Source organism: Fibrobacter sp. UWP2, assembly GCF_900141705.1.
Classification (GTDB): domain Bacteria; phylum Fibrobacterota; class Fibrobacteria; order Fibrobacterales; family Fibrobacteraceae; genus Fibrobacter.
In genome coordinates this window covers 115,343-173,013 of the sequence record NZ_FQYM01000002.1, presented here as the reverse complement: position 1 = coordinate 173,013, position 57,671 = coordinate 115,343, and the positions used below count along the sequence as shown (strand labels likewise).

At 55.1% G+C, this 57,671-nt stretch carries 40 protein-coding genes and 1 tRNA gene (2 of these 41 running past the window's edge); 16 read left to right on the top strand and 25 right to left on the bottom strand.

The window, feature by feature from the left end; all coding sequences use genetic code 11:
• On the bottom strand, positions 1 to 1,928 hold the 5' portion of the coding sequence (locus BUB55_RS02610) for a peptidyl-prolyl cis-trans isomerase (RefSeq protein ID WP_073187956.1). Its footprint begins 148 nt before the window's first position; the window shows 1,928 of its 2,076 coding nt (coding positions 1-1,928); the start codon lies at positions 1,926 to 1,928; its stop codon lies beyond the left edge, outside the window.
• A 218-nt stretch (positions 1,929 to 2,146) separates the two neighbouring features.
• Between BUB55_RS02610 and BUB55_RS02605 the strand changes: the two genes are divergently transcribed.
• The gene (locus BUB55_RS02605) at positions 2,147 to 6,049 is read left to right on the top strand and encodes an AsmA family protein (protein WP_073187954.1); all 3,903 of its coding nucleotides are present in this window, start codon (positions 2,147 to 2,149) and stop codon (positions 6,047 to 6,049) included.
• Complete coding sequence (locus tag BUB55_RS02600; RefSeq protein ID WP_073187952.1) at positions 6,046 to 7,923, top strand: BamA/TamA family outer membrane protein; 1,878 nt, start codon at positions 6,046 to 6,048, stop codon at positions 7,921 to 7,923. Before BUB55_RS02605 ends, BUB55_RS02600 begins: the two co-directional genes overlap by 4 nt.
• A 1-nt stretch (position 7,924) precedes the next feature.
• On the opposite strand, the gene BUB55_RS02595 is transcribed toward BUB55_RS02600, so the two are convergent.
• The 11 genes from BUB55_RS02595 to BUB55_RS02545 form a co-directional block, all read right to left on the bottom strand.
• The gene (locus BUB55_RS02595; RefSeq protein ID WP_073187951.1) at positions 7,925 to 8,818 is read right to left on the bottom strand and encodes an ABC transporter ATP-binding protein; all 894 of its coding nucleotides are present in this window, start codon (positions 8,816 to 8,818) and stop codon (positions 7,925 to 7,927) included.
• Positions 8,819 to 8,847: 29 nt separating this feature from the next.
• Positions 8,848 to 9,546 (bottom strand): hypothetical protein, encoded by a 699-nt coding sequence (locus BUB55_RS02590; RefSeq protein ID WP_073187950.1) that lies wholly within the window; start codon positions 9,544 to 9,546, stop codon positions 8,848 to 8,850.
• Positions 9,547 to 9,634: 88 nt separating this feature from the next.
• Positions 9,635 to 10,918 (bottom strand): serine hydroxymethyltransferase, encoded by a 1,284-nt coding sequence (gene glyA / locus BUB55_RS02585; RefSeq protein WP_073187948.1) that lies wholly within the window; start codon positions 10,916 to 10,918, stop codon positions 9,635 to 9,637.
• A gap of 129 nt (positions 10,919 to 11,047) precedes the next feature.
• Positions 11,048 to 13,243: a pectate lyase family protein gene (locus BUB55_RS02580; protein WP_159431920.1), complete on the bottom strand. Its 2,196-nt coding sequence runs from the start codon at positions 13,241 to 13,243 to the stop codon at positions 11,048 to 11,050.
• Positions 13,236 to 14,156 (bottom strand): TIGR02147 family protein, encoded by a 921-nt coding sequence (locus BUB55_RS02575; RefSeq protein WP_073187945.1) that lies wholly within the window; start codon positions 14,154 to 14,156, stop codon positions 13,236 to 13,238. The genes BUB55_RS02580 and BUB55_RS02575 overlap by 8 nt, the downstream gene beginning before the upstream one ends.
• Before the next feature lie 128 nt (positions 14,157 to 14,284).
• A complete protein-coding gene (locus BUB55_RS02570) occupies positions 14,285 to 16,105 on the bottom strand; it encodes an SGNH/GDSL hydrolase family protein (protein WP_073187943.1) in 1,821 nt (606 codons plus the stop codon).
• A gap of 13 nt (positions 16,106 to 16,118) precedes the next feature.
• Positions 16,119 to 17,966: a GDSL-type esterase/lipase family protein gene (locus BUB55_RS02565; RefSeq protein ID WP_073187942.1), complete on the bottom strand. Its 1,848-nt coding sequence runs from the start codon at positions 17,964 to 17,966 to the stop codon at positions 16,119 to 16,121.
• 80 nt (positions 17,967 to 18,046) lie between these two features.
• Positions 18,047 to 20,725, bottom strand: coding sequence for a rhamnogalacturonan lyase family protein (locus BUB55_RS02560; protein WP_200778507.1), 2,679 nt, complete (start codon positions 20,723 to 20,725; stop codon positions 18,047 to 18,049).
• Between the two features lie 289 nt (positions 20,726 to 21,014).
• Positions 21,015 to 22,829, bottom strand: a complete 1,815-nt coding sequence (locus BUB55_RS02555; RefSeq protein WP_083596833.1) for a GDSL-type esterase/lipase family protein — start codon at positions 22,827 to 22,829, stop codon at positions 21,015 to 21,017.
• Complete coding sequence (locus BUB55_RS02550; protein ID WP_073187939.1) at positions 22,829 to 25,462, bottom strand: rhamnogalacturonan lyase family protein; 2,634 nt, start codon at positions 25,460 to 25,462, stop codon at positions 22,829 to 22,831. The genes BUB55_RS02555 and BUB55_RS02550 overlap by 1 nt, the downstream gene beginning before the upstream one ends.
• Positions 25,463 to 25,740: 278 nt before the next feature.
• The gene (locus BUB55_RS02545; protein ID WP_073187937.1) at positions 25,741 to 28,056 is read right to left on the bottom strand and encodes a rhamnogalacturonan lyase; all 2,316 of its coding nucleotides are present in this window, start codon (positions 28,054 to 28,056) and stop codon (positions 25,741 to 25,743) included.
• A gap of 166 nt (positions 28,057 to 28,222) precedes the next feature.
• Between BUB55_RS02545 and BUB55_RS02540 the strand changes: the two genes are divergently transcribed.
• Genes BUB55_RS02540 through BUB55_RS02530 form a run of 3 tightly spaced genes read left to right on the top strand, consistent with a single transcriptional unit; the run spans position 28,223 to position 32,233 of the window.
• Positions 28,223 to 29,236 carry a YihY/virulence factor BrkB family protein gene (locus BUB55_RS02540; RefSeq protein ID WP_083596832.1) on the top strand — a complete coding sequence of 338 codons (1,014 nt, stop codon included), beginning with the start codon at positions 28,223 to 28,225 and terminating at the stop codon, positions 29,234 to 29,236.
• Complete coding sequence (locus BUB55_RS02535) at positions 29,208 to 29,837, top strand: hypothetical protein (RefSeq protein ID WP_073187935.1); 630 nt, start codon at positions 29,208 to 29,210, stop codon at positions 29,835 to 29,837. Before BUB55_RS02540 ends, BUB55_RS02535 begins: the two co-directional genes overlap by 29 nt.
• Before the next feature lie 23 nt (positions 29,838 to 29,860).
• Positions 29,861 to 32,233, top strand: a complete 2,373-nt coding sequence (locus BUB55_RS02530; RefSeq protein WP_073187933.1) for an excinuclease ABC subunit UvrA — start codon at positions 29,861 to 29,863, stop codon at positions 32,231 to 32,233.
• A gap of 7 nt (positions 32,234 to 32,240) precedes the next feature.
• Here BUB55_RS02530 and BUB55_RS02525 read toward each other — a convergent pair whose 3' ends face one another.
• Positions 32,241 to 33,800: a glycosyl hydrolase 53 family protein gene (locus BUB55_RS02525; protein ID WP_159431919.1), complete on the bottom strand. Its 1,560-nt coding sequence runs from the start codon at positions 33,798 to 33,800 to the stop codon at positions 32,241 to 32,243.
• 102 nt (positions 33,801 to 33,902) lie between these two features.
• On the opposite strand from BUB55_RS02525, the gene BUB55_RS02520 reads away from it, so the two are divergent.
• The 5 genes from BUB55_RS02520 (at position 33,903) to BUB55_RS02500 (ending at position 38,723) form a co-directional block, all read left to right on the top strand.
• Positions 33,903 to 35,285, top strand: a complete 1,383-nt coding sequence (locus BUB55_RS02520; protein WP_234971771.1) for a class I SAM-dependent methyltransferase — start codon at positions 33,903 to 33,905, stop codon at positions 35,283 to 35,285.
• A gap of 117 nt (positions 35,286 to 35,402) precedes the next feature.
• Positions 35,403 to 36,080 carry a uracil-DNA glycosylase gene (gene ung, locus BUB55_RS02515; protein WP_073187930.1) on the top strand — a complete coding sequence of 226 codons (678 nt, stop codon included), beginning with the start codon at positions 35,403 to 35,405 and terminating at the stop codon, positions 36,078 to 36,080.
• 25 nt (positions 36,081 to 36,105) lie between these two features.
• Positions 36,106 to 36,435 (top strand): DUF4321 domain-containing protein, encoded by a 330-nt coding sequence (locus BUB55_RS02510; RefSeq protein WP_073187929.1) that lies wholly within the window; start codon positions 36,106 to 36,108, stop codon positions 36,433 to 36,435.
• The gene (gene gatA / locus BUB55_RS02505) at positions 36,435 to 37,853 is read left to right on the top strand and encodes an Asp-tRNA(Asn)/Glu-tRNA(Gln) amidotransferase subunit GatA (RefSeq protein WP_073187927.1); all 1,419 of its coding nucleotides are present in this window, start codon (positions 36,435 to 36,437) and stop codon (positions 37,851 to 37,853) included. Before BUB55_RS02510 ends, gatA begins: the two co-directional genes overlap by 1 nt.
• A gap of 12 nt (positions 37,854 to 37,865) precedes the next feature.
• A complete protein-coding gene (locus tag BUB55_RS02500) occupies positions 37,866 to 38,723 on the top strand; it encodes a hypothetical protein (protein WP_073187925.1) in 858 nt (285 codons plus the stop codon).
• 87 nt (positions 38,724 to 38,810) lie between these two features.
• Here the strand turns inward: BUB55_RS02500 and guaB are convergent, their stop codons facing one another.
• The gene (gene guaB / locus BUB55_RS02495; protein WP_073187923.1) at positions 38,811 to 40,268 is read right to left on the bottom strand and encodes an IMP dehydrogenase; all 1,458 of its coding nucleotides are present in this window, start codon (positions 40,266 to 40,268) and stop codon (positions 38,811 to 38,813) included.
• A 104-nt stretch (positions 40,269 to 40,372) separates the two neighbouring features.
• Between guaB and BUB55_RS14445 the strand changes: the two genes are divergently transcribed.
• Entirely contained in the window at positions 40,373 to 40,540 is a 168-nt protein-coding gene (locus BUB55_RS14445) for a hypothetical protein (RefSeq protein WP_200778508.1), read from the top strand.
• Here the strand turns inward: BUB55_RS14445 and BUB55_RS02490 are convergent.
• The gene (locus tag BUB55_RS02490; RefSeq protein ID WP_234971770.1) at positions 40,472 to 40,762 is read right to left on the bottom strand and encodes a fibrobacter succinogenes major paralogous domain-containing protein; all 291 of its coding nucleotides are present in this window, start codon (positions 40,760 to 40,762) and stop codon (positions 40,472 to 40,474) included. The two genes, BUB55_RS14445 and BUB55_RS02490, sit on opposite strands and share 69 nt — an antisense overlap.
• 4 nt (positions 40,763 to 40,766) lie before the next feature.
• On the opposite strand from BUB55_RS02490, the gene BUB55_RS14525 reads away from it, so the two are divergent.
• On the top strand, positions 40,767 to 41,060 hold the full coding sequence (locus BUB55_RS14525) for a hypothetical protein (RefSeq protein ID WP_234971769.1): 294 nt from the start codon (positions 40,767 to 40,769) through the stop codon (positions 41,058 to 41,060).
• A 21-nt stretch (positions 41,061 to 41,081) separates the two neighbouring features.
• On the opposite strand, the gene pth is transcribed toward BUB55_RS14525, so the two are convergent.
• The 5 genes from pth to BUB55_RS02465 form a co-directional block, all read right to left on the bottom strand.
• Positions 41,082 to 41,636 (bottom strand): aminoacyl-tRNA hydrolase, encoded by a 555-nt coding sequence (gene pth, locus BUB55_RS02485; protein WP_083596841.1) that lies wholly within the window; start codon positions 41,634 to 41,636, stop codon positions 41,082 to 41,084.
• 69 nt (positions 41,637 to 41,705) lie between these two features.
• Positions 41,706 to 42,356 carry a 50S ribosomal protein L25 gene (locus tag BUB55_RS02480; RefSeq protein ID WP_073187917.1) on the bottom strand — a complete coding sequence of 217 codons (651 nt, stop codon included), beginning with the start codon at positions 42,354 to 42,356 and terminating at the stop codon, positions 41,706 to 41,708.
• A 36-nt stretch (positions 42,357 to 42,392) separates the two neighbouring features.
• Positions 42,393 to 42,464 (bottom strand) — tRNA-Gln (locus BUB55_RS02475).
• An 87-nt stretch (positions 42,465 to 42,551) separates the two neighbouring features.
• Positions 42,552 to 43,418 (bottom strand): 4-(cytidine 5'-diphospho)-2-C-methyl-D-erythritol kinase, encoded by an 867-nt coding sequence (ispE, locus tag BUB55_RS02470; RefSeq protein WP_073187916.1) that lies wholly within the window; start codon positions 43,416 to 43,418, stop codon positions 42,552 to 42,554.
• Positions 43,419 to 43,426: 8 nt separating this feature from the next.
• Positions 43,427 to 46,426, bottom strand: coding sequence for an FtsK/SpoIIIE family DNA translocase (locus tag BUB55_RS02465; RefSeq protein WP_073187914.1), 3,000 nt, complete (start codon positions 46,424 to 46,426; stop codon positions 43,427 to 43,429).
• 63 nt (positions 46,427 to 46,489) lie between these two features.
• Between BUB55_RS02465 and BUB55_RS02460 the strand changes: the two genes are divergently transcribed.
• Positions 46,490 to 49,633, top strand: coding sequence for a CHASE2 domain-containing protein (locus tag BUB55_RS02460; RefSeq protein WP_073187913.1), 3,144 nt, complete (start codon positions 46,490 to 46,492; stop codon positions 49,631 to 49,633).
• A gap of 56 nt (positions 49,634 to 49,689) precedes the next feature.
• Here the strand turns inward: BUB55_RS02460 and panC are convergent, their stop codons facing one another.
• The 3 genes from panC to folK are packed head-to-tail and all read right to left on the bottom strand — an operon-like array spanning position 49,690 to position 51,717.
• The gene (panC, locus tag BUB55_RS02455; protein ID WP_073187911.1) at positions 49,690 to 50,541 is read right to left on the bottom strand and encodes a pantoate--beta-alanine ligase; all 852 of its coding nucleotides are present in this window, start codon (positions 50,539 to 50,541) and stop codon (positions 49,690 to 49,692) included.
• 13 nt (positions 50,542 to 50,554) lie between these two features.
• On the bottom strand, positions 50,555 to 51,208 hold the full coding sequence (locus BUB55_RS02450) for a deoxynucleoside kinase (protein ID WP_073187910.1): 654 nt from the start codon (positions 51,206 to 51,208) through the stop codon (positions 50,555 to 50,557).
• Positions 51,208 to 51,717: a 2-amino-4-hydroxy-6-hydroxymethyldihydropteridine diphosphokinase gene (gene folK, locus BUB55_RS02445; protein WP_073187908.1), complete on the bottom strand. Its 510-nt coding sequence runs from the start codon at positions 51,715 to 51,717 to the stop codon at positions 51,208 to 51,210. Before folK ends, BUB55_RS02450 begins: the two co-directional genes overlap by 1 nt.
• Positions 51,718 to 52,013: 296 nt before the next feature.
• On the opposite strand from folK, the gene rho reads away from it, so the two are divergent.
• From rho to BUB55_RS02430, 3 genes are read left to right on the top strand one after another with little or no spacing between them, the layout of a single operon-like run.
• Positions 52,014 to 53,873: a transcription termination factor Rho gene (gene rho, locus BUB55_RS02440; RefSeq protein ID WP_369828144.1), complete on the top strand. Its 1,860-nt coding sequence runs from the start codon at positions 52,014 to 52,016 to the stop codon at positions 53,871 to 53,873.
• 23 nt (positions 53,874 to 53,896) lie between these two features.
• Positions 53,897 to 54,703: a pyrroline-5-carboxylate reductase gene (proC, locus tag BUB55_RS02435; protein WP_073187907.1), complete on the top strand. Its 807-nt coding sequence runs from the start codon at positions 53,897 to 53,899 to the stop codon at positions 54,701 to 54,703.
• A gap of 52 nt (positions 54,704 to 54,755) precedes the next feature.
• Complete coding sequence (locus BUB55_RS02430) at positions 54,756 to 56,093, top strand: sigma-54 interaction domain-containing protein (RefSeq protein ID WP_073187905.1); 1,338 nt, start codon at positions 54,756 to 54,758, stop codon at positions 56,091 to 56,093.
• A gap of 3 nt (positions 56,094 to 56,096) precedes the next feature.
• On the opposite strand, the gene BUB55_RS02425 is transcribed toward BUB55_RS02430, so the two are convergent.
• Positions 56,097 to 57,002: a TraB/GumN family protein gene (locus BUB55_RS02425; protein WP_255369479.1), complete on the bottom strand. Its 906-nt coding sequence runs from the start codon at positions 57,000 to 57,002 to the stop codon at positions 56,097 to 56,099.
• A 47-nt stretch (positions 57,003 to 57,049) separates the two neighbouring features.
• Positions 57,050 to 57,671 carry the 3' portion of an ABC transporter ATP-binding protein gene (locus BUB55_RS02420; protein ID WP_143152868.1) on the bottom strand. It continues 113 nt past the right edge of the window, so 622 of the gene's 735 nt are visible here — the last part of the coding sequence; the start codon falls outside the window, past its right edge — the gene reads right to left on this strand; the stop codon is at positions 57,050 to 57,052.

Here is a 57,671-nt window from a genome sequence, read left to right as displayed (position 1 = left end):
TCACGGTGCAGGTGCTCGTTCAAAATGAACCCGCGGCTGAACATCGCCTTCTCGGCATCCGGGTGATCGGGATTCATGCCGTAGAAGGCATGATACTCGGCCTGCGACAGATCGTAGTCCTCGTCGGACTCCGATTCCATCTGGGCAATTTGGAACGTGGCCCAGGCAAATAGGCTGTCGTTGTCGGGGTAAATGAGACGGAGGCGCTTCAGTTTATCGATAGCCAGTTCCAACCTCTTCGCCTTGTACAGGGAGTCAGATGCCTTGATGAGATTCTCGGGCGAATTGGCATCGAACTTAAACTCCAAATTTTTGCGGTAAGGAGTATACTTTACGGCGCTCCAAGCATCGGCAATACGACGTTCCTTGCGGAAGTTGCGGTACTGCTGGATGTTCTCGGCAATAATGTTCGACAGCGATTCCTCAACCGGCTTGTTTCCATAACGGTCGTAGCTGTAATAGTAGAAGCGCAAAATCAGGTTCTTGGGGAACTTCACAAAATCAATCAAGTCGCTACGCGAGGCTTCGTAGGACAAGCGACGATGCGCCAATGGATTACCGTACTTTTCGTATACGGCTTTCAAGGTATCCTCGGGCACAGAGTCTCTTTCGGCCACCAGGCGCTCGTACTGGTCAATCACGTAACTACGTTCGGATTCGCGGACCATAGCGCGGTATTCCCACGACTTGTCGAGCTTGAGTTTACGAGCCTCCGTCGCAAAGGCAACGCCCTCGGCAAGCATATTCATAATGCGCTTGCGGTACATGTTGCTGGGCAAAATCATGTTATTCGAAGCGTAAACGTCCATCACATCGCGCTCCCGAATAGCCGGTTGGCCATTGACGGTCACCAGCACATAATCGGAATCCAACTCGGTATTCTGGCGTTCTATAGCCTCCTCCACATCCTTTTTAACACGGGCCAGCGCCTTTTGTTCGGGAGCGACCAGGGAATCAAGGTAGAACACATGGAAACTCCCCACAGAAGTGCGCATCACCGGGGAAATGCTACCGGCAGGCTTCCCTTCAAAAGCCTCAAACAAGCCATCGACCATCCCTATACCGTACGGGAGGGCGTACCCCTTTTTGACCTTGCCCACAAAACCGCCATTGGCAGCGGTTTCCTTGTTTTCGCTATACTTAGCCGCCAATGCCTTGAACGCCGCAGAATCCTGGGCATGGATCTTGGAAACCCGTTTGGCGAGTCTGGCGGAGTCTGCGCCCTGGATGTGGTAAAGAACCATCATGGGAGGAGTCATGAATTCAGACAAATGAGCGTCGTAATACCCCTGGATATCGGGCTCCGGCAAAGGCTGAAGTTCCACCTTGTGCTTTTCGCGAAGTTGATTGCCCAGGTTAGACATCCATTCGTGCTTGACATAGTTCACAAAGGCTGAATCCGCCTGTGCGGTATCGGCTTCCGAGTTGTCTGCAGCCCACTTTGCCCTAAAATTGTGGAGAGAGTCGGCATAGGTCTCAAAAAACAGCCGAACCGCTATTTTGCTGCGCAATTCCGTGAACGACCTCGTGGAATCCAAGGCGAACTCCGACTGATGGTTCTGGAAATAAGTACGGAGTTCGCTGTCGGTAAAACACATGTTGTTCATGGCGAAAAACTGCTGGTAGGCAACCATCAGCATTCGAATCTCGAACTTGGCAAATTCGGCATTCCACTTTTCTTTGAGTTGTGGATTTTCTTGCAGTATTTTAGTCGCCAATGCCGTGCGAGAAAGCTCGCGCGATACCGCTTCGCGGTAATCCGGGGTATGGGTCCAATCGCGCTGCTTCATGGCGATAAAGTCCAAATCAGACTGGTAAAAATTTTCGGAGCCGATTCGGGCGACCAACTCATCCTTAGGCCCAGCGCCATTACAAGCGGCAAGCATAAGGGATGCAATAGAAAGCGAGAGAATTACTCTTAAATTCATTGGATCCTCAATAAAACAAATTCAAATATATAAAATGCCCCTCGTTAATAATTCCACGAATCGGTAGTTTGAACAAGAGGGCCGAAATACAGCCGAGCCTCTTAATTTGTAAAAATTCTTAAACATTTTACAAAATGCTCATAAGTCATTGATTTTCAACGACTTACGACGGTCTTTGCGTGATTTTTTGGACATCATTTTCTATACTTATAGTCAAGTTGAAGAAGATAACTTCGACATTTGCAGGGACCGCCGTCATCACGGCGGTAGTTGTTGGCGTGCTCGCTCTGCTCGCCTGGTTCTCCTATGTTGCGTTCAAAACCTACCTGGAGACCCCGCACACCTACGGAGACACCAAAGTAACGCCATTCGGCCACCAAATGGACGGCCCCCTCACCCACTCTTGGGACTCAGTCCAAGTCGAGACCAACGGAACCGTAGTCACCATACGCGGCGCCGACTTCGACTTCTCCATACTGGGCGACAACAAAGGACTGAGCGTCAAGGGCGCCGAAGTCGACATCAAAATTACGACCGACAGCACGGCCAAGACTGGCGAGAAATCAAACAAGCCCAAGGAATTCCCGGACAAGGCAAAGTTCTACCTGCCCGTAAGCGCCGAGGTCGGCAAGCTGAGCATAGATGTAAACGACAAGCACTGGGAGGCAGAGAACATCGCCGTCAAGAGCGAAGGGCTGCAGAAAGCGCGAGCATCGGCAGACAACATCAAGGGGGACAACATCGCCCACACCGCGAAGTTCGACCTCAGAGCAGAGTTCGAGAGCGACCGGATCTATTTGGATGGCAAGGTTGTCGCCGGTTCTGACTCCATCAACGTGCAGGGCAACATGCCCAAGAACAATTTGACCGCGGTCAGCACCAAGGCGAACCTCGAGGTGAAGAACATCGAGGATTGGCTCCCGGTGGAACTCCCCAACGCCGTACCCGAACTCGGGGCGCTCACGGTCAAGGCGGAGGCGGCGCTCGACCCCAAGACCGGCAAGCCCAACTACAAGACCACCATCAAAACACACATCGGCGAATTCTGGCCGCTGCTCCCCATGGACGCCACCATCCAGTTCAACGGCGACGACAATAACTACCATGCGGAAGTCCACCTGGACAACAACGAAGGCGGGACCATTGACCTGGAAGCCGACTTTGACAAGGACTTGAATGTATCGGCGCGAGGAAAGATCGACCACATGAGCGCGGAGTTCGGTCCGCAAGTGATGCCCCTCGACATGGTGATCCACTCCGCCGAAATGCACGACAAAAAAATGGAAGTGACCGTCGAGACCCGACAAGGCTCGCTGGTCGAATGCTCTATGGACTTCAGCGACAAGTTCAACCTCACCTACGTAGGCGACATTTCGCCGTACGAGCCATGGGCGCTGGACTGGAGCATGGGGAACCTCACCATCAGGGACCGCTTCAAGGTGTTTGGTTCGTTTGCCGACGGGCACATGAAGGCTCTCGTGAAAATCGACACCATCCCGTTCGTGTGGCATGTGACCGCCGACTCCTTGCAGATTATGCTGGACCTGGATAAAACAGGCATCGACTTTAGCAACGGCATCATCTACACACCCAAAGAGACGTTCGACGTCACAGGCGACGTGCGTTGGGCCGGCGAGAACACGCACACATCATGGAAAGTATCACAGCGAAACGGCGGCCATGCCGAAGCGTACATTTCAATCATCGATTCGACCGCAATTAAGATCAAGGCAGACAGTGTCGAAGTCTCGACCATCCCGTTCGCCAAAATCAAATTGAGTGAAAACCTGAACGGCAAGGTCACCGGGTTCTGGAACCAGAACTTCAATACCAAAATCGGCGAGCTGGAGGCAAGCATCATGGGTAACGTAGACCCGTTCGAATTTTCGGCTCAGACCCGCATCACGCAAAACGGCGACACCATATTCGTAGAGAAGGCCGAAGCCATGCACAGCAAGAACCGCGTGGAGGCGGAGGCAATATTCATTCTCCCCAACGACTCGAACCCAGAGTTCAACCCCACGGGTAATCTCCCCATCCAAGTTGTCCACGCCTGGGCGTCGGCACGCGAGTTCAGCATTCCGCTATTGCTGGAGCCCTTGGGCGACACCACCTTCGCTTCAGGTCTCATCACCGGTGACCTCGCCTACAACGAGGGCAGGGGATTGCAGGGCAACGTGGACTTCGAGAACGTGGAATTCAACAACATTCCTCCGCAACTCTTTAACGTAAAAAGAATGAACATGTTCGCCGAAGCAAGCAAGGTGGAGCTGAACGCATACCTCGGCATTGGTGGCGGCGGCTGGACGGGCAACACCCAAATCATTTTGGACGACATGTTCAAGTCCAAACGTCACGTAAGCATCTCGCACAACAGCGACAATGGAGGCGACCTGTACGCCGAAGGGTTCCTCGACACGTCACTCACTCTCGAAGGCAAGCTCAACATGAACGGATCCTGGTTTGTCCCGGGCACCATCAGCGAAGTTAAAAAGACGGACCTCGAGATCAACTTTGCCGCCAAGCTCAAGGAAGGCCTCAAGGGCATCACCGCCGACTTCCATTCCGATTCCACGTTGTTCCAGCCGTCCAAGATCAACTACCTGTTCCCGCTCAAGTTCCGCGGTCACATGGAGAACGGGGTTCTTGACCTGACCCAGGCATCAACGTGGAACGACAGCGGCGAGACCATCAACGCCACACTGCAATACAACCTCGACAGCCTGCAGCTCAAGGCCATCGACATCAACTCCGACATTTACACATTGGAAAAAGGCCCTCACAAATTGGAAGCAAAAGACATCTCGGCACACATGGAAGAAACGGAAGACGACCTGATGATTACGGGTCAAATCGGCTCCATCCATTACTTGTTCAATGACGATGTTCTAGGTCAAGGCGAGGCGCTGGGTCACAGTGAGCTCAATTTCTCTATCCCGCATACACGCGAGGGAATGTTGCAAAACAACACCTTGGGCGGAAACTTGACTATAGACAAACTTGTCTACCATCGTGACTTGGAAATTGAAGTAACCCCAGCAACCTTGGACAAGTTCCTCACGCTTGCCAACAACGCCATCGCCAAATTGCGCAACAAAGAAACCGAAGTCAAAATATCAACAGCAAACCCGATTAACCTTTCTATTCACGTAAACGACTCGCAGAACGACTCCATCGAGATTGTGACCCCATTTGCTACATTCCCATTCACCTTTGACGTGTGGGTGCTGGGCAACACCAACAGGCCGCTGCTCCGCGGCGATGTGACCAACTCGAACACGGGCTTTATTGGTGTGCAGGAGATTTACGAATTCGACCTGAATAACTTCCGTATTTCTTGGACCGACGTTCCGTGGCAGCACGGTATCGTTGACGTTTCCAGTTCGCAGGAGCTCCCCTACTGTGACGAAGAAGAGAGCTCCGAAAAAGAAACCTGTCCCGTGAACCTCGACATCCAGGGGACCATTACAAACCTGCAACCGAACCCGAGCAGCAACTGCGGCAACGAATCCAGCGCCGCCTCCATCTACTACAACATCTTCTTGGGATGCATCGCCAACCAAGACAACGAAACAACCGACTGGAACAAGCTCGCCGGCAAGGCCATTGGCAAAGTCATCTCGAGCACGGCAAACAAGACGCTCGGCGGCGAATACATTGGCGACATCGACATGAAAGTGATGCTCTTTGAAAATAACACCACCAACGAAAAAGACTCCAGCTATTTCAAACTACCGATTTCCCTGGACCGTTGGGTCAAGGACCTGAGTCTCATCTTTGGCTACACGCAAGACCAGAGCGAGAACCCGACATACGACCAGTCCCTGCAATTCGGTTTGAACTACACGCTCCCCGTGTTCAAAGAGAAGGAGTTCTCGCACAAGAACCACATGTCTCCCACCATGTCGCTGTACGCGCAACTTGTGTCCAAACAGTACCTGACGAACACGGGTACCGAGAGCAACGAAAACCGCGTTGAAAAGAATGTGGGTATAAACTATGTTTACCGTTACTGGAACCCGTGCCTAATCGGCATCGGCCACTGCGAAACCATCGACCCGCCGGAGACCCCCAACGAGTCTGTCAAACCACCACTCAAAAAGACGGAGGCTAAAAAATGAAAAAATTGATTAGTCTCCTGCTGTTATCGGTGACCTTCGCCTTTGCCGACGAAGGAAGCGAAGCCAAACACCCGTGGTACACCGACTTTTACGGAAACAACATTTTCTCAAGCTTCCAGCTCAACGAACAGCTTGACGTGCCCGAGGAATTTGGAAACCTGGACACGACCAAGCAAGACTTTATGATGCGACTTTCCTCCGAAAACATCAAGTCGCTGTATTACTCGCGCGGTTACTTTAGCCTTGATATGAAAATGGAAATCCGCCGTCAGTACATTTCTACAGACAGCATTGTACGCGGATACCTCTTTACAATCAATGAAGGCGACCGCTACCGCTTTAACGGGGCAACCATCACCACATCTACCGAGACCGACGTGCAAATCAAGCCGGAGGCCCTCAAAACAAACCAGGATCGATTCTTTGAACACGAGGACATCGCCGAAGACATCCAGTACATTCAAAGCGAGTTCCGCCGGGTAGGTTACCTGCATGTTTACGTGACTCCCATGGAAATTCTGGACACGGTCCAAAAGAAAATCCATGTGCAAATCAACGTGGAATCCGGCCCCAAGGTCATGATGGGAAACATCATCAGCAGTTCGCAAAAGGCTGGCAATCGCAAAAGCGAAGCCGAAGACGGGCTTACCGACACCGCATGGCTTTCTTCGCTGTGGCGAATTCCCAAGGGCGAAATCATTGACGGTAACCAGTACAATTCCTTCAAGAACAAGCTTCTCTCAACACAGCTGTTTACGCAAATCAAGCTCAAGGATTCCCTGCGCACAGACGGTCTCTCGGATGTCCACTTGGACGTAGTGGAACGCGTGCCGGGCGAAGCGCGCTACGGGTTCTTCTTTGAAGAAATCTACGGCTTTGGCGCCCAGGCGTACGCACGCCACAAGAACTTCTTTGGCTCGTTCAACGAATTTTCGACAAACTTCCAAATTGCCCAGCACAAGCAAGAAATCTCAGCCGGTTACGCAAACCCGCTGCTGTTCGGCACACGCTTCACGTTCATCCCCACGGCAATCCGATTTGAAGACCGCCTTACCTTCAACCACGAAAAAATCAACCCGCCCGCCTACCCCGACAGCATAGAAGAGCGTTACGAAGTGATTAACCGCGGTGACCTTACCTTTGGCATTACGAGCCACATCCGTTTCCGCAACACACTCGATACACGCTACGTGAACAAGAACTCCGCCGAGATGTTCAAGTTCAAGGACGAAATCGCCCTCACGTTCGACTATACCGACGACTATTTCAACCCCACCAAGGGTATTCGCCTTGCGCCAACCGTGGGTGGTGGCATCAACTTGACCGCCAGCCTAGACGACCCCAAAATGATCGGCAACCCCTACACATACGGCGAAGCCACTGCCAACGTCTACTTCCCGCTGTTCTGGACATTCTACGGGGCGCTTAGCGGAAGCGTGGGCAAGTTCTTTAACAAAGCGATTGAAGACGACGCCCGCGTGTTCTACCAAGGCGGTTCCCGTTCAGTGCGTGGCTACCGCTTCCGCAGTATTTACGCGAGCTACGAAAGCGAAGGCAGCGACGGAGAGACCATCATCAACACAGGTCTAACCCCAATGTATTACCGACTCAATCAGGAAATCCGTTGGCGAATGCCCTGGAAAGTCATCAAAAAATGGCAACTGGTTCAGTTCTTCGACTGGACCAAGGTCATGGACGAAGAGACCTCCGTGTACGAGGAGGAATCCGACGCGAGCCTGGGTCTTGGCCTACGCTACCGCTGGCAGTTCCTCACCTTCCGCCTCGACTACGCCTTCAAAAAGACGTTCAGCCATTGGAACGCCGAAAACTTCGCGTGGGGACGCTTTGCGTTTGACCTATCGCACGCCTTCTAGCTTACTTTGTTGAATTGCGGTAAATGTCCGCGAGCGAACTCTTGTGCGCCACGACCTCGGCGCGAATATCGGCTTCGGCAAGAGCCTGCTTGATTTGCTCAAGCGAAGCTTCCTCCTGGACGCTAATCGAGAACTTGTGCCCGCCGGCTTTCTCGGCATTGGCACTTTTAGACGGAGCGAGCCCCGACGCAATGACGCGGCCGCCATCGATAATGGCGTAGTCTGTTGCCTCCTCTTCCATCTCGGCCAATATGTGTGAGCAGACTATGGCGGTGCCGCCCTCTTTTTCGCGCCACTCGGCAATGAGTTTCCATACCATTTCACGAGCGTTCGGATCGAGGTTCGCCACCGGCTCGTCCAGAATCAAAACCTTGGGATTATGAACAAGGGCACGGACAATCTGCACTTTTTGGCGGTTGCCCAGCGAGAGTGTCGAAAGACGTGACTGGAGCGCCGGGAGTTCCAGGCGTTCGGCAAGTTCCTCCACGCGGGCGCGAGCCATGCCGCTGGGCATGCAGGCGTTTTCACCCATCCCGTAAAAACCCGCAAAGTAGCTCAGGTATTCTTCTATGGAGAGCTTTGGGTAAACACCCGGGTTCTCCAGCAACACTCCATAACAACGCGCATTCAAAAAACCATCCGCATTCCGGAACGCCGGGGCAACGATCAAGTCGCCCGTAAAGCCTTCCCCACCCATTTTTTTTGCCTTGGCGTCGCCGTCATGAGCCGCCCGCGAAAACCGTCCGCACAAAAGCCGCAACAACGTGGTTTTTCCGGCACCGTTCGGGCCGAGCAATGCAAAAAAACTGCCCTGCGGGATTTCAAGAGTCACATTGACCAGGGCATAATGGTCCGCCCCGGGATACTTGAATGCAACTTTTTCGAACTGGATCATTGTGGACCTGGGAACGTATAAAACCTAGTTTAGGCGCAGAATTCCTTGACCGCCTCGGCCGGGTTCTTGATGAGTGCGAAAGCGTCCTTCGTCTGGCGCACCGCCTCCATCTGCACCTTCTCGGATGCACGCTGCAAGTACTGAATGCAACGCCAGTCCGTACGCACGGCGGCAAGCTGCACCGGCTCCGTACGGTCCTTGATACTCACAAATTCGAAAGCATGGTAGTCCTGCTTCACCGCGGCAATCACAACAGCAGCCGACGGACGCACGATATCTTGCAGGGCGTGCCAGTCGCGTTCCACGAGCGCCGCCTGGATCTTTTCGCCCATGAACGGCACGGCCTTGACCGCATCGGCACTCGCACGCACCGCCTCGGCCCACAGGTCTTCGCCCGCATTGTCAATCTTCTTCACGATTTTCCAGTCGCTACGTACCGCGGCCTTGAGCAGGTCGGGGTTCGTCACAAACTTTAAAATGTTCGGGTCGCCGTTCACCGCGGCAAGGAGCGCGGGCTCGTCGAGGGCGTTGAGCGCCGCCTTCAAATCTTCGCAAAGGCCGTTCTTGATGTAGAGAATCGCCTGCACGTTCTGTGCAAACGCCGCCTTCTGCGCGGCGACAGTCGGGTTCTCGATAAGGCTGATGGCATACCAGTTGAGAGCAATCGCCTCGAGTTGCTGTTCTTCGGTCGGGTTCTCGATCTTCTTGATTTCAGTCCAGGACTGCATAAAACCTCTTGTTTATGCAGTAAAGATAAAAAAAGCGGTCCGCCAAACGCGAACCACTTTCCTTAATTTTTCGCACCGAAGGCGCTAATTACTTGTACAGCGGGTGCTTCTTGCAGAGAGCCACGATTTCTTCGCGGATCTTGGCGAGAGCGGCATCGTCGTCCTTGGCCTTGATGCAGCGGTCGATGATGCGGGCCACTTCGCGAGTGTCTTCTTCGTCGAAGCCACGAGTCGTGATAGCGGCAGTACCGAGACGGACACCGGACGGATCCATCGGCTTGCGCGGATCGAACGGGATGGTAGAACGGCTGCAGGAGATGCCGACCTTTTCCATGGCCACTTCGGCTTCCTTACCGGAAACGCCCTTGGAGGTCATGTCCACCACGATGAGGTGGTTGTCGGTGCCATCGCTGATGACCTTGTAGCCGAGCTTCTGCATTTCGGCGCACATAGCCTGAGCGTTCTTGATAACGTTCTTTGCATAGACCTGGAATTCCGGCTGGAGAGCTTCGAGGAATGCAACGGCCTTACCGGCGTTGATGTGGTCATGCGGACCACCCTGCATGCCCGGGAACACGCCCTTGTCGATTTCCTTGGCGAGGGAAACTTCCTTGAGTTCGCCCTTCACCATCTTCTGGATGGTGCGGTCCTTGCACATGATGATAGCGGAACGCGGGCCACGGAGAGTCTTGTGGGTCGTGGTCGTCACGATGTCGAAGTACGGCACCGGAGAATCGATTGCCTTACCGGCGATGAGGCCAGCGACGTGAGAAATGTCGGCCATGGTGAGGGCGCCCACTTCGTCGGCGATTTCCTTGAAGCGCTTCCAGTCGAGGTTACGGCTGTAGGCAGAGAAACCGGCGAGGATCATCTTCGGCTTTTCGCGGAGAGCGATTTCGCGGACCTTGTCCATGTCGATGCGGCCCGTTTCCTTATCGACTTCGTACTGCACGAAGTTGTAGAGCATGCCGGAGAAGTTCACCGGATGGCCGTGAGAAAGGTGTCCACCGTGGTCGAGCTTGAGGCCGAGGACCTTGTCGCCCGGTTTGAGGACGGCGAAATAGACAGCGGCGTTGGCCGGAGAACCGGACAGCGGCTGGATGTTCACGTGGTCGCAACCAAAGAGCTTCTTGCAACGTTCGATGGCGAGGGCTTCCATCTTGTCGATCACTTCGTTACCACCGTAGTAGCGCTTGCCCACGTAGCCTTCGCTGTACTTGTTGGTCAGCACGGAGCCCATGGCTTCCATGACGGCCTTGGAGGTGTAGTTTTCGGAAGCGATGAGCTCGATGCCATATTCCTGGCGTTCGGCTTCTTCCTGGATGATGTTGTAGATTTCCGGATCGGTCTGTTGCAGTGTAGATTTAAGCATTATTGCTCCTTGGTATTTTTGCAGGCCGAAATATAGAAAAACAAGACCCTTCGGGCAACGAGCACGACTCCCCCGAAAGGCCTTTGGGTATAATTATGTCAACAAGTCTATTCGGCTAAATAGTGGGCCCTACCGAGGGCCGCTAGACTCCTTGATGCGCCAAGCCAGGTCCGCATCAGCAAAGTCCATATCGTACTTGTAATCGGGCTTGTAGCCCTTGGCATCGCCATTCAATTCGTCCCCACCAACCGAGAACCAGTTGTCCAGCATCTTGGGGAACCCCTCGGTAGAGGAGACTGGCGTCCATACGCCGTCTTCTTCCGTAAACTGGCGATAAACGACCACGGGCGTCTCGATATTGAAGATATTGTTCTCAATGTAGCAGCGAGCCGAGTCCGTACATTCAACACCGGCGTAATCCACGTCAAGGAAGAAGTTGTTGTAGGCGTGGATAGAACCGAAACGGGAAAGCACGCCGCTATTGCTCATGTTGGCAAAGTAGTTGTGATGTAACGTGAAAGTCTGCGTCGAGTCCACATACAGTTCCGGTTCCAGTCCAAAGAGGATTCCCGACTGCGCATTCTCAAAGCGGCTCCAGGAGACCGTCACATTGTGGGAACCGCGCTTGATGTCCATCTGCACCAGCGGGTAGCTCTCGAAGGTGCAGTGGTCAATCCACACGTAGCTCGTCAAATTGTGGATCGAAAGGGCACGGCGGCTGCTGGTGTCTTGCACCGTGATGGACGGTTCCGTGAACGTGAGGTTTTCAAAAATCAGGTTGCTAGACTCGTTTGTCAAAATGCCCATGCCCGCAATGCGGATGTCACGGCCTCGCCCGTCAATCGTCTTGTTGTTTGCAATGCGAAGCGGCGACTGCAGGTTGTACGTTCCGCTCTTTTCAAACAAAATCCACGTCGCGGTATCCTTGTAGGCGCACTCGCGGAGGGAGCCCGGGGCAATCACCGCGTTCGTCGTGACCTCGAGCGAATCGCCTACTTCGGTCGTATCTTCCACAATCACGTAGTCGTCGGTTGTCGTGACAATGCAAATTTCGCCGATGTTCTTGGCGTCACCCGTCGAATCGATTGGACCGGCGCCACCGCGCACGCCCTTGGCATAGCCCTGGACCTCGGCGAGCAGAGCGTCATGAGCAGCCCAGTCCTTTGAATAAACGCTAACTTCCTTTTGGTGCGGTGTCGCCACAGAATCCAACGAAGTCTTGTCGATACCGCCCAGGTACACATCGTCAAGGAACAAGGTGTCGCCCTTGCCGACATTGAAATCGATGCGGCTTACAACGACCTTGGATTTTGCCATGCCGTAGGGCTTCATGTCGGCGACAGCAATGGAGTACCCCTGCCACACCTTGGAGAGTTCCAGCTCGTAAGTAAAGCCGCTCTCGACACTGTCGGCATCGCCATAGGCAAAACTTACCTGGAGTTTGCCACTACCGCGGGCGCTGAACATGAGGGAATCGAGCGAAGGCAGTTCATAGTCGGTTTTATAGACACCCAAAAGGAATCCAAGACGGCCCGTGGTGCGGGCGCAGCCACCCGAGGCGCAGCCGGCACTACCCGAATAGGCGCGCGTCAAAGTTTCGTCCCAAAGCGGCATCAGATTCTTGCCATCGGCATCGAGCGTGTACCACCAGCCATCACCCAAGATGGATCCCGTTGCCGAGCGGCCGCTAAAGCTCTCGAAATTCTCGACGGCAAAACCACGAGGCGCCCCAAGGCTCACCTCGGGAACAGTCGCCCCTGAGCTCGCCTGGACCGTCACGGAACCGCGGTTACTGCGGCTCTCAATGACAACCGAGAAGTCACCCGCAGGCAAACTATCGATAACGTAGTAGCCCGAGCTATCGGGAACGACAAAGCGTTCCAGACCAGGAATGCGGATAACCGAGGGTCCCTGGCCCGTAGCCACATACCCCTTGATGGTTGTCAGTTCACCTAAATTCAATGTGCCCGAATTATTGGAGGTCCCCGCCTGCAGATCCATCACGGCTCCCACCGCCTTGGAATCCTTGACCTGGCGGGCTTCCACCGTATAGAGTCCAGGTTCCTTTTCAAACGAAGCGTAACCCGATTCGTCGGTTTCGCTCCAGCCCGTAGTATCAAGGCCATCCGACATAAACGCCCCGGGCAGAATGCGAATGCGGGCATGCGCCGCCGGGGTGCCATCGGCAAACTTCACCTGCACGGCAATTGTCGACTCGGCCTCGGTACCACCCGCCACCTTGGAATCGTTGGAACAGGCGCCCAGGGGCAGCAGCGCAAACGGCGCCATGCCAAATAGAACGCGACAAACGAGCTTGCTAAACATGTTCAACCTCCCCACCGGTAACGACGTCACCATCCATGGCGTCCAAAACCTCTTGACCGCGAATGCGGCGTTTGCGGCCGCGGCGTTGCGGAGGCGGATACGGATCACTCAGCGGGAACAACTGTATGCCCAGCTGAAAAACGCGGTTAGGCTTTTCGCAGGCCCCCACCTTTGCCAAGATTTCGCGACGGAACCGGCGGACCATTTCGACCAGCTCCTTGTAGGTGTTCTCATCGCAGCCAAACGCCAAAGTCGAGAGGTTACGTTCCCCACGCTCAAAGCGGTCAATGGCAGTTTGCGCCACAGTCAAGTTCTGCTGGATGTAGGCGTTCACCGCCGTGCTGTAAGATTCCGTGCCACTAGAAATGAGTCCCTGCGTTTGTTCGTAAAAACCTGTGGACTCGTTCTTCTTGATCATGGAAAGGCGTTCCAAAAACGCAATGGAGCTCTTCACCTGGCTCGCCGAAATAGGAGGGCGCACCATGAGACCGAGGGCGGCATCGTCACCCACATACGGGTAAAAAGTCACCAGTTCACGAATAACGGCGTGGTACCAGTGGTCAAAATACTCGAACTGGTCCTTCGCCAGGTCCTCGACGCGGCATTCCTTTGTGGCGACGAGTTTTTCCAAGTACTGGCGGCTCTCCGAATGGTTCTTTGCCTGGTTAAAGGCGACCATGTTGGCAAAATAGGTCTTTTCGCGTTCGTCTCGGCAAAAGATGTCGGCGAACGTCGAAACCAGGCGATCGGTAATATTGCGCTTGCCCTGCAAAATCTTGTTGAACATCGAGGAGTCAAAACCAGCCTTCTCGGCAATATAACGGTGGCTAAAGCGCCAGTCGCTTGCGTGGCGTTCTTCGTAGGCGTCCCTGAGGAAGTCTCTATAATTGAGATATTCAAAAAGATTAATCATGGCAGGTATTCAAAAAAGACATTTTTGCCTATAAATATACATTTTTTTTACATAAGTGTGGACAGAAAAACGCCACAAAAAGTCCACACTTTGAATATGGTGATTTTGCGCACTTTTTTGTGGCAGATTTATTTCTTTATGGCCTGGGTATAGGTTTTACCGTTCAACGTCATGCGTACCAGGTAACGGCCGCTGGGGATGTTCAACCTGTCGATGTACTCCAAAAGCGAACCTGTCGGTACAATGCGCACCTCATCGGCGACGACCTTGCCCAGCGAATTGACCACCTGGATGCGCACCGAGCCTTGGCGGGTTGCGTCAAAGTGCGCCAGCCCCTTAAGAGCCGTTGTACCTGTATCGCCCTGCACCACTGCAGGCTTACAACCCGTGCGGTACACGCCTTTGATGTCAAAGGCAATCATGTCGATATTCGGGCCACCGTCTGCCGAAGCAGAAGCCAGTTTCACCTTAAAGTCAAGAGCATCCACCCACACGTCCTCGACGTAAGCGGTATCCCACTTGTCCCAGCTTCCGGTAGACTTGAATGTCACATCGTACTCACCATTATCGACAGTCAGCTTCATGTCTCGATCCGTGTTTCCTTGGAACGAATAGCGGATCATCACGCGGGCGTTCGATGCGGACTGGTCCGAAGTCACATTGTAGGTAGCCGTGCTGTAGGCGGAATTGTCAAAGTTAAAGAATCCCTGGCCCGTATAGCCTTCGTGGTTTGCCTCGGTCCACCCGTCCCCCACTTCGGGGTTAGCCATGTCGATGGGAGAAGGCCAGGCATCGTCGGCAACACCTTCAAAGCAAATTTTCTGGTCAAACGAACTTGAAGATTCCGGCCCCACGGAACTAGAGGACGTGGGGGTATCACCAGAATTTTCATCCCCGTGCGAAGTCGGCTGGCAGGCGGGCCCACCGTCAAAGACGGCCGTATAGGTCGCGGCGCGGTAGAGGGTCTTTTTCCCGTAGTAGTTCGAATCGGCAGAAAGCTTATTGCAGTCGTCATCGTACCAGCCAACGAACTTCTTACCAAAGCTACCGGGGCTCACATGCAAAGTAAGCGGAGCGCCGCCAGGGAGTTGCTGGTTATGCGTAATGAGGCCCTTGCTGTTCGAAATATTCGCCTTGACCGTAAATGCGTAGCGCGGCTTGAGGGCAGACACAAGCTGCGTCAGGTTCGCCTTGTTGTCGGCAGAGATGTACGATTCATTTTTCAGGGCGCTTTCAAGTTCCTCGGCAATCCACTGACAGTGAGCAATGGAGCCCGATTCCTGGAAGTGCGTCGTTCCGTCGTTGGTGACACCATCCGGGTAATTCGGGTATTCTCCCTTTAGGAACATCTTGAACTGGTAGCGGGAAACATACGCCGGGTCCCAGCTCTTGCTGTAGGCGTTGTAGGATTTGGCATTCAGGTTCACATAGACAGCGCCGTTTTTCTTGGCGAGTTCTTCCATCTTGCCGACAACGTTGTATTCAGTAAAGATATTGCGGCCATTCGCCCCCATGTTCATGTTCATCGGGGTCACGTACACCAGGGTAACGCCCGCCCCTTTAGCCACATCGGCATACTGCTGTAGCCAGTAGCCAAGCGAATCAAAGGGGACCTCACGAGGTTTGCTTCCAAAATAGCGGTCGTTATGCCCGAACTGGACCATCATGATATCGCCCTTCTGGAGATTTTTCTTGACTTCATCCAGGCGGCCTTCCTGCACAAACGTCTTGGAACTACGACCGCCGATAGCGTAGTTCACCACCTGGACGCGGGAACCGTCAAAGAAACTCCCCAGGATCTGCCCCCAGCCCGTTTGCGGGTAGGCGCTATCCTTGTAGTTACAGACCGTAGAGTCCCCAATCACGTGAACCTTGAACGAGGTAGAATCGCTCACGGCAATGCCAGCAAAAACCGTAGCAGCTATGGCAATCTTGAGAATCGAATTCATAGTTCAGTACTCCTTACCTAATCTTTACCCAATTAAAATGACGCACCTGCCCTGCAGAACGAACGACCACATGGTACATTCCCTCTTTTTGGACCATACCATCGAGGCTCATTTTCAGCGAAGCCCCTGCCACCGCCTGCTGGGCAACAAGTCGCCCTGCCACAGAATAAACACTAACCATAAAGTAATCTTTTTTTACGGAAATGTCGCTCAATTTATGAGTTCGCAGGTCTGTAGTGTTCCCAGGATTGGCCGCCGGGTTGCCGGCCACATCGGCCTTGCGACGGACCCCCTCGATACTGAAGGCAAAGGCGTCGATATTCGGCCCTCCATTTTCGGTAAGGCTGATAATCTTGAGCGGGGCCTCGCCGTTAATCAAGTCCAAATCCACATAGGCGGTATCCCAAACGTCCCAGCCACCGGTGGGCTTGCAATTCACGTAGTAGTCGTGGTCGCCCAGGTAAACGTTCACCTTGCGATCGGCGCTGCCGTCAAAAGCGTAGCGGATGCCCATGGTCACGTAGCCCGCGCTCGGGAACACCATGTCGTAGGTGGCGTAGGAATTTATGGCATTGGTAAAGTTGAAGAAGCCCTCGCCCATAAAGCCCTCGTGGTTGCTTTCGGTTAAACCGTCACCCTCCTCTGGATTCGAGGCATCGATGAAGTTTTTCATATCGGTGCTGATATAGGCGACCTCTTCGCTGCTAGAACTTTCGGGAATTACGATTTCGATGGAGCTGGACGAGACCGGGGTAGACGCCTCCGGACACGAGTCTCCGAGTTTTTTGGGAGTACACGTGGGGAACGTCGTCAATGCGGTTCCGTTACCGGTGTACTTTTCGGCGGAACCGCCTTCATACACTGCCGTATATTGCGTGCTCTTGTCACCCATCACGAATGTAATGATGTTGGAGGACTCCACGGTGGAATTGCTGTTCGCAGTCACCTTGTTGCCGTTGCCGTCGTACCACCCGAGGAACTTCTTGCCCTTGGCGTAGGGGCGGGACTTCAAGGTCACCGTCATGCCCTTGGGGTAATAGTTGCTGATGCTCGTGAGGGAATCCGCTCCGGCAGGAGACACCTTCACGTCCACCTTGTACATGGGGGACAAGTAATCGGCGAGCTTCTTTACGATGGGATCCGGATGCACGCGTAGCTGTTCTGTGATGATGCGGCCAAAGCTGTTGGCGCCGTTCTGCTGAAAATGCAAGTTATCGGAGTTGCCGTTCTTGTAGTTGCTGTATTCACCCGCATCCAGCCACACATTCAAAAAGTTGAGGGTGTATTCCTTGCCCAGGGAGAGGAGCAGGTTACGGCTCAAGGTATCCATATCGATGATGGGCACATTCAGGTCTTGCGCAAGTTTACGAGTAAGAATCGGGTAGTTATGGTACGACTCGTAAATGGAATCGTTTACCGCCGACTTGTTGCGAAAATCGCTACGACGCACTGGATTCATGAGGATCGGGTATGCGCCCTTTGCCTGGGCTTCCTGCACCATCTTGGTCATGTAGGTCACGTAATTCGCTTCGTTGCTGTAGTTGCGATCGTTGATGCCAAACTGGATAAACACATAGTCGCCCTTCTGGAGGCCATTCTTGACCGGGTCCCACTTGCCACCCGTGTAGTACGTCTCGGCGGCAGTACCGCCCGCACCGTAGTTCTTGACAGAGGCTAAGCCGGAGTCAAACCAGTATTGGAAATCCTGCCCTATGCCCTGCTTGGGGTAATAGCCCGCATTCCAATCCTGCATGGTGGAATCTCCGCACATGTAGATGGTCACCTTCGCCCAAATGGCAGGCGAAACGAGCATCGACGCAACCACCGCGCTTTGCCAAACTCTACTAAAGAACTTTCCCATATATCCAATCCTTTATCAAAAACCAAAACCCGCCCCAGGGAAGACACTCCTAAACTTCCCCAGGGCAGGCATATGGAGGTTTACCTTAAGTGAGTCATTGTACTCCTCGATACCAAGCGCCCATTAAAGAGAACCTTGACCAAATACACGCCCTTGGACAAGCCCGTCTTTTCGAGGCCTATACGGGACTCCCCTGCGGAGACCATCTTGGACAGCCCTGTAACCATGTGACCCGTGACATCGTACACATATATTTCGGCAATCCCCGCTTCAGCGACACGAATCGTCCCCGAAATGGCGTCGAAAGAATTATTCAAGGCTACGACCTTGGGCTGTGCGGTAGTCGATTCCGAGCTCGAGCCCTGCGCGACTCCGGCCAGGGAAAAGCCGAAGGCATCCACATTGGGGCCGCCTTCTGCCGAAACAGACACCAGCTGGACCGTGTTCGCACCAGCATTGAGCGCCACAGCGCCGTCCACCACGGCGACTTCGTATGTGGTCCACGCTCCCGTCGAGGGGAAAACCACAGTTCCCACTTCCTTGCCGTTCACCACCAAGGTCATATCGCGGTTCGCATTGCCACCATTTGCAAAGCGGATGGCAATTTGCGACTCGCCCGCCTTGGATACGTTCAGTTTCCATGTAGCACTGCTGCCGGCTTCGTTGTTAAAGTTGTAGTAGCCGTCGCCGATATAGCCCGCATTGGTCTTTTCGTAGGTACCCACGCCCTCGTCCGGGTTAGCTGCATTCACAACGGACGCATAATCAAAACCGGCGGGCGTCACGACTTCGGAACTCGTGGGAACCACGCTGGAAGAGGAAGCGTCCACGGAACTGGAGCTGGCGGGAATTACCTCCTGAACGCCTTCAGGGACCTTGGCATAGTACACGTCCGGCTTCTTGAGGTTCTTGACCATGTCCGGGAGGTAGTAGCCCACATGAGGCGGCTGGTTGTAGGCCACGTTCTGCCAGGCGATACTCACACGGTAGTGGGTGTCGTGCAGCAACGTGTAAAGGCGGTAGGGAGACGTGGCTCCGGTCGAGAAAACAATCAGCTGCGAGGCGTCATTTGCATTGCGCATGATGAGTTCCTCGCGCCAGTCGCCAAACAAGTCGGCCACGAGACCCGGATTCGACTTGGTGCTGTTATTGACCGTGGCGTTGTTCACATTCGCCGGGGTAAAAATGCGATCAATTGTTTTTTTGGAGGAATTCCATTTCTCAATCTTGCCGCCCTTGCCGCTGCCGGTACCGTCAAAGAGTTCGTCCTGGAGGTCTCCATCCCAGTAAATGCGGAAGTTTACCGAGGGTGTCGTCGCATTCAATTTTTCACCCTTGCAAGTACGGATACCGCCGCTTTGGCCGCTCCACATTTCAAAACCGCGGCTGGTGGAATCGATGTCGGCAGCCATGCCGCGGCCGTTATCCACGCCCGGGTCCGGCTGCAAGTCGCCCCAAATGATTTTGCCGTTCTGGTCATGCATTTCGTCGGTATATTTGGCGCTCTTTTCTTCGTGAACATCCCACACTTCAAGGCCCGGCAAATCGGGATCCAGGTCGGAGAAGTGCATGGCATCGCCATGACCGAGGCCAGTGCGGTGCAGCAAGGTGCCGTCGTGCTTGAGGGCACCCGCACCCCAAACGATTTCGTCGTAACCGTCGCCGTCTATATCGCCCACGGAGAGGTTGTGGTTGCCCTGTCCATAGAGCCCCTGGCCCGACGTTTCGGATTTGTGTTGCCAAATCTGCGTGAGATTTTTTCCGTCAAAGTTGTAGGCAGCCACATAGGCCGCGGTGTAATAGCCACGGCTAAAGACCACGCTCGGATGCACTCCGTCCAAATAGGCCACCGCGGCCAGCATGCGTTCGCTGCGGTTGCCGTAGGTGTCGCCCCACTTGTTGGTAATGTCTCGCTTTGGCCAGTAGTCAATCGTATTGATGGCGGCGCCAGTCTTGCCGTTGAACACAGTCAGGTACTCGTTTCCGCTCATGATGGTGCCAGTACTTGTGCGGTAGTCCTTACTCTTGTCACCAATGACCGTACCTTTGCCATCTACCGTACCATCGCTTGTCTTCATCACGATTTCGGAGATGCCATCGCCATCCAGATCGTAGACCATGAACTGCGTGTAGTGCGCGCCCGCGCGAATATTCTTGCCGAGGTCGATGCGCCAGAGCCTCGTGCCGTCGAGCTTAAGCCCGTCAATGATAACAGAACCCGTGTAGCCGGACTGGGAATTGTCCTTGGAGTTGCTCGGGTCCCATTTGAGGACCAAGTCCATTTCGCCGTCGCCGTCCAGGTCGCCCGCGCTCATGTCGTTGGGCGTATAAGAGCACGTGGAGCCGTCAGGCATGGTCTGGTTCGCCGGAACATCGAGTTTGATGGTCGTGTAGGAATGCCCGCTGTTGGCACTGCCGAGTACCACCGAGGCCCCCGCCTGGGCGCCCTCAACACCGTTCACCACTGGGGCGACCGTATATTTCGCGGTAACGCTCCCCTTGGCATCCAGGTAGTTCGTACCCTGCGTTGCGTCGATGGTCGCAACTTTCGTACCGTCACGGTACAGGTTAAACCCTGTATTCGGCGCATCCGAAGCAAGCAGGCGCCAACTCACAAGCACGCCGTTGCCCGTATTGCCAACAGAGAGTCCTCGATTTAGGTACTCCACTTGACGCGTCGCCGAAAAAGACGGCGTCGCAAGACCCAAAGCAACGCTGGCAAAAGTCGCCACCGCCGTAACTTTCATTCCATAACCCATATAACACCTCATGGTTTTTTCATCCATAATTTATTTCCAGACGGACGCATTTCGACCCATCCCTGGCCGAAAGCGTCGTCTGTGGACAACAACCAAACCAACCGTTGTCCATTCTAAATATATACTATTTTTTATTAAAAAGTCCACATTATCAATGTTTTTTACGTAATTTTAACGAGATAATAATTATCCACAAAATAAATTGTCCACAGTTGCCCAGTAAGCAAAAAATGCCGTTTTCTGCTTGAAAACGGCATTTTTTTTCAATCAAGCCACACAAGAGCCTTTTTTACCGAACCCTCACGATATACTTGCCCTTGGGGAGACCCAAGCCGTTCACGTATTCGGCAAGCGGGACCTGAGGCATTGAACGGACCTCGCTCCACACGACCTTGCCCATAAAATTGATTACCTGTAGGCGCACCGGCCCCTTATTCACTTTCGCCACATCAAACACCATGCGCACGCCGGTCGTCGAAGTGTCGGTAGTATCCTTGACTTCAGGGCAACCTTCGCTCACGCGGCACACGCCGTCGATACTGAAGCCAAAGGCATCCAGATTCGGAGCGCCATCGCTTGTAAGCGACATGATCTTGAGTTCGGCTTCACCTTGCGGGGCATCCATCACCACGTAGGCCGTATCCCACTTGTCCCAACCACCCGTCGGCGGTGCACTCACGAGGTAGTCATGGTCCAGGTAGGCATTGAACATGCGATCCGACGATCCGCCGTTTGCATAGCGCACCGCTAGCGTCACATAGCCTGCGCCTGGGAACTTGACCTTATATGCGGCAAACGAGGCATTCGTATTATCCAGATTGTAATAGCCTTCGCCCGTAAAGCCAGTCCATTCGTTCTGAGTCCAGCCGATTCCAGCCGTATCCGGAGTGCTTGCATCAAAGAATTTCTTGATATCCTTGTCAATTTTCACCGTATCCTGCGTGCTGCCTTCAATCGGGGTAAACGGAACAAAGGTCACATCGTCAAGGCTCTTCGGGGTCGTGGTCGGGAATGCGGTTAACGCAGCACCATCGCCGGTATACTTCTGCGCCGTTCCGCCCTCGTAAACCGCCGTGAACTGCGTCGAGGCACTACCCATCACGAACGTATGGATGTAGGGAGACTTCACGTTCGAACGGCTCGGAGCACCCACCTTGTTGCCGTTACCGTCGTACCAGCCCAAGAACTTCTTGCCGCTCTTCGGAATAGTCTTGAGCATCACGGTCATGCCCTTCGGGTAATAGGCGTTAATCGAAGTCGCATCGGCAGCACCTTCGGGGCTCACCTTGACTTCGACCTGGTACATGGGCGCCATGTAGTCGCCGAGCTTTTTCACAATCGGGTCCTTGTGCGCACGCATCTGTTCGGTAATGATACGCCCGAAAGCGTTCGCACCGTTCATCTGCAAGTGCACCTGGTCCGTCTGGTCACTGCCCAGGTTGCTGTATTCTGCCTTGGTCGCATAGTTGAAGATGAACTGAGCCGCATACTGCTCGCCCACCGAAATCATGTAGTTCGCGACCATCTCGCTCATGTCGATAAACGGCACGTTGAGTTCCTCGGCGAGGCTCTTGTTGAGCGCCGGATAACCGCGGTAGCTGTTATGAATCTGCGTCGGGGAATCGTAATACAGGCGGCGAATCGGGCTCATGATAATCGGGTATGCTCCCTTCGCGCGGACATCGCTTACCATATTCTTCATGTTGGAAGCGAAGAAATCCTCGGTACTGTAGTTCACGTCATTGATTCCGAACTGGATTACGACGTAATCGCCCGCCTGAAGCTTTTCGGCAATGCAGTTACCGGCAGAACAGCCCTTCTTGAAGAACATGTCGTAATAACCGACTGCGGTATTGCCCTTCTTGTCCTTGCCGCCACCGCCAAGAGACATGCCGCCCTGGCCACGGTTTACCACCGCCGCCTTGGTCGGATCAAACCAAAAATGGAAATCCTGGCCCTGCCCCTGCTTGGGGTAGTAACCCTCGGCCCAGTCCTGCATGGTGGAGTCGCCACACATGTAGATGGTCACTTTCGCAAGTACCGCGGGAGCGGCAAGCATCGAGGCGATTACGGCACCCTGCCAGAATTTAGAGAAAGCACCCATTACTTCGCCATCCTCGTTGCGGCGACAAGCTTGCCGTCAAGTTTCACCTTCACCACGTACAAGCCCTTCGGGAGCAGTTCGCTATTCAGCGAGACTCCGTTCGCGCCAGCGGAAACACCTGTCGTCACCGCCAGGCGCATATTGCCCGACATGTCGTACAGGTAGACCTCGGCAAAGCCAGCCTTCGGGGTAACAAGCACGCCGCTCTTCGGGTTGTACACCACACCGCGCATAGCCATGGCAGGCATCACCCTTGTCGGGTCTTCAAGTTTCTGCGTACCGTCATAGAGTTCCACGCCGTCGATACCGAAGGTGAACATATCGAAGTTCGGGCCGCCGTCACTCGTCATCGAGGTAAACTTAATCGTGTTCACGCCCGCAACCAGTTTCACATCAACCTCGGCTTCGGAATACGTCGTCCAGGAGGCATCCGTCGAGGGGAAGCTAATCGTGCCAGCAGAAGCGCCGTTCACGGTAACCGCCATATTGCGGGAAGTACTCCCACCGTTCGTGAAGCGCACCGTAAGCGTAGTCTTCGCCTCGGTCTTCGAGAAGATTTCCCAGGTACCGTAGCTCGAAAGCGCATTGTCAAAGTTATAGTAGCCGTTCTTGAGGAAGCCTGCGTTTTCACTCTGAGTCCAGCCCTTGCCATCCTTCGGGGTAGAGGCATCCAGTTCGGACTTTCCGTTGTTCACCACCGGGGTCGTGTCGGCAGGAGCCGGGTCCTCGCCCACCACGAAGATGCTCGGCTGCTTGAGCGACTTCGCCATATCGGGCAAGAAGTATCCCGGATGAGGCGGCTGGTTGTAGGCCGTATTTTCAGAAGCGACCGCCGTGCGGTAGGTAGCATCGTGCATCAGCGTGTAAAGGCGGTACGGAGACGTCACCGGAGTCGAGACAATGTATATCGTGGTCGGGTCCTTTTCGCTACGCACCACCAGTTCTTCGCGCCAGTCGCCGAAGAGATCTGCCACGAGGCTCGGCGTATTCTTGGTGCCATTGCAACCCGTAGCACCGAGAGCGGCAGGCCCGTCAAAATAGACTTCGGACTTGATTGCAGAAGAGTTGAACTTGGTCACGTAGGCGCCATCCAGGAGCTCATCCTGCAGGTCGCCGTCAAAGTAAATGCGGAAGTTCTGGGAAACAGAAGGCGTACCGATTTTTTCGTGCTTTACGGTAAACATTCCACCGCCCTTCGCAGACCACATTTCGTAACCGCGATGGGTCGAATCCACATCGGCAGCCATGCCACGGCCGTTGTCTACGCCAGGATTCGGCTGCGGAGTTCCCCAGATAATCGTGCCGTCGTTTGCACGAAGTTCATCGGTATACTTGGCGTCCGTATGTTCGTGCACGTCCCAGGATTCAAGGCCCGGACGGTCCGGATCCAGGTCACCGATATGGTGGGCATCGCCATGACCGAGGCCAGTGCGGTAACGCAGAGTACCATCGTGGTTCAGCGCCGCAGCCCCGAAGAAGATTTCGTCGTAGCCATCGCCATCAAGGTCTGCCGCCTGAAGGCTGTGGTTTCCTTCGCCGTACAGGCCTTGGCCCGGATATTCCGACTTGTGGAGCCAGCGAAGTTTCAAGTCCTTACCGTCAAAATCGTAGGCAGCCACATAGGAGGAGCTGTAGTAGCCGCGTACAAAGATTGCACTCGGGTGCACTCCATCCAGGTAGCCCGTTGCCGCCAAGTAGCGTTCGCAGCGGTTGCCGTAGTTGTCGCCCCAGTAGCCATGCGCATCCTTGCCCTTCACGTGCTGGTTAATATCACGGCTCGGTTCGTAAGTAACGGTCGAAATCGCCGCACCGTCAACACCGCGGAAAACAGTCAAGTACTCAGGGCCTTTAAGGATCGTACCACCCGCGTCGCGGTAGTCCTTCGACTTGTCGCCGATCGCCTTGCCCGTACCGTCAATCGTACCATCGGCGGTCTTCACAATCATCTCGGCCTTGCCGTCGCCATCGTAGTCAAACACCTGGAACTGCGTGTAGTGTGCGCCCGCGCGGATGTTCTTGCCGAGGTCAATACGCCAAAGGCGCGTGCCGTCGAGCTTGTAGGCATCGATGAACACCGTGCCCGTGTAACCCGTCTGCGAGTTGTCGTGGGCGTTGCTCGGGTCCCACTTCAAGATAAGTTCGTATTCTCCGTCGCCATCGAGGTCGGCGGCACTCATGTCGTTCGGAGTGTACGTGCAGGTTTCACCATTGGGCATCGTCTGCGCCGCAGGAACCTCCAGTTTAATCGTCTTGTACGGGAAGGACCTTCCGCTGTTGGAGACCGTCTTGTCGAGCACCACGGAAACAGCCTGCTTGGCGCCTTCCTTGCCGTTCACCACGGCGGCAACCGTGTACTTGGAAGTCGTCTTGCCGGCAGCGTCCAGGTAGTTCGTGCCACCCGTCTTACCCACAGAAGCAACCTTTTCGCCATCGCGGTAGAGGTTGAATTCCGTCGCGGGGTCATCTGTACCCAAGAGACGCCAGCTCACGAGCATTCCCTTGCCCGTGTTCGTGACCGCAAGGCCGCGCGAAAGATTTTCCATCTGGCGCTGAGCCGCAAAAGAGGATGCAGCGATCCCCATCGTCAACGCGGCGACCGCAGCCACCGTTGACACCTTCAAACCTTTACCCATATACTACCTCGGAGTTTATCCTTTATAAAATAATTCCAGGCAACCAAATTCGGCACATTCCATACCAAAAACGTTGCCACTAGACAACCCCTCAAACATCAACATCCACTTTAAATATAATCAAAATTCAATAAAAAGTCCACATTACTTTTGAAAATTTTATAAAAAGTAAGGCATTAAACGAAGCCATAAAAAATTAAAAGTCCACACTAAGACGATAAAAAACGCCGTTTTTTTGCATAAAACGGCGTTTTTTGAACTATAGGTGTTCAAGCCCGTCATTTTACCTTTGAAAACGCGGACGTCGAAACTTCCCGCCCATTGAACTTGACCCGGGCATAGTACATTCCCTTGGGGAGCATGTCGGCTACCGAGAGGTGCGTGCTTCCTGCCGGAGCATACATCACCACGCGGGCGACCTTACCTCCCCTGATGCTAAAGACGCTCACTTCGACAAAACCGGCAGAATTTGTGTGCAGCACCCCGCTCCATGGGTTGAACGAAACCGAGGGCGGCAACTTACCCGAAACCATATAAGTGGTTCCCGGATCAACGGTGTCGGCAGGCGGCTCAATGCCCTCGATGACGCCTGCAGTGTCGATTGTATAAATCACCGGCTGGCTCAAACTCTTGACCATGTCGGGCAAATAGTAGCTCAGGTAAGGCGGCTGGTTGTACGCCGTATTCTGCCAGGCAACACCCATGCGGTAAACGGCGTCGTGCATGAGGGTGTAAACGCGGTACGAAGTCGCTTTGGGCGTCGCGACGATGTAAATCTTGGAAGGGTCTTCTTCGGATCTCAAGATAATCTCTTCGCGCCAGTCGCCAAAAATGTCCGCCATAAGGTTCGGCGTATTCTTGGTCCCATTGCAACCGACAAGCCCCAGGGCAGTTTCCCCGTCAAAAAGGGTATCGACCTTATGCGTCTTAATGTTGTACTTGGTCACTACCGCGCCATCCAGGAGTTCATCCTGCAAGTCACCATCAAAATACGTGCGGAAGTTTATCGAGAGCCCAATGTCTTTTGAGGGGCCCAAAACCTTGCCCTTGACATTGTGAATACTGGAGTCCCCTTTGGAACTCCACATTTCATAGCCGCGGTGAGAGGAATCGATATCGGCGGCAAGACCGCGCCCGTTGTCCCTGCCCCATTGCGCAGTTCCCCAAATGACGTTGCCCTTGCTGTCGCGAAGTTCGTCGGTATACGGAGTGATTGTTGAATCGGTAGTCTCGTGCACGCCCCAGTACTCAAGACCGGGGATATCGGGATCGAAATCGCCGATGTGCCCGGCGTCACCATGGCCAAAACCGGTGCTGTAAAGGACGCTGCCGTCATGTTTCAGGGCGGCCCCGCCAAAAACAATTTCGTCATAGCCGTCGCCATCAATATCGCCCGTCGCAATGTTGTGGTTTCCCTGCGCGTACAGGCCCTCGCCCGGAGTTTCGGACTTGTGGAGCCAGCGCAGCTTGAGGTCCTTACCGTCAAAATCGTAGGCTGCCACATAGGAGGAGGTGTAGTAACCGCGGGCAAAAATGGCACTCGGGTGGACGCCATCCAGGTAGGCCGTCGCCGCAATAAAGCGATCGCTGCGGTTGCCGTAGTCATCACCCCAACGCCCCTCTCTGCCAGTGGAGTCAACCCACAGCATTTCTTGAATAGAACGTGACGGGAGGTAATCAATCGTCGTGATTTCCGCGCCATCACTTCCGCGGAACACCGTCAAGAATTCGGGGCCGGACATGGCACGACCCGCAACACGGCCTGCAGTATCAATGTAATTCTTGCTAGAATCCCCAATGACCTTGCCCGTGCCGTCAATGGTGCCGTCCGCCGTCTTCATGATAATCTCGGCCTTGCCGTCGCCATCGTAGTCGTAAACCTGGAACTGGGTGTAATGCTGACCGGCGCGAATGTTTTTGCCCATATTAATGCGCCACATCTGCTTGCCGTCCATCTTGTAGGCGTCAATGAACACAAGCCCTGTAAAGCCTTCTTGCGAATTGTCCTTGGTGTTCGTCGGATCCCACTTGAGGACGATTTCGTATTCACCATCACCGTCGAGGTCAGCCACGCTGGCGTCGCTCGACACGTAGGAATACTCTTCGCTATCGGGCGGAGCGTCAGGATCGGGCTTTGGAACGTCGTCAGGCCAACGACTATAATCAACATAATCCAGAACTTTTCCACCTTTGGGCACATTCAGTTTGAGCACCTTGTACGGGAAAGAACTCCCGTGACTCGCGACCGTCGAATCGAACACGAACGATAGCCCGGCTTTTTCGCCCTCGGAACTATCGACCACAGCAGCGACCGTGTACTTGGAGGTTGCCTTGCCCTCCTTGTCAAGGTAATTTGTGCCCTGCCTCCCCAAGATGTCGACTATCTTTTTGCCATCACGGTAAAGGGCGAATGCGGTCTGGGGGGCGTCGGTACCCAGCAGGCGCCAGCTTACCAGCATGCCGTTGCCGACATTCGCGGCCACAAGACCGCGGCTCAATTTTTCCATTTGACGAGAGGTGGCTGCCTGTGCCGATACCCCAAGAACCAAAAGTGCGCACAACAAGAGCACGGCACGCTTCAAACTAAATTTCATTTGGAACTCCTTGTAAGTTCCTCCACCCAGACTCGCGCCTAAAAGATAAGCGATTTTCCTTTTTTTTTCAATAAAATTTCAAAAAAATTACATGAGCAAAAAATGCAGCGGGCACAAGGAACCTCCACGCCCCCCCCGTGCAACTTTTTTATTAAATTTTCTTGCAATGCCTAATTGGTGGAACAAATTCTCCTGGGAGTGGCTGTTCGATAACATCGCCGCCCGTTCCCCCACGTTCGTGAAGGTCATGGTCGTGACCGGGAAGTCCTTCTTGTACTATCACGGGATGACCCGAGCCGCCTCGCTCACCTACACGACGCTCGTGGCCATGGTCCCCCTCCTGATTTTGCTCACCTCGATTACCCTCTCTGTAGGCTTTGGTTCGTTCATCTCCGACTACCTGCCCATGCTCCTCGACATGCTGAACCTGGACTGGCCCACCGAGCAAGTCATGTCCATTGTGCAAAACGCCGAGCACATCCCCATAGGCAGACTCGGTTTCATTGGCGCCCTCGGCTTATTTGTCACCTTCATTCTCGCCTTCGGAAGCCTGGAGACGAACTTCAACGTGGTGTGGGAGGTCAAAACCTCGAGAACCGTCGTAAGACAAATCCAGGTGTACACACCCTTCCTCGTCATTATGGCTGGCTTTATCGGCATGTTCGCCGGATTCGTGAACCACGTGCAAAACGTACTCTCAATGATTATCGTGGATGGATTGCACTTTTCGCCGGAGCTGCTCAAGATTCTCATCACAGCATTCTGGTACACGGCATTCCACATCACCGCCATGGTCCTCATCTTTTTAATGCTGTACGCCCTCCCCGCCCGCAAGCTCCGCCAGCGGGAGACTGGCAAACACCCGCCGTACCGCAAGCGCAAGCTTTTTGGTGTCTCGTTCGCCTCGACCATCATTGCCTGGGTATGCATTAACATTTACGTCAAAATTCTCATGCTCATCCAAACGGCCATGGTCACCCGCATGTCCATTTTCTATGGCTCGCTAGCCTTTATCCCGCTGTTCCTGTTCCTGCTCTTTGGCGTGTGGTCTATAATCCTTTGCGCCAACAGCCTTGTGTGGACCATATGCTACTGGCAAGACGCCAAAGACAAAAAGTGGAACTGGAACGCCACCCTGGAGGACGTACACAATGCTCACCAAATCGAAGAATCCAAGTAAAAGCGCACTGACCGCATTTTTCGCCGTACTCCTGGTGCTGTTCCTCGCACCGTCGTGCTTTGCCGAACTGGCGGGGATGGGCGATGCCAGCACCTCCGAACAAAAAAGCGAAAGCGGACTCAAGGCATTGATTGGCCTTGGCGGCGGAAACACCATGATCGCCGACGATGGCGCGTTGTTCATGTCGCTTCGCATCGGTCTCGACCTTAAACCCTTGGTCGCCGTCGGCGCCTGGGCATCGACATCCATTGACGACGTACGCAACTACAGCGCCCCCATCAAACAGATGATCAACTACAAGTCCTTTGGCGCCTTTGTGGAACTTTTCCCGCTCCGCTTTAGCGAAATGTCCATCTCGGTGCCCATACAGGTTGGCGGCGGCGTGGTGAACATCATGGAAGCCGACGACGAAGCCTTTGCACCCGAGGACTATTTTTTTACAGCCGACATGGCGGCGCACTTCAACTACCGCCTGACCAAGATGCTCGAAATTTCGATTGGCGGCGGCTACCGCATGTTTGCCGGCATCGAGGAGAACTACCTCGACAACATGGATTTTTGCACTCCCTTCGGCGAATTGCGCTTTACCGTGAGAGAGTAACCTAGGCACCGCAGGCGACACCCATGACCCAGTTCATATCGCTGCGCGGCTGCCGTCTGCACAACCTCAAGAACATCGACGCCGACTTCCCGCGCGGCAAGGTGACCGTTGTTTGCGGGCCCTCGGGTTGCGGCAAGTCGACCCTCGTGCTCGACACGCTCCACGGCGAAAGCAAGCGCCGTTACCTGGAGACGCTCTCGCCCTTCGCCGCCGATTTACTGGGCGGCAGACGAAACATCCCGCTGACCAGCGCCGAGGGACTCCCCGCAAGCCTAGCCATAGGGCCAACCCGCGGCGAAGCACCCGCCAAGGCCTACGCCCTTTCTATTGCCGAATGCGACGGCGCCCTGCGCACGCTCTTTGCCGCCTATGCAAAGCCTGCCTGCCCCGTTTGCGGCAAGCCCATGGAATGTGAGACACGCGAGCAGATTATCCGCGAAATCGCCGGCATGGAGCTCGGCACCAAGCTGCAGTTCCTGGCCCCCATCGAAAGTGCAGGGAACACGCTCGACAAACTCTCGGCAGTCTTTTTGAGCCAAGGTTTTACCAGGGCTCTCGCCGACGGCACGCTCTATTCGCTCGCCGACCTGTTGCCCGGCGAAAAGGCGCTCACGCCCAAGGAATTCCTTATTGTGGTGGACCGCGTGATTGTGCGCGAAAACACCCGCACCCGCATCGCCGAGTCGGTCGACGCGACGCTCAAACTCACGCACTCGGCCATAGTGCTGGACATTGGCGGAAACCGCAAGCAATATAGTACTTTTCCGCGTTGCATGGACTCTGCCGACAAGGCGCACCAAAAAGCCGCCGCAAGCAAAAAAAACAGCACCGAGAGAATCCCTTCGCTCGAGGCACGTTTCTTTTCGCCCTACAGCCGCACCAGCGCCTGCCCGTTTTGTGAGGGCACAGGGACGCTCGTCAAAGAGGTCGATGACCGCATTGAGGAATGCCCCCACTGTAACGGCACACGGCTCTTGCCCGCCTACCGCAACGCTTCTATTGACGGCATCTCTTACGCGCAGCTGCTCGCCATGCCATTCACGGAGCTCACCAGCATCCTGCACCGGCTGCTCGACAACAAAATTACAGAGAACCTAAAGCCCACCTTCAACACGCTGCTCGAGCGCCTCAAAGCCATCGACGAGCTCGGAATCGGCTACCTCACACCGGGCCGCGCAGGGCAAACGCTCTCGGGCGGCGAAATGCAAAGGCTCAAGCTTTCGAGCCTCTCTACCGGGCACCTGAACGGACTCCTGATTTGCCTAGACGAACCAGCGAGCGGCCTGCACCAAAAGGACGTGGACGCCCTGTGGGACGTACTCCAAAAAGTCCGTGACCGCGGGAACACGCTTGTGCTCATTGAGCACAACCCCGCCATCATCCGCCGTGCCGACTACATTATTGAAATGGGACCAGGCGCAGGCGAAAAGGGCGGAGAAGTCTTGATGCAAGGCCCCGCCAAGCAAGTGCTCGCAAGCCCCGACTCGCCCACCGCCAAGTGGATCCGCGAGCTGGACGCCGTAAAGAAAGATTCCAAAAAAAAGAGCTGGGGCGCGGGCATCGAGGTGCAAGACTTTGCCCTCTACGACATGGCGCCCGTCAGCGCCAAGTTTCCTGTGGGCAAGTTCAGCGTCATCACGGGAGAAAGCGGGAGCGGCAAGTCAACGCTCCTCTTCGAAGGCATTGCAAGGCGTGCCCACGCGGGTGAATTCGCAAAACTCGGCATCGAGGACCTCTCCATTCTCGCCACGGGCGACTTCCACGGCAACAGGCGGAGCACCGTTTTGAGCGCCATTGACCTCATGTCCAAACTGCGTGACCTCTTCGCCAAGCTCCCCGAAAGTAAAGTTCGCGGCTACGGTCCCAACAAGTTCAGCATCCACGCGCCCGGCGGCCGCTGCGAGAACTGCAAGGGCGAGGGCGTTCTTCTGGATCCCTCCGGCTACGAAGAGACCGAATGCCCCGTGTGCCTCGGCAGACGGTTCCGCGACGAAGTCCTCGAAGTGCGTTTCAAGTCGTTTTCCATCGCCGATATCCTCGACATGGAAGTGGGCAAAGCCTACACGCTTTTCGAGAACCTCAAGCCATTTGCAGACAAGTTAAAGCCACTGGTTGAGACCGGTCTTGACTACCTGCGACTGGGGCAAACCACGGCCCACCTTTCGGGTGGTGAACGCGCAAGACTCAGGCTTTCGATTGCGCTATCACGCGCCAAGGCGCCCAATACGCTCTTTTTGTTCGACGAGCCTGCCCGCGGGCTGCATCAAAAAGACATTGGCCAGTTGCTCGGGCTCATTCGCGGGCTCTGCGACGCCGGCCACACCGTCATTGCGATCGAGCACGCGCAAGACTTTGTGAACGCCGCCGACTACGCGGTGGAACTCAAGCGCAAATAAAAGACTTTTATTTTTTGAAGCCGCCTTTGTCGTATTCGTCAAAGGCCTCGGGCAATGCGTGAAGTTCGTTTTTGCCATTCCACTCGAACATGGACGGTCCCCAGGCCCCGCCCTCTGTGGGCTCCCAGAAGAACGCCCCCAACCCGCGGGGAACTTCTTCCATCATCCGCTGTGTTTGGGCTCGCGCCCCGCTATAGCTGTAGGAATTGTCCTTTTCGCCGCCATTATACTCGGCAATAAAGAACTCCAGGTCCGTGTAGGTTTTGCCGAGGTTCGTAAGGAGCGTTTTCCATGTGGAAGGGTTGCCGTCGTCGTAAGCGGTATACGCCGAAATGCCCATGGCGTCAGCAGTCACACCCTGCTTTTTGAAAATCAAATCCATCCACCATTCCACGGTCGACGTCTTTTCGGGATTCTCGATGTGGAACGCCGTCTTGATATTATTCGACACCGCCTTGACCGCGCGGACGCCCGCCTTGAGATACTTCGCGGTATTCGCGCGCCCGGCATCGTTCGAGAGGATCCCGCTCACAGAGGCGTTGGCGGTGGTGACGTTATTGCCCCAGCAGTCGGTATTCGAGTTGGGCACATCGCGCAAGAGCCCGTTCGTAATCTCGTTACCCACCTGCACCATGTCGGGCGTGGCCCCGGCCTGTTTGAGGGCATTCACAAGGTCAAAGGTGTATGCATATACCGAGTCCGCCATCACGTCGGAACTACCGATACCGCGCCAGCGCTCGGGAATAATCTGCTTGCCGGGATCCGCCCAGTTGTCGCTGTAATGGATGTCGAGCAAAAAGTACATGCCCGCGGTCTTGACTTTTTTGGCGTAGGCAATCACGTGTTCCTTGTCGCCAAACGCCTCGGTATCTTGACCGCAACCGCTGGCGGCATAGCCGTACTGCGTTTTAGGGCTCACGAACGTTTTCAAGCGAACGGCATTAAAACCGTGGTTGCGGAGAATCGAAAAAATATCGTTTTCCTTTCCGTCGGTATCAAAAAAGCGGACACCATAGGCTTCGTGCTCCTGCACCTTTGAAATGTCGGCGCCCACGAGGTGCTTGTCGCTGAACACCGGAACCGAAGAAGAGGAACGCGGGGGCTCCATTGCCGAAGAGAGCGGGGGCTCCATTGCCGAAGAGAGCGGCGGCTCTGCCGAAGAACGGGGCTGCACGCCAGACGAATGCGGAGGCTCCATTGTCGAGGAGCGCGGCTGATCTGCCGAAGAGAACGGCGGCTCTGCCGAAGAACGGGGCTGCACCGACGAAGACGAAGATAAACCCTCAATGGCTCCCGAAGAGACCTCGATTTCAGTCGTCGAATACCCGCCAAAATACGCGGAATCGAACAAGACGGCACTGGAACTGGACGGTACTTGAAAATCGGAGGAAGATTCTGTAACCGCATTCGCCAAAGAATCGGCCCTGTCAACCAGGGAAGAGGACGCCGAATCGCCAACGACCTCGAACTCGTATTCCGCCTCGGACGACGAATCGTCACCGCAGCCAACAAACGCCATTCCGGTGGCAATTAACACATAACCTGCGAGAATTTTTTTGATATACATACCAAACCACTCCAAATTGAGTTTAACCCACTCCATTAAAATAACAAAGTATTCATGTTAAAAGTGTAAAAAACGGAGCACCCCTTCTAAAAAAATTAAATTATGGTCATGTTCAACGCGGAACTCCTCACATCGGCAAAAGTCCAGGACTTCATCAAAAAGGCCTTCCAGCACAAATGGGACGCCCTGAAGGTCTCGACGGCGCTCGCCAGGGAATTCAGCAACGAGGAACGCGCCGCCATCATGGACTACATGGAGCTCGTCCCCAAATTCCGCGAAAAATTCTTTAGCGAAAAGAACGGTGATGCCTTTTTGCTTTGCGACAGGCTCGCTTTGGAGCAAAGCACGGCATTTGATATTGGCCATTGGAAATCCGCCCTGTGGTTAAACGACCAACCTGTCCAAGGCACTCCGGTCCAAACCGTGCACGACCTGTGCTGCGGCATGGGTGGCGACAGTTTCTTTTTGCCCGACCACTTGAATGTAATTGGCGTGGACCTCGACGAGAACCGGCTAGCCATGTACCGCTACAATGCGGAAGTCATGCGCCCCAAAGCCGCACAAACCATCTGCGCCGACGTGCGCGAAGTCGCCCGCGAGAACAGTCATGCGCAGCCTTTAAACGGCGCAACGCCTGCAAACAGCGAGACTCGCGCAGACTTCTTCACCCTCGACCCGGCACGGCGCGCCATTGAAGGCGAGAACCAGCGTGACCTCAAAAATCTCACGCCCTCCTTCGAAGAGGTCCTCGAAATCGCCAAGCACTACCGCGGCGGCATGGCAAAACTCCCGCCGAGCTACCCCACCGACGAAATCCCGGGCGACTGCGAAATTCTATACCTGGGGTCAAGGCAGGATTGCCGCGAGCTTTTGGTGCTTTTTGGCGAACTCGCCAAGCACCCGGGATGCGTACGCGCCGCCATCGTGGGCAAAAAAGGCGAGACGGTCGCCGAGTGGTGCGAAGCCCGCGATGCCAAACGCGAAACGCGCGACAAAGAAAGCCAAGAACAGTTTGAGTACAACTTTGAATTGGAAGGCAAGGATCGTATTTACCGGACAGCTTCTAGCCAGTCGGACCTCCCGCTAGGCGACCTGGGCAAATACCTCTCGGAACCCGCGCCCGTACTGTTGCGGAGCCACCTGTTCGGTTCGACAGCCCGTGGTTTTGACCCGGACTCGCACCTCGTGTCGGAGGGTATCGCCTATATTTCGAGTGCAACGCCGCTGCCCGCTCCGGGGTTCGCCACGTTCAAGGTACTGGACCACTGCGAAATCGCCTCGGGAGCCGTTCGCGCCATGCTCAAGGCGCATGACGTAGGCAAGCTCACGCTCAAACTCCGTGGCGTCAAGGTCGACCCCGACGCCGAAATCAAGCGGTTGAAGCCCAAGGGCAAAAACGAGGCCATCCTTTTCTACACCCGCGCGCAAGGCGAAAAGATTGCTATACTAACAACAAGAATCAAAGACACCCTTATGTCATCCTGAGAGGCGTAGCCTCGATGGATCCAGACCTTAAAATACTTATGGACTGGATTCTTCGACTTCGAACCTTCGGTTCTCCTCTCAGAATGACACTGGCGAATTTCGTGACAAAGATAAGCTATGACAGTAAAACTTGAAGAATCCTGGCTCAACCTGCTCTCCGACCAGTTCGAGCAGCCTTATTTTAAACAAATTAAAGAAAAGCTTTTGCAAGAAAAAGCGGAACATCACGTGGTGTACCCGCCAGGCTCCAAGATTTTCGCGGCGCTGGACTTTTGCCCCGTGGACAAGGTGAAGGCAGTCATCATTGGACAGGACCCCTACCACAATCCAGGCCAGGCACACGGCCTCTGCTTTTCGGTGCCGCAGGGCATTGAGCCGCCGCCGTCGCTCGTCAACATTTTCCAGGAACTGCACGACGACCTCGGCATCAACCCGCCGTCCCACGGCAACCTTGAAAGCTGGGCCGAACAGGGCGTTTTGCTCCTCAACGCGTCGCTCACGGTGCGCGCCCACATGGCGGCGAGCCACGCCGGCATCGGCTGGCAGCAATTCACCGACACCATCATCCAAAGGCTCTCGGCCAATCGCCAGAACCTGGTGTTTTTGCTTTGGGGCAGTTTTGCCATCAAAAAACAGGCGCTCATCGCCAAGGACCGTGGGCACCTGATCCTCACCGCCCCGCACCCGAGCCCACTCTCGGCCTACCGCGGGTTCTTTGGTTGTAAGCACTTCAGCAAGGCGAACGAATACCTCAAGAGCAAGGGCATCGAACCCATCGACTGGAGCATTAAGTAGCGAATCTTTTTCTATATTAATTAACATGACTAACAGAAACTCTCTCGGACGACTCATCCTCTTTATCGTACTCGGCCTCATTATTGGCGGGGTGCTCGGTGAATGCCTTGGCCTCCTCTTTGGGGAGCTGGGCGAACTCATGAACGCCGGCGGCTACGACAACATCGTCCGCAACTTCTTTGTGGCGTCCTTCGACCCGAGTTTCGGATTCCTGGGCGACAAGGCGGAACCAGTGGTTCTCAACCTGTACATGGTCAAGATTGCGCTGGGAATCAGTTTCAAATTCAACGTCGTTAGCTTAATCGGCATGACTGTGGCCATTTACATTATGAAGTGGTCCGGAGGAAATCGATAATGGAATCTATCCAGGATTTGCAGGCCAAACTCGCCAGCGGGAGCACTACCGCCGAAGCTTTGGTCCAGGCTTCCCTTGCAAAAATTGAAGAAACAAAGAATTTGAATGCCTTTATCTCGGTACTTGGCGAACGCGCCATCGAAAAAGCAAAGGCAAGCGACAAGCGCCGCGCCGAGGGCAAGTCCCTGGGCGCTCTCGACGGCATCCCTGTCGCCGTGAAAGACAATATGTGCATCGAAGGTACGCGCACGACCGCCGCTTCCAAGATTCTCGAGAACTTTGTTGCCCCGTACACGGCGACTGCCATCGAAAAGCTCGAAGCCGCCGGCGCCGTGATTGTCGGCAAAACGAACATGGACGAATTCGCCATGGGCTCGAGCAACGAGACCTCTTACTTTGGCCCGGTCAAGAACCCGCTGGACGAATCCCGCGTTCCGGGCGGTTCCAGTGGCGGCTCGGCCGTAGCCGTGGCCAGTGGCACGGTCCCCTGTGCCCTCGGCTCCGACACCGGTGGATCCATCCGTCAGCCCGCCGCCTGCACAGGGGTTGTGGGCCTCAAGCCCACCTACGGCCGCGTGTCCCGCTATGGTCTTCTCGCCTACGCAAGCTCCCTCGACCAGATTGGCCCCTTTGGCGCAACCGTCAAGGACGCGGCAACGCTCCTCGGCGCGATTGTCGGGATCGATGAACACGACAACACCACCAGCACCCGCCCGAGCGAAGATTTTTGCGCCAAGCTGAACGACGGCGTGAAGGGCAAGGTGATTGGCGTTCCCAAGGAATACTTTGCCGAAGGCCTCGACGCCGAGTGCAAGGCCACCATCGAGGGCATGCTCAAAAAGCTGGAAGCCGAAGGCGCTACCATCAAGGAAGTGAGCCTCCCCCACATCAGCTACGCCGTGTCGAGCTACTACATTATTGCGACCGCCGAGGCCAGTTCCAACCTGAGCCGCTACGACGGCGTGCGCTACGGCTACCGCAGCAAGGAAGCCCGCAAGCTGTTCGACCTCTACGCCAAGTCAAGGAGTGAAGGCTTTGGCAAGGAAGTCCAGCGCCGTATTCTTCTCGGCAGCTACGTGCTTTCCGCTGGTTTCTACGACGCCTACTACGTGCAGGCCCAGAAGGTTCGCCGCCTGATCACCGACGACTTCACCGAAGCCTTCAAGACCTGCGACGTGATCGCGAGCCCCACAATGCCGGGACTCCCGCTCAAGTGCGGCATGAACGAGTCCGACCCCATGGCCGTGTACCTGAGCGACATCTACACCGTGAGCCTGAACCTCGCCGGCCTTCCAGGCGTCAGCGTCCCCTGCGGCATGGCAGGCGGAATGCCCGTCGGCCTCCAGTGGATTGGCAAGCCGTTCATGGAAACCGATTTGCTCTCGATTGCCGCCGCGACCGAAGCTTTGAACAAGTAAACGGAAGTTGCAATGAACAGACTCTTTAAAACCGGCCTAGCCATAGTCGCCGCCTTTACGCTTGCGGCCTTCGCCCAGGAACCGGCCGATTCCGCGAACATTGCCGCGGACGTTCCCGCCGCCGTCACAGCCGATTCCGCGAACATTGCCGCGGACGTTCCCGCCGCCGTCACAGCCGATTCCGCGAACACCACAGCAACCGACTCCGCAGCCGCCAGGCAAGCGCAGTTCGACGACTTCATGAACTCCACCTACGATACGGGCTCCTCCTCGTCGGAGCAAGCCGTCTCGCAGCCCGAATCGTCCTCTTCCGAAACCTCGGGCGTCGGCGGACTTGTGCTGTACGACGGCAACGACACGCCCCAAAAGCCCGCGGAACGCCGCGTGTACTCGAGGGACGCCCCCATATTCCGTTTCATGGCGACCGTCGGCCTGGAATCCCCAAGCCGCGGCTACGCCTCGTTCGAGTACATCGTGGCGCAAGAACTGCTGAACGTCGGCGTCCACTTTACCGACTACACCGACAAGGTGTTCCAGGTGGGCGCGACAGTCACCTACTACCCCATGGAAATGCGGTACTTCTACATGTTCCTCACCAACGACTGGATACACGGCTCCTACGACAGGGACCGCAACTTGGGCGGTGGCGACTTCGAGGAATACGAGGAGACGCTCAACGCCTGGCGTGTCGTGGTTGGCATCGGCGGCGAAGCGCTCTTTATGATGCACTTCGGCATGTACATCGAGCTCGGTTTCGAGTTCTTTGCCGCCAACGGCGACTACTACCTGCACATGAGCAAAAAGCACGGGACATTCGACAACGACAACTTCAAGCTGCCGTACGGCATCGGCTTCCTGTTCCCGTTCTAAATTCTACCCTGTTTAAAAACATCGCAAAAAAAATCGACCCCATTTACGAGGGTCGATTTTTTCAACTTGACGTACAAAGCAAGCGGTCTATTCTTGCGTACGGTAGTTCGGGGCTTCCTTCGTGATGGTCACATCGTGCGGATGAGACTCGCGGAGGCCTGCGCCCGTGATGCGCACGAACGTGGACTTCTTGTAGAGTTCTTCGAGGTTCGCGGCACCGGCATAACCCATGGCAGAATGAATACCACCGATCATCTGGTAAACCGTGTCGCGGAGCGGTCCCTTGTACGGGACGCGGCCTTCGATACCTTCTGGCACGAACTTGCGGGGTTCCTGTACGCCACCCTGGAAGTAACGGTCGGCGGAGCCTGCTTTCATGGCGCCCAAGGAACCCATACCGCGATAGCTCTTGAAGCTACGACCGTCGGCGAGAATCACTTCGCCCGGAGCTTCTTCGGTACCGGCGAACATGGAGCCGATCATCACGGCGTTTCCACCGGCAGCCAAAGCCTTCACAATGTCTCCGGAATACTTGATGCCGCCGTCGGCGACAATCTTCACGCCCACCTTGCGAGCGGCCTTACCGCATTCCACAATGGCGGAGAACTGCGGGTAACCGACGCCCGCCACAATACGCGTGGTGCAAATGGAGCCCGGGCCAATGCCCACTTTCACGATGTTCGCGCCGCACTTGGCAAGTTCTTCCACGGCTTCGGGCGTGCAAACGTTGCCACCGCAAATCGTGAGCTTCGGATACTTTTTGCGAACGGCCTTCACCATGTTGCGGACACCGATGTGGTGACCGTGGGCCGTGTCAATAATCAAGAGGTCTACGCCAGCGTCCACGAGGGCAGCGACGCGTTCCATGGTATTGGCGGAAGTGCTCACCGCGGCACCCACCAAGAGCTGTCCGTTCTTGTCGAGGCTTGCGTTCGGGTTGCTTTCACGCTTCAAAATGTCGGTCATCGTGATGAGGCCCTTGAGGGCGCCCGAGGCGTCCACCAGCGGGAGCTTTTCGATACGCTTCTCGGCGAGGATTTCCTTCGCCTTGGCGAGGCTTACCTTGGGGCTTGCCGTCACCGGGTTCTTCGTCATGACTTTTGCAATCTTAACGGTCATGTCGGTGATGGTGCGGAGGTCGCGACTCGTAAGCATGCCGACGAGTTTGCCCTTGGAAAGAATCGGAAACCCGCTCACGTTGTTCGTCGCACGGAGTTCAAATGCAGCAGAAACCGGCTGGTCCGCATCGAGCGTCACCGGGTTTGTCACAATGCCGGACTGCCAGCGTTTGACCTTGCGAACTTCCTCCGCCTGATCCTCGATGCTCATGTTCTTGTGGATGATGCCGATACCGCCCTGCAAGGCAAGGGAAATAGCGAGGGGCGCGGTCGTCACCGTATCCATGGCGGCACTGATAATAGGGATATTCAGTTTAATGCTCGGGGAAAGCTGGGTGCTCACGTCCGTCTGGGAAGGGAGCACAGAGGATGCACCCGGTACCAAGAGAACGTCATCAAAAGTCAAAGCTTCTGGCAAAATTTTCATAGGATAACCTCTTTTTGCACGGAAAATATAGAAAAAAGTGGTTTGAAATTGGTGGATAGTGGCTAGAATTTGAGGAATACGCAGGTTTAACTATATTTTTGCGTATGACGGATTTATCTAACAAAGATCAGACTCCAAAAGACGCCAAGAAAGAGCGTCTCAAAAGGATGCACGCCTGGCTCGGCAGCGCCGCCACAACGCCCTCACGTGACTACGACAACGAAGACGACCCGGTCTCTTACGGGGGTGGCCACTCCGGCTGGAACCGTTAAACGCCTCCACCACAGTTCAAAAGCTACAAGAGCATCATCAGCCAAATAGTGCAAGCCGTAAAAAGAATGGGCACTCCCACTCCAAGGTATTTCCTGCCGAGGGCTGCCCCCCCCGACAGAAGCTACCAACTCATCAAAAACTTCTTTGGTAGGCAAGCGAAATCCCTCGGGGATGTCGAAGTTCAGGTTCTCTGCCATCCAGACCTTTTCACCAATTTTCACAACTTTGTACGTACTCCCGTCTCGTGGGTCGGTAAACGACTCGGAACAGGCGCACAATATTGACGCGAAAATCACGCCAATACAAGCGGCCAATTCGTGGGCCTACGGGAGCCCCGTCATCACCTGCAAGGCATGCCGGTCCGAATACCTGGACAAGCGTTTCCGCGAAGTCGCCATCGACGGATTCGACCCGCGCTCGACGAATGCCGGTTTTTACCTCAAGGGGACCGCGTTCTTCTTCGTCATTTCGCTTTTGCTTGTCGGCTGCTTTTTCTTGCAAAAATTTAAGCAGCGGTAATCGTAAACACCGCGGGCATCGCTACTTCCCGTTGTAGCGTTCCATGCACTTCTCGATGCCGAGCTTGAAATAGCATTCCACAAGCGCAGGCACTTTTGCAATCGCCTCATCAAATAGCGGGCGATCCTCGGGAGGGAACTTCGCAAGTACCCAGTTGCTGAGGTCGAATTTTGGCGGGCACTTCCCTACCCCAAAGCGGATGCGCGGGAACTTGTCGCCCACATGCTCGATGATGTTCCTAAGCCCGTTCTGGCCGCCGTGGCTCCCGTCCTTGCGGCAGCGGATGCGGCCCACGTCCAGGTTGATATCGTCGCTAAAGACAAGCAGGTGGTCCACCTTCACCTTGTACCAGGTCATCAGGGCCTGGACGGCCTCGCCCGAGAGGTTCATGTAGGTCTGTGGTTTTACCAGGAGGCATTCCTCGCCCGCGACATTCACCTTCATGGTGAGCGCCTTGTGTTCGCTTTTCCAGTCCTTGTTCGGGTCGGCGAGCTTTTCGACCGCCATAAAACCCGCATTGTGATGCGTGTTGCTATACTGAGTTCCGGGATTCCCGAGTCCGACGATTAGATACATGCCGCCAAAAATAAAAAAAAACGCCCGCGGCATAAAACCACAGGCGTTTTTCGCTTTAAAAGCTTCGCGTTACTTGGCTTCGGCAGCCGGAGCGGCGGAGTCAGCAGCAGCCGGAGCAGCGGCAGCGGCCGGAGCGGCGGCTTCTTCAGCGGCTTCCTTCTTCTTAGCCTTGGAGGAAATCGTGAAGATAACGGTGCGAGGACCGGAAGCGAGTTCCACGCCTTCGGGGAGCTTGAAGTCCTTGGCATAGAAGGTCACGTTGGTCTCGAAGTTGGAAATATCCAATTCGAGAACGGTCGGGATGCAAGCCGGCTTGGCAGCGAGCATGAGGTAGCGGGTTTCCTGAGAGAAGAGACCGCCCTGGGTCTTGACGCCAATCGGGAGACCGGAGAGCTTCACCGGGACGCGGACCTTGACCATGGAGTCTTCTGCGATCTTGATGAAGTCGATGTGGATGAACTTCTGAGTGATGGCATCCTTCTGGTAGGAGTAAACAACAGCCGGATTGCCGGCCTTGCCATCGATTTCGAGGTCGAGAAGCGTGTAACGCTTGCCCGGAGCGAGAACCTTGCGCAGGTCGATGTCGCTGACGCTAATGTTCACAGCTTCGGTACCCTTACCATAATAGACGGCCGGAATCTGACCAGCCTTACGCAAACGGGCGTTAGCACGGTTTGCACCTAGCACTCTCGAGGTAGCTTTGAGCGTTGTGAGTTCCATTTTTTCTCCAATTTGGATATGAGTTAAAAAAATTCATTGGGGTAGCTGGATTCGAACCAACGAATAACGGAATCAAAATCCGTTGTCTTACCACTTGACGATACCCCAATGGTGGCGACAATTATAGTAAAAAAGCCACCCCTTTTAAAGGGAAATGGCTTTTTTTTTAACAAAAACGGGCTAAAAAGAACCCGACTAGCGGTGCCAGAACTTGGTGATGGTCTGGTAACGGGATATGGGGTGCATGGCCAGGGCGGCAGCCTCAGCATCGGTCCTCGACTCAAAAATGCCGAACACGGAAGCGCCCGAACCGCTCATAAGTGCGCATTTCGCCCCGAGCTCGAGGAACTTCGCCTTCATCTGGGCAACAAGCGGGTGCTTGGGGAACACCGAAATTTCGAAGGCGTTAAAGAGCGACTCAGTCGCAAAAACCGACGCGGCCCCGTTCCAGCGCGCCTTGTACTGCTCCCAACGGTCGGGTCCAGACTTGGGGACGCCCGCGTAGGCGTCCTTTGTGGGGACGGCATCGAGGGGAGTCGCGATGAGGAGAACGTTTCCGGCAGGCAAATCCAAGGGGGCTACAAACGTCAGGCGGTCGCCGATGCCCTCGGCGAAAGCCGTGCCGCCTCGGACCAAAAACGGGACGTCGGCACCGAGGGTCGCCCCGATAGACTCCAGCACCTGGGGATCCAGTTTTAGGTCCCAGAGGCGGTTCAGCAAGCGGAGCGTTGCTGCGGCATCGGCGCTGCCACCGCCAAGGCCCGCCCCAAGAGGCATCACCTTGTCGAGGAAGAGGTCCGCACCCAGGGCGCGAGTATCGCCATGGTCTGCCGCGTATTTTTTCAAGGCGAAGGCCACCTTGTAAACGAGGTCCGATTCCTTGGGGTAATCCTGCGGCTCGTTATACTCGAGCGTCACCACGCCGTCGTCGCGGAGTTCCGCCGACACGGTATCGCCGGCGTCCACCGTTTGGAACACCGTGCCCAAATCGTGGTAGCCGTCTTCGCGCTTGCGAATCACATCCAAAAACAAATTGATCTTTGAAGGAGCGTATTCTTGCATGATTATTTTTACCTAAAGGCTCCGGAACGTTCGAGTTGCATCAGCTCGTCCATGCCGATGAGCATCGCACGAGGCTTGGAGTTGCCAGTGCTGCGGGCGCACAGACCCATGCCAAAGAGTTGGTCCACAATCTTGCCTGCACGGCTGTAACCCACGCTAAAGTGGCGCTGCACAGCTGAAGTCGAAAGACCGTTACCGCATTCGATGGCCCATTTGGCAACTTCGAACAGCAACTTGTCCTTTTTCTCGTTCATGGCGGCATTGCCTTCGCCTTCCTCGCCCTCGCCTTCGGCTCCCTCGACGTCAAAGGTTTCCAATTGCGGGTAGAAAACGTTCTGGTTGCTGCAGGCGTCGGCGAGCTTTTCGGCTTCCTCGTCGCTGAGGAACGCACCATGCACGCGCACAGGGTCGGGTGCATTCACCGCCTTGTACAGCATATCGCCGCGGCCCAAAAGCTTTTCGGCACCGGCGTGGTCCATCACCGTGCGGGCGTCCACCTGGGAGGCCACCTTGAAGCTGATACGCGTCGGGAGGTTCGCCTTGATGTTACCGGTAATGACCTTTACAGAAGGACGCTGCGTAGCAAGCACCAGGTGTATGCCCACGGCACGCGCCTTTGCTGCCAGGCGGCTCACGTTCTTCTCTATTTCCTTGCCAGCGACCATCATGAGGTCGGCCATTTCGTCGATGATCACGACGATGAACGCCATGCGATGGCTGCGATCTTCTTCGGGTACCTCATCGGGCAACTCGCCCGCCTCGAACTTTTCGTTGAAGCCGAGCAGGTTACGCACCTTCGCCTGCGCCAGCACCTCGGTGCGGCGGTCCATCTCGTAACACAGCCACTGCAACGCCTGGATGGCGACCTCGGGCTTGGTAATTACGGGGGCGAGCAAGTGCGGGATGTTCTCGTACATTTTGAGTTCCACTGCCTTGGGGTCCACCAGAATCATGCGGAGTTCGTCAGGCGTCTTGCTAAAGAGCATGCTCGCCATGAGGGCGTTAATGCAAACAGACTTACCTGAACCGGTCTGGCCCGCAATCATCAGGTGCGGAGCCTTGGCCAAGTCCATGGCAAAAGGTTCACCCGAAATGTCCTTGCCGAGCGCCATCACAATTTTATCGGAACTCGGTTTAAACGCATCGCTTTCAAAAATGTCGCGGCCGTAAATGGTTTGCGCCTTCCTGTTCGGGATTTCGATACCCACAGCTCCCTTGCCGGGGATGGGCGTCAAAATACGGATGGATGTCGCCTTCAAAGCCATTGCGAGGTCATCTTGCAAGGCACTGAACTGCGACACCTTCACGCCCGGACCCGGTTCCACCTCGAACCGCGTAATCACGGGGCCGGTCTCGCAACCGACAACCTTCCCCTTCACCTTGAAGTTCTCGAGCTTTTCCTCGAGCATGTGGCCAATCTCGTTGAGTTCATCCTCGGTGTAGTCCGCCGGCTGCGGGTCATGGGAATCGAGAATTTCGTCGACGGTCGGAATCTTGTACTCGTCATAATGCACCGTGGGATCGCGTTGCGGAATACCCGTCGAAGCCGCGGTACCAATCTGGTTCGGCGGCACGTACGACGGATCCTGATCGACTTCGTCGGAACCCACGATGACTGGGATGTAAGTGTCGTCGTCAGAAGCCGTTTCTCCAGAGAACGTCCCCTCGGAGCCAGCGACAACAGTACGTTCATCGGCAACCGTACGTTCATCGGCAATAGTACGTTCATCAGCAACCGTACGTCCATCGGCAACCGTACGTCCATCGGCAACCGTACGTTCTTCGGCAACCGTCGGTTCGTCTGCAGCCCGGCGATCCGCGGCGGCACCACTTGTTACCGCCTCTTTTTCGCCACCGCGCACAGCTCCCTTCACCACCAGGCGGTTCTGGTGCGCCTTTTCCCATTCCAAAACATCACGCGCCCTGCGGATGGCAGCAATGCGGTCACGGATTTCCTTTATCTGCAACGCGCTCATGTGGCGTTCGTTATTGCGCAGTTCCTCTTCCAAACGCAAAATCTCGGGATCCTCGCCCAAATTGCCCGTCGAAGGCTCCGCCGCCGCGGCAACCGTCGCATCGGCCACGACAGTCGCATCGTCCCCCCGTTTGAATCCCGGGGGCGCCATGGTCGTCATGTCGGCATACGGGTTCTCGGCAAGACCATTCGCGACATTCGCAGGCAACTCCTCGTCGCGGGATTCGCCCACGGGGCCCATCATGCCACGTTTGACCTTGAACGGCTTGATCTCGGCCTTATCCTTGATTTTATAGCCATCGGGCACAGAATACATGGTGCTGTCGTCGACGAGCACGCTCCTGCGATCACTATCGCCACGGGTATTACGAACCGGCTCGCGCTCCATACCGGCGACCGTATCGTCGGCATCAACCGCTTTTTTATGGAAGAGACCCGCCACCCACTTCGCGGCTTTAGCCAAAAAGGCAAAATGCCTTGGGCGAACGCCAAACGAAAGGACCAGCACCAATACCAGCACGGCAACCAAAATCATGACCGGCGCCAAGACCGAGACCGTCCCGAACACAGAAACAAACACGTACTGCATAAAGAACTGCCCCAGCACGCCACCGTTGGAGAACAGCACCTCCCTCGAAAGCCCTGTCGCCCCATAAGATTTCAAGGAGAGCAGGCACGACAGATCCAACGTCAAAAGAGTCATGCCCACCGAGAAACTGAGCAGGCGTTCGCGCAGGTTCTTGAGAGCAATAAAGAGTCCCCAAAGCACAAGCGCCAAGGTAAAAAAGATGACCGGCAGGCGGCCAAAAACAAACGTGAACGCATCGGGGACCATGCCGCCAAAAACGGGGCCGAGCCAGTTGCCCTCGCTTCCGCTGTAGACCGAGCTCACGCACCCCAGCAACAAAACAACGCCGACAGAAAACAGGAACCACCCCAAAACCATCTGGTAAAACGGGGTTTCGTTGTCACTTTCGGCGATTTTTTTAGAATTTCCCTTTCCTTTCGTCGTTTTTTTCTTAGTTGCAGCCAAATTTTTGCTCCTTCGCAATTTCCGTTTTAAATATAATTTAAGTTCTTTTATTATAATTGCAACATGCAAAGAAAAGTCGCCAAAAAGCTCAAGAAACTTGCCGTTGGTTCAGTAACGACCATTATCATTGTTTTTTTAATTCTGATCCTCGGCAACGTCCAGGACCCGTATGTTCCCTTCGCTCGTTCCGGCGCTGAATCCCTGGAATACCTTTTTTACGACATGTTCTTCAAGACAAGCACCGGCAAGGTGACCGAAATCAAGATCGACAAGAACGTCATTGCCGCCGACAACTATGACCCCAACATTTTGATTGTGGATATTGACGAGAACTCCCTGGTAAAGCTGGGCAACTACAATACCTGGGATCGCGACCGCCATGCCGAAGTCGTGCGCACCCTGAGCAACGGCGGCGCCTCGGCAATCGCATTCGATATTCTTTTTAAGACGGCCGACTTTGGAAAGCTGAAGGCGAGCCAGAGTATTTCGGTGCTTCAGGACCTTTCGTCGCAAAACATTCTTGACACCGCAAAATACCACGCCCTCGAAAGCGCAGTCACCCTGGCCACTACACCCGATTCCGTACTCGCCAAGAAATCGGATCTGGACCTGGATTCTTCTCTCTACAACTCCATCCGCGCCCACTACAATTTTGATTCCATGCTCGTGCAAGCGGTGCAAGAGAGCAAGAACACCATCATTTGCTACGACATGAGCGAATGGACCAACTACCAGTACGAAACCGTATGGCGACCGCTCAGCGGCGTGGAACGTGCCAAAAGCATTGGTTACGGATCCACTCTGGAAATGAGCCAGGTGGACCACCCCGAATACATTGAATCCAAGGACATTCTCGACAACGTGTTCCCCGAATTGACACACGCCAGCAAGTTCTTTGGCACCGTCAACGCCTACCCCGATGACGACGGCGTGGAACGCCGCGTGTCGATGCTGTACAAATTCCCCAACAAGGAACTGGATTCCACCCTGACCGACGACCAGATTAAGATTTACACCACGATGTCCCTCATGACGGTTCTCCACCTCTACCACCAAAAGCCGGAGAACGTAAAGATCAAGATGGGCAAGTACATTGACATCGGCAAGCCCTTTGGCATATACCGTGACTCTGCGGGAGTGTTGCACACCACCTTCCCGCGCTTCACCTACCCCATGTTCATCGCGCTGCAAGAAAAAATCAAGGCGAACAACGAAAAACTCAAGAAAACGCCCAAGAACAAGAGAAAGCAGGAATTCATTGATGTTTCCTCGAAGATCGTGGTCAACAAGGACAACGATGGCGTCATCACTATTGAAAGTTTCGAAGGACAAATTCTCACCGAGAACCTTTCCAAGACTGCCATGGAGCTCGACACCAATGTGTTCAACGAACTGGAAGGATTCGAGCCCAAGGACGTTGCCGAGAACATGACGCTTGCACGGGACTCCACCGAAAAGAACCGCTTTTTGTTGACCGATACCGAGGAGGAGGACGAGGTTCTCATTACGCCCTATGTGGTCAAAACCCTAAAATTCTATGCCGACACCATCGCCAACATGCCAAACGGCAATGCACTCCATTTGTCGTTGGACATGGACATCCGTTACGACTTCAACAGCAAGGAATGGAAATCCAACTTGGTCATCTTGAGTTCCGACGTGTTGCGAGACATCATCAATACCTCCATGGATAAAATCGAGGCTCTTAAGCCCGGTGAAGAATTCCGCTTTGGCAATGTAAAGCGAGTCCCCATCGACAAGTACGGACGTTACCTGGTCAACTACCAGAGCCGTTACAACACCAGCGAAGCCAAGCGCAGTTTCCAGCATGTGTCTTACTACGATGTGTTAAAGCACCGCATTGACGCCGGCTTCTACCAGGGCAAGACATTCATCCTGGGCTCCGCGGCTACAGCCATGTTTGACTTTGTTTCGGGACCGCACGAAGAACACTACCCCGGTGTGCTGGTTCACGCCACAATCCTCCAGAACATCCTGAACAACAAGTTCCTCGTATTCCTCGACGAGCACTACCAGCAAATTATGGTCATTTTGCTGGCGCTGTTCTGCCTATTCATAGGCCTCTACATTAGAAGCTTCATTTCTATAATGATATGCATCGCTTTGATGGGAGCTTACACCATTGTCGCCTACAACTTCTTTGTGCAAGGGCTGTACCTGGGCGTATCCAAGCAGCTCCTTGCCATATTGCTCACCAACATCGCCGCCCTAATTGTGCAGTTCTACTACGAATCCAAGGAGAAGAGCTTCTTGAACAACGCGTTCAAACAGTACATTTCTCCCGAGTTGATAGACGAAATGGTGAACAACGAGATTATGCCGACCCTGGGTGGCACCAAGTCGAACATCACCGCCTACTTTACCGACATCGCAAGTTTTTCCACCTTCTCCGAGAAAATCGGCGACCCGAGTAAGCTCGTTGACCTCCTGAATGAATACTTGACTGCCATGACCGACACCCTCCTAAGCAACAAAGGCACACTCGACAAGTACGAAGGCGATGCCATCATCGCGTTCTTTGGTGCGCCGATGCCCCTGGAGAACCACGCCCAAAGCGCTTGCGACTCGGCCGTTGACATGCAGACCAAGCTCATGGGGCTCCGCAAAAAATGGGCCGCCGAAGGAAACCGCTGGCCCAAGGTCGTCCACGACATGCACATGCGCATCGGTATCAACTCCGGAGACATCGTGACGGGAAACATGGGTTCCTCGATGCGCAAGAACTACACCATGATGGGCGACGCCGTGAACCTAGCTGCCCGCCTGGAAAGTGCAGCCAAGCAATACGGCGCCTACATTCAAATTAGCGAAGACACGCAAAAGGATTTGCAAGAAGGGCACTTCATTTACCGCTCGCTCGACACCATCCGCGTGGTCGGCAAGAGCCTCCCCGTCAAGACGTTCGAACTGCTCGAAAAGTCAGGCTGCGCCAACGAAGCAAACCTCAAAAAGCTCGTGGAAATCTGGGAACAGGCCCGTGCCGCCTACCTCGCCATGGAATGGGACAAGGCCATTGAACTGTTCAAGGCGTGCCTCGAATACGAACCGCACCTACCCGAACGCGACCCCGGCAGCAAGACCTGCCCGAGCCTCGTGTACATCCAGCGCTGCGAGAACTACAAGGTCAACCCGCCTGTCGCCCCGGGCGAAACATGGGACGGCGTATTTACCGCCACCAGCAAATAAGCCCCTAGTTCAAACAAAAAAAACGCCCCGACAGGGCGTTTTTTTGTTCAAAAGTCTTAGTTCAGCTCAATGTTGTCAATGAGGCGGGTTTTGCCAAAGAACGCCGCGACCAGAATCACGACCTTGTCTTCTTCGCGCAATGCGCCATTGAACTTTTGCAAGTCCTTCTGGTTTACGACTTCCACGTACTGCACCTGGCCGCGGTTGCCTAAAATGGACTTGATGACCACGTCACGCAGCACAGCCACACGGCGTTCCCCCTTTTCAAAGGTTTCCTTCGCCTGCTTTAAACCGGTGCTGATGCTCAGCGCCTGGGAGCGTTCCAAGTCCGTGAGGTACTCGTTCCTGCTAGAGAGGGCAAGGCCCGAAGCCTCGCGCACAATCTTTACGCGGTGAATCTGTATGTCGAAGTTGAGGTCGCGGACCATGCGTTCGATGAGGAACACCTGCTGGTAGTCCTTCTCGCCAAAGTAGGCGTGGTTCGCGCCCGAAATCAAGAACAACTTAGATACAACCGTCAGCACACCACGGAAGTGTCCCGGGCGGTAAGCGCCGCAATACATGCTTTCGAGGGTCTCGTCGCGGACCAAGGTAAGCGGATCGCCATCGGGGTACATTTCGGCGACACTCGGGGCAAACACAAAGTCAGCGCCCAGCGATTCTGCCAACTTGGCGTCGGCTTCCAGGCGCTTGGGGTACTTGTCCAAATCCTCGTTCTTGCCAAACTGGATGGGGTTTAAAAACACACTCACCACTGTCACATCGCAATTTTTCACGGACTCCTTGATGAGCGCGCCATGACCGTCATGGAGGGCTCCCATCGTAGGGACGAGACCAATTGTTTTACCCTGCATGGCGAGCGGTTTCACTGCGGCGCGCAGGGCATCGATTGACTTGATAATCTGCATTACTATTACCTTTTTATTTTCCTTCGGGGACAAAATATGTGGTTTGTTGCGGGCACTCCGCAATGGCGTTCAGAACCATCTGCAAATGGCTCTCATTGTGCACAAAGTCGATGTTGTCGGTGTTGATGATCAGCACCGGCGCATCGTGATAGTGCCAAAAATGGTGATCGTAGCGCGCCTGCAGATCCTTGAGGTAATTGCCCTCGATGGACTTTTCCATGACGCGGCCACGGCTCTTGATGCGGGCAAGGAGCGTCGGGATGCTCGCCTGCAAATAGACGACCAGGTCCGGCTTGGGCATGTCGCGGCTCAAGGCCTTGGACACAGCCTCGTACATGGCGTACTCGCTGTCGTTCGTAAGGTTCTGCGAGGCAAAAATCTGGTCCTTGTCGTAGGTGTAGTCGCTTACCAAAAGATCGTGGAACAGGTCGCTCTGCAAGGCCGAGTTCTGCAGCTGCTTGTGGCGGTCCAGCAAAAAGAACAGCTGGGTCTGGAAGGCATAGGCATCCCGATTCTCGTAAAATTTTTCGAGGAAGGGGTTCTCTTCGTAATTTTCCTCGATGCACATGGCATTCCAGCGCTCGGCGATGATGCGCGCCAGAGTGGTCTTGCCCACCCCGATGACGCCTTCAATGGCTAAAAAGTGTACGCCCTTGTCGGTAAGCATTACGGTTCCTCCCCAGTGATGGTGCGGAACGGGATTTTATCTTCCCGTGAAAGTAAGTCGGCCAGCAGGTCCTTGACCGGGCACATGCGCAGCGGGTCCTGCCAATCGGGTGCAATATCGTTCAGCGGAACAAGCACAAACTGCCTGTTCGGGATCTCTACGTGCGGGATCGTGGGGCGACCAGACGCCTTCTGGTTGCCAAAGTAGAGCAAATCGAGGTCTATTTCCCTGGAATTCCAGTGCCCGCGGGGCTTGCGGCCCAGCAAGAGCTCGGCCCCCTTGAGGTAATACAGCAGCTGTTTCGGGGTTCCCGAGTACCAAAAACTCACGACCTGGTTAAAATATGGTCCCTGACCGGCCGGACCGACGGGTGGAGTCTCGTAGATGGGGCTCTCGAGCCAACCACCACTGGCAATGCGGTGCAACATATCGCGCCCTTCAGCCAAACGCTTAGAGCGGGGAGCGAGGTTGCTGCCCAAGGCAATAAATACTCTTTCCAAAGATTCCACGTTCCTAATATAGATATTCTGCCAATATAGAATTTGACACCAAAACGGCAAAAACTTGTTGTTTTTGCGTTTGTAGCTGCGAAAAAAAATTTTTTTGCGAAAAAAAGCGTTTTTTTATGACAAAAAACGTTTTTTTATGTATTTTATTGGTCGTTCAAGTAGGAACAAGAATTTCCCACCATATTTTTTTCTCAGAGAGCTTATTTGGCTCTGCTTTGAGATTTTATTCCCTCAATACAAAACTACCATAAAACTTTATACATAAAATATAGAACAACATAATAAGGATAAATAAAGTGCCTAGAACAAAAAAGAATCTGGACCAGAACGAAGTTGTCGAGCCTGTAGAAGCCGCAGAAGAAGCAAAGGCGGCACCCAAGAAGCGCGGGCGCACTCCTAAAAAGGCCTCCGAAAAGGCTGACGAAAAAGTTGCCGAGAACGCCACCGAAAAAAAGACGGAAGCAGCCCCGGTAGAAAAAGCCCCCGAACCGCCGACCCGCGAAAAGCCGACCACCGAATTTACACCCGCCCCCGAAGCCCCTGCCGCCAACACGGCGGCCATGCCCGCGGAAGGATCCGCCCAGGCAACCAACAACAGCGCCGAAGGCGCCCCCGCAGAAGGAACCCCGCAACAAGGCCAGAACAACGGCCAGCAGGGCGACCAGAATAACCGCCATTTCAACAACAACAACAATCAGAACAACAACCGTAACAACGGTAACAATCAAAACAACGGCAACAACCGTTTCAACAAGTTCAACAAGTTCAAGAACCGCCACAACCGCAACCTGCCGCAAGACGACTTTTTGGATGAGAGCATCCAGCTGCCGCCTCCCGACCCCGAGCAGGTGGCCGCCGCACGCGCCAAGTGGAAGCAACTCCGCGGTCTCCCCATGTTCGAGCTGCAGAGCAAGGCCGAAGAACTGGGCATTGTTGACTACAAAAAGATGCGCAAGCAGGCCCTGGTCTACAGCATTTTGAGCGCGACCAACGGCGAAGACACTCCGATTTACACCGAAGGCGTGCTCGAAATCATCCCCGAGGGCGGCCACGGCTTTTTGAGGAACCCCGAGCACAACTACCTCGCCGGTCCCGACGACATTTACATTAGCAAGAACATCATCCGCCGTTACGACCTCAAGATGGGCGACACCATCACGGGCCAGGTGCGCCAGCCCCGCGAAGGTGAAAAGTATTTTGCGCTGCTCCGCATTGACACGGTGAACTTCGAACCCCCCGAAAAGACCAAGCGTCGCGTCGCCTTCGAATACTTGACCCCGATTCACCCCATCGAGCGCCTGAACCTGGAATTCGATTCCCAGGAATACAGCACGCGCCTCATGAACCTCTTCACCCCCATTGGCAAGGGCCAGCGCAGTATTGTGCTCGCCCCGCCGCGCACCGGTAAAACCGTGTTGCTGCAGAACGTGACCAAGGCCATCACGGCGAACCACCCCGAAGTGAAGCTCATCGTGCTCCTGATTGACGAACGCCCCGAAGAAGTGACCGAAATGCGCAAGCTCATCGACCGCCTCAAAGAAGAGAGCGCCGCCCGCGGCAAGAACATCATGGCCGAAGTTCTCGCCTCCACGTTCGACGAGGAACCGGGCCGCCACATCAAGGTGGCAAGCCTCGTTTTGGAAAAGGCGAAGCGCCTTGTGGAGCACGGCAACGACGTGGTGATTTTGCTAGACTCCATCACCCGCTTTGCCCGCGCGAACAACGTCGCCATCCCGCACTCTGGCAAAATTCTCTCGGGCGGTGTGGACGCGAACGCCATGCAGCTTCCCAAAAAGTTCTTTGGCGCCGCCCGTAAAATCGAGAACGGCGGCTCACTCACCATTGTGGGCACAGCCTTGATCGAGACCGGCAGCCGCATGGACGAAGTGATCTTTGAAGAATTCAAGGGCACCGGCAACATGGAACTGGTTTTGGACCGCCGCATTGCCGAAAAGCGCATCTGGCCCGCCATCGACATTTTCAAGTCGGGCACCCGCAAAGAGGAATTGCTGTTGACCGAAGAAGAAATGCGCCGCGTTTGGATTTTGCGCCGTTACCTGCAAGACATGACTACAGTCGAGATCATGGAATTCTTGCGCGACAAATTGAAGCTCTTTAAGACGAACTTCGACTTCTTGGGCTCCATGAACGGTTAAATTTGAGAAAAAGGACTAGTACAATGAACAAGAAAATCTTTTTCGCCGGTACAGGCAATATGGGCGGGGCCATCCTCCGCGGTCTTCTCCAGGCCGGATCCGACCCCAAAACCATCTTTTTCTTTGACCCGAGCGACACCGCAGCGGCTGCCGTGACCGCCCTGGGCTGCGTTCGCGTAAAAAGCTTTGACGAGGGCGTCAAGGCAGCCGACGTGACGTTCCTCTGCGTAAAACCACAGATTTTCAAAAAAGTCTCTGGCGAATGGAACGCCGCCGCCAAGGCGCTCACTGCCCCCAAGACCTTCATTAGCATCATGGCCGGTGTCGCCCGCAGCGCCCTCGTGAGCGTGCTCGGCGAACAGAACCAGGTGCTCCGCGTGATGCCGAACCTGCCGCTCACCGTGGGCAAGGGCACGGTGGCCCTCGCCACCGACGGCGTCAACGACGAAACGCTTGCAACTGCCGAAACAATCTTCGGCACGGTCGGCGTGACCTGCCGCGTGTCAGAATCCTTGATGGACGCCGTCACCGGGCTCTCGGGCAGCGCCCCCGCCTACGTTTTCGAGTTCATCGAAGGGCTCACCCGCGGTGGCGTGAAGGCTGGCCTCACCCGCGATGTCGCGCTCAAGCTCGCCCTCGGCACCATCGAAGGCAGCGTGGAACTCGTCAAGCAGTCGGGCAAGAGTCCAAGCGACCTGTGCGCCATGGTATGCTCCCCCGCGGGCACGACCATCGCCGGCGTGGACGCCCTCGAAGAAGGCGGCTTCCGCTCGAGCCTCATCAAGGCCGTAGTCGCTGGCACCAACCGCTCCAAGGAACTGGGAAAATAATTATGAATTAGGAATTCCGAATTCCTAATTGTCATAATTCCTAATTAACCCGATGCAGCCGATCGTTTTTTTCACCAAAGAAACCGACACATCCTCGTTTATCTTGGACGTGCTTTCTTCGGTGGACTACCAGGTGGAAATCCATGCCGAATTCAATAGCGACCTGAGCCGCCTCGCAGCAATAGTGATTGTGGACCTGGACTCGTTCACCGTTACGGCAGACAACCTTACCGTCATCACCACGAACCTGACCCAGATCCGCACGCAAAGCCCCGACACCATGCTGCTCGTGTATGCGCAAAATCCGGAGCAGTACGCGAACCTCCCCTCCAATCTCTACGACAACTTCCTCTCGGTCGAGGCGGTGCGGTTGCACCTGATGAGCAAGCTCGCGAGGCTCAAAGAAATCATCGCCGCACGCCAGATATTCCGCGAAAGGATGTCGCACCTGGTGGGCAAAAGCGAGGCCATGAACCGCCTCCGCAAAACTGTGGAACGCGCTATTTTGCATACGGGTCCAGTTTTAATCCAAGGCGAGTCCGGAGTCGGCAAGGACCTCATCGCCCGCGCCATCGCCTGCGTATACGACAAGTTCGTGACCGTGAACTGCAGCGCCATCCCCGAGAACCTCTTTGAAAGCGAACTCTTTGGGCACACGCGTGGCGCGTTTACCGGGGCGCAAAACGAGCGCATCGGGCTTTTTGAAGATGCGAACGGCGGCGCCATTTTCCTGGACGAAATCGGCGACATGCCGCTCCACGCCCAAGTCAAGCTGCTACGCGTCATCCAGAATCACGAGATTCGCCCCATTGGCGCCAACAAGACGCGCCACATTGACGTGCGCATCATCGCCGCCACCAACCGCGACCTCAAGGAGGAAATCCGCGAAAAGCGCTTCCGCGAGGATCTCTACTACCGTTTGAACGTCATCCCCATGCAGCTCTCGCCTCTACGCGACCGCAAAGAGGACATCGAGGACTTGGCGAACTACTTTATACACCAGTACGCCCCCGCCGGCGAGCCGTACATACTCTCGGCAGGCGCCTTGCAAAAGCTGCAGCAGTACAACTGGCCCGGCAACATCCGCGAACTCGAAAACGTCGTCCAGCGCACGCTATGCTTTACCGACCCGGGTATTTTGAACGCCGAGGATTTGCAAATGGACGAAGGCGAAAGCGGTACGACCATGGCAAACGCATCGATTTTCGCCACCAGCAGCTACGACGAATTCCGCGAAAAGCAGCTGGACGAGGAGCGCGAATTCCTCAAAGCAAAAATTCTGGAGAACGGCGGCTCGGTGAGCCTCACTGCCGAGCGTCTCGGCATGCTCCGCACCGCCCTCTACAACCGGCTCACCCGCCTGGGCGTGAACGTCAAGGGATTAAAGTAAAGCTTAAAGCCGTTCGACGCTGAACCCGCGCTTGCGCAAGAGTTCAATCACGTTGTCATCGTCCAGCACCAAGTGCGCAGCCCCCACCACCACAAACACACTGCGGTCCTCCGCCAAGAACTGCGCGATGGATTCCGCCATTTTGCCATTGCGGCTCGTGTATACCTTGTCTTCCATCTTTTGGCGCAAGGCTTCGTCTTCGGGAGAATCGCCTTCGCTCTCCTCGTTCATCACCTGGCGCAAAAGCACGTCGTCGCCCGTTTTCCAGGCGCGAATCATGCGAGTCACCATGGAGTCCAGTTCCGAGATTTCACGGAGAGTGGTTTTGAGGTAATAGATTCCCGCGGAATCCGATTCGCTTGAATCGGCAATCGCCCCCACCTGTTCATCAGCGGTCTCCAGGCTCACAATCGCCTTGCCATCGACCGCCGCGCGGTCCAACAGCACCATATCCACACCGTAGCTCGGGTCGATTCCCACACGCTGGATGGCGACCACGCTGAGCGTTGTCGCGGCGAACCACGGTTTCATCGGCATCAACGCCGTCACGGGGAAGTTCCACGACGCACAAATGCTGTCGAGGGAATTCCAGAGCGGACGCGGCAAAATCTGATTGAGTGTCGTGCCCGCAGGGAGCAGGCCCTGCTGCATGGACTTCTGGGCGACCTCGTTACTCACGGAATCGTTGCCAATGTCGATTTCCACGGCCAGTTCCTCGGCATGCGCAAAAGCGGTATCGATGACGGGGTCCAGCGGGTAAAAGGAAGAATCGGCAAAATGCACGCTTCCCAATATATATATCGTAGAATTGCTGTCAGAGACCTTCCAAAAAAAATGTTGTTTAGCACTTGTCTGGGGTGCGGGTCCAATTTCCGCCCTCGGGCTCGAACTACAGGCAACCAAAATCATCGCGAGGAGCACCGCAAAAAAAACGGCGGCAAAGGCGGGACGCAAAATCATTTTTCGGTCCATGCGAACAACCCCCTTTCGCGGGCTTCACCAGCGGGAGCCACCTGCACTCGGCGGTTATCGATGACCGCAATACGGTCACAATACTTCTCGGCGTATTCAATGGAGTGCATCGAAACAACTATGCCCATACGCTGTTCAAGCGCAAGGCTACGCAGCATGCGGAACAGGGCGTGACTCCGCGGGATATCCAAAAAGGCGTTAGGCTCGTCGAGCAACAGGACCTTCACCTGCTGCGCCACCGCCTCCGCCAAATACACGCGGCTACGCTCACCGTCGCTGAGTTCCGCCACGGGGCGATTCGCAAATTCTTCAAGTGTAAAAAGACGCAAGGCGTTTTCAATCACCATCTCGTCTTCGGCGTTGCGGGAATCCAACACGCCCGAATACGGCGTGCGGCCGAGACCCACGAACTCGCGAACCGTCATGCGACCGGGCGCAGGGACGCTCATGCGGACAAGAGCCACATGGGTAGCGCGTTCTTGGGCGCTCCATTGTCCCAAAAGCTTTTCACAAAGCGAGACCTCGCCTGCGAGGGGCGGGATGGTTCCTGCAAAAGTCTTTAACAAGGTGCTCTTGCCACAGCCGTTCTCGCCCATCAAGGCGACG

Excerpts from the sequence above, each read along its gene's own strand:
- BUB55_RS02600 (WP_073187952.1), top strand. The coding sequence starts at position 6,046 with ATGAAAAAATTGATTAGTCTCCTGCTGTTATCGGTGACCTTCGCCTTT.
- BUB55_RS02595 (WP_073187951.1), bottom strand. The coding sequence starts at position 8,818 with ATGATCCAGTTCGAAAAAGTTGCATTCAAGTATCCCGGGGCGGACCAT.
- BUB55_RS02590 (WP_073187950.1), bottom strand. The coding sequence starts at position 9,546 with ATGCAGTCCTGGACTGAAATCAAGAAGATCGAGAACCCGACCGAAGAA.
- glyA (WP_073187948.1), bottom strand. The coding sequence starts at position 10,918 with ATGCTTAAATCTACACTGCAACAGACCGATCCGGAAATCTACAACATC.
- BUB55_RS02580 (WP_159431920.1), bottom strand. The coding sequence starts at position 13,243 with ATGTTTAGCAAGCTCGTTTGTCGCGTTCTATTTGGCATGGCGCCGTTT.
- BUB55_RS02575 (WP_073187945.1), bottom strand. The coding sequence starts at position 14,156 with ATGATTAATCTTTTTGAATATCTCAATTATAGAGACTTCCTCAGGGAC.
- BUB55_RS02570 (WP_073187943.1), bottom strand. The coding sequence starts at position 16,105 with ATGAATTCGATTCTCAAGATTGCCATAGCTGCTACGGTTTTTGCTGGC.
- BUB55_RS02565 (WP_073187942.1), bottom strand. The coding sequence starts at position 17,966 with ATGGGAAAGTTCTTTAGTAGAGTTTGGCAAAGCGCGGTGGTTGCGTCG.
- BUB55_RS02560 (WP_200778507.1), bottom strand. The coding sequence starts at position 20,725 with ATGGGTTATGGAATGAAAGTTACGGCGGTGGCGACTTTTGCCAGCGTT.
- BUB55_RS02555 (WP_083596833.1), bottom strand. The coding sequence starts at position 22,829 with ATGGGTGCTTTCTCTAAATTCTGGCAGGGTGCCGTAATCGCCTCGATG.
- BUB55_RS02550 (WP_073187939.1), bottom strand. The coding sequence starts at position 25,462 with ATGGGTAAAGGTTTGAAGGTGTCAACGGTGGCTGCGGTCGCCGCGTTG.
- BUB55_RS02545 (WP_073187937.1), bottom strand. The coding sequence starts at position 28,056 with ATGAAATTTAGTTTGAAGCGTGCCGTGCTCTTGTTGTGCGCACTTTTG.
- BUB55_RS02540 (WP_083596832.1), top strand. The coding sequence starts at position 28,223 with ATGCCTAATTGGTGGAACAAATTCTCCTGGGAGTGGCTGTTCGATAAC.
- BUB55_RS02535 (WP_073187935.1), top strand. The coding sequence starts at position 29,208 with ATGCTCACCAAATCGAAGAATCCAAGTAAAAGCGCACTGACCGCATTT.
- BUB55_RS02530 (WP_073187933.1), top strand. The coding sequence starts at position 29,861 with ATGACCCAGTTCATATCGCTGCGCGGCTGCCGTCTGCACAACCTCAAG.
- BUB55_RS02525 (WP_159431919.1), bottom strand. The coding sequence starts at position 33,800 with ATGTATATCAAAAAAATTCTCGCAGGTTATGTGTTAATTGCCACCGGA.
- BUB55_RS02520 (WP_234971771.1), top strand. The coding sequence starts at position 33,903 with ATGGTCATGTTCAACGCGGAACTCCTCACATCGGCAAAAGTCCAGGAC.
- ung (WP_073187930.1), top strand. The coding sequence starts at position 35,403 with ATGACAGTAAAACTTGAAGAATCCTGGCTCAACCTGCTCTCCGACCAG.
- BUB55_RS02510 (WP_073187929.1), top strand. The coding sequence starts at position 36,106 with ATGACTAACAGAAACTCTCTCGGACGACTCATCCTCTTTATCGTACTC.
- gatA (WP_073187927.1), top strand. The coding sequence starts at position 36,435 with ATGGAATCTATCCAGGATTTGCAGGCCAAACTCGCCAGCGGGAGCACT.
- BUB55_RS02500 (WP_073187925.1), top strand. The coding sequence starts at position 37,866 with ATGAACAGACTCTTTAAAACCGGCCTAGCCATAGTCGCCGCCTTTACG.
- guaB (WP_073187923.1), bottom strand. The coding sequence starts at position 40,268 with ATGAAAATTTTGCCAGAAGCTTTGACTTTTGATGACGTTCTCTTGGTA.
- BUB55_RS14445 (WP_200778508.1), top strand. The coding sequence starts at position 40,373 with ATGACGGATTTATCTAACAAAGATCAGACTCCAAAAGACGCCAAGAAA.
- pth (WP_083596841.1), bottom strand. The coding sequence starts at position 41,636 with ATGTATCTAATCGTCGGACTCGGGAATCCCGGAACTCAGTATAGCAAC.
- BUB55_RS02480 (WP_073187917.1), bottom strand. The coding sequence starts at position 42,356 with ATGGAACTCACAACGCTCAAAGCTACCTCGAGAGTGCTAGGTGCAAAC.
- ispE (WP_073187916.1), bottom strand. The coding sequence starts at position 43,418 with ATGCAAGAATACGCTCCTTCAAAGATCAATTTGTTTTTGGATGTGATT.
- BUB55_RS02460 (WP_073187913.1), top strand. The coding sequence starts at position 46,490 with ATGCAAAGAAAAGTCGCCAAAAAGCTCAAGAAACTTGCCGTTGGTTCA.
- panC (WP_073187911.1), bottom strand. The coding sequence starts at position 50,541 with ATGCAGATTATCAAGTCAATCGATGCCCTGCGCGCCGCAGTGAAACCG.
- BUB55_RS02450 (WP_073187910.1), bottom strand. The coding sequence starts at position 51,208 with ATGCTTACCGACAAGGGCGTACACTTTTTAGCCATTGAAGGCGTCATC.
- proC (WP_073187907.1), top strand. The coding sequence starts at position 53,897 with ATGAACAAGAAAATCTTTTTCGCCGGTACAGGCAATATGGGCGGGGCC.
- BUB55_RS02430 (WP_073187905.1), top strand. The coding sequence starts at position 54,756 with ATGCAGCCGATCGTTTTTTTCACCAAAGAAACCGACACATCCTCGTTT.
- BUB55_RS02425 (WP_255369479.1), bottom strand. The coding sequence starts at position 57,002 with ATGATTTTGGTTGCCTGTAGTTCGAGCCCGAGGGCGGAAATTGGACCC.